Source organism: Roseisalinus antarcticus (genome assembly GCF_900172355.1).
Classification (GTDB): domain Bacteria; phylum Pseudomonadota; class Alphaproteobacteria; order Rhodobacterales; family Rhodobacteraceae; genus Oceanicola; species Oceanicola antarcticus_A.
In genome coordinates this window covers 1-43299 of record NZ_FWFZ01000028.1, presented here as the reverse complement: position 1 = coordinate 43299, position 43299 = coordinate 1, and the positions used below count along the sequence as shown (strand labels likewise).

Here is a 43299-nt window from a genome sequence, read left to right as displayed (position 1 = left end):
CAACGACAACCTGCGCGGCTGGACCGGCGGCGACATCCTGCGCGGCGGCGACGGGAATGACAGCCTGCGCGGCGAGGCCGGGCGCGATGTGCTGGACGGCGGGGCCGGGAACGACCGGATAAGCGGCATTGGAATTTGTCATTGCGGTTTGGAAATATCGGCCGGTCTGGGAGGGTGGCATGGGGCAATGCCCGCGCAAGCGCAGGTGGAACTGACCTTCGTCATCAGAGGCCGTTGCCGAGGGACGGCGGTTTCCATGACATTGAGCGCCGACGTCGGATCTTGGGCCTCCAGCTCTGACTTGCCAGCCCACGGGGTGGGTATTCCGCGACCGAAAAGTTCGCAACATTGTGCTCGTGTTTGGGGTTTTCTGACAGAACATTGATCCAAACGACTTGGCGTTCTCCCAGGCGGTGACCGGACGCCGTGCCCTCTGGTCCGCTCCGCCAAGCGCAGCGACAATTGTCGGGGGCTCTGGCAGAGTGACCGGGAAGGACCGTGCCGGTGGAGGGCAGCGTGCGCGAACCTCAACGGCCTTTGATACGGTATGGGCACCCCGGCGAGATGCCGTCCTTGGCGCTTGGTGGGGAATGATGACCACCAATTGTGACCGCGTTGCAAGGGCGCCGGCTATCCGGTTTCGCGTCGCCCATGCACATCAAGATCAGCACCTCCCCGCAAGGTTGATCGCCGCCCGGCAGGAACGACCTACGAACATGGGGCGGCGACCCGCGTGTCCGGTCCGGTCGAGACGATTGTCCGCCGGCAGGTCCGCTCACCGTCAGTGCGCCGCCGGGCTGGGCGCCGATCGCGTGAGACAGGTTCGCCGACAGCGAGATAGCCGATGCGCCACGCCGGAGGCGCCCACCGCATCCGGCGCCGCTCTGGCTAAAGCCGGACCGCACGCAGGCGCAGGGCGTTGCCGATGACGGAGACGGAGGACAGGCTCATCGCCGCCGCCGCGACGATCGGCGACAGGAGCAGGCCGAAGACGGGATAGAGGATGCCCGCGGCGACCGGGACGCCGGCGCTGTTGTAGACGAAGGCGAAGAACAGGTTCTGGCGGATGTTGCGCATGGTCGCCTCGGCCAATTTGCGGGCCCGGACGATGCCGCCCAGGTCGCCCTTGACCAGCGTAATCCCGGCGCTTTCGACCGCAACATCGGCTCCCGTGCCCATGGCGATGCCGACGTCGGCCTCGGCCAGCGCCGGGGCGTCGTTCACACCATCGCCCGCCATCGCGACCGAGAGGCCCTCTTGCCGCAGCTTGCGGACTAGGGCGCCCTTGTCCTCGGGGCTGACGCCGGCGTGGACCTCGTCGATCCCGAGCTCGCGGGCGACCGCCTGCGCCGTGGCCTCCGCGTCACCGGTGGCCATGACGATCCGCAGCCCGAGGTCGTGCAAGGCGCTGATCGCGTCCGGCGTTGTCTGCTTGATCCGGTCCGCCACCCCCAGAAGCCCCGCCGCGTGGCCATCAAGGGCGACGAACATCACCGTCTTGCCCTCGGATTGAAGCACCCGGGCGCGGTCGGACAGGTCCCCGGTCCCGACGCCGAGATCCGCCATCAGCGCGGCATTGCCGAGCGCCACCGCGCGGCCGTCCACGGTGCCGGTCACCCCCTTGCCGGTGATCGCCTCGAAGTCATGGGCCTCCTGACGCGCCGCGCCGCGCTCTTCTGCGCCTGCCAGGATGGCCTCGGCCAGCGGATGCTCCGATCCGCGCTCAAGTGCTGCGACGAGCGACAGGAACGCCGCTTCGCCGAGGCTCTCTGGTTCGACATCGGTCAGCGTCGGTTTGCCCTCGGTCAGGGTGCCCGTCTTGTCGACGATCAGCACGTCGACCTTGGCGAAGCGTTCCAGCGCCTCGGCGTCGCGGATCAGGACGCCGGCGTTCGCGCCGCGGCCGGTGGCGACCATGATCGACATCGGGGTGGCCAGGCCCAAGGCGCAGGGGCAGGCGATGATCAGCACCGAGACCGCGGCGACGAAGGCGTAGGACAGGGCCGGCGCCGGGCCGAAGAGCCACCAGACCACGAATGCGATCAGGGCAACCGACACCACAGCCGGCACGAAATACCCCGCAACCCGGTCGGCCATCGCCTGGATCGGTGCGCGCGACCGTTGGGCGCTGGCGACCATCTGGACGATCCGGCTGAGCGTGGTGTCGGCGCCGACGGACCGGGCCTCCATCAGGAAGCTGCCGGAGGCGTTCAACGTGCCGCCGGTGACGTCGTCGCCCGCCACTTTCTCGACCGGGACAGGCTCGCCGGTGATCATGCTTTCGTCCACCGAGGACCGGCCCTCGGTCAAGACGCCGTCGGTCGGAACGCTTTCGCCCGGCCGGACGCGCAGGATGTCGCCGGTCCGCAGCGCGTCCAGCGGCACGTCCTCTTCGCGGTCGCCGCTTGCCCGGCGGGCGGTCCGGGGGGCGAGGTCCATGAGCGAACGGATCGCGTCGCCAGTCCGTTCCCGGGCCGCGAGCTCCATGACCTGTCCGATCAGGACCAGCACGAGGATCACTGCCGTCGCCTCGAAATAGACCGGAACCATGCCGGTGTCGCCGCGCATCTGGGCCGGCAGCAGCCCCGGCGCGATCAGGGCGAATATCGAGAACAGGTAGGCCGCGCCGGTCCCGAGCGCGATCAGCGTCCACATGTTGGGCGAACGGTTCACCACGGACGCCCAGCCACGCTTGAAGAACGGCCGGCAGATCCAGACCACCGGCGTCGCGAGTGCGAATTGCAGCCAGCCGAAGGTCGTGTGGCCCAGCCAGGCCGTGAACGGAATGCCAACATGGCTCCCCATTTCCAACAGGAAGACGGCGAGGGCGAGGGGGCCGGTCAGCCAAAGCCGGCGCTTGAAATCAACGTATTCCGGGTTCGGCCCGCTGTCGGCCGAAGGGGTCATCGGCTCCAGCGCCATGCCGCATTTCGGGCAATCGCCGGGGTGATCCTGGACGATCTCTGGGTGCATCGGGCAGGTGTATTCGGTGCCCGCCGGCATCGGCTCGGGCGCGGGGCGCTCGCCGAGATAGGCGTCGGGGTCGGTCTCGAACTTCTCCTGGCAGCCGGCCGAACAGAAATAGACCCGCGTGCCGGCGTGTTTGGTCATGTGCGCGGCGGTTGCACGGTCCACGCTCATGCCGCAGACTGGATCCTCGGCCGTTCGATAGGCGTCGGGGTCGGCCACGAACTTGTCCCGACATCCGCTCGAGCAGAAATGATAGCGGTGGCCGTCGACCTCGGCCTCGGGCTTGTCCGCGGCGGGGTCGACCGTCATGCCGCAGACCGGGTCGCGGATGAGCGGCGTGCGCGTGGTTTCAGCGGTCGCGCGTGGCGGGGTCATGGCCTGTCCTTTCGAGGTCGGGCGGGAAGCGGTTCACCTCATGTAGTCCTTCCAGCCGCTGGAGGGTCAAGGGGTCCCTGCCGTGCGAAGATCGCAGATCGGGCACGACGCGGATGCGCCATTGCCTCCGCAGGGAATTTCGATACGATCCCCTCAGAACTGGTCGGGAGAGACGTCACAGGACGTCGCCGAAGGAGCAACCGCCCCGGAAACTCTCAGGCACCCGGACCGACCGGCCGAGGAACTCTGGAGAGAGGCGCTGACGCGCCCGCCGAAGGGATAGCGATCTCAGGCGAACGGACAGAGGGGGCGCCGAAGCTGGCCGAAGGGCCGCGCGACGGGGCGCCCGGATGACGCCTGGGGCTCCGTTCGGACAACGGAGGAGACGCGATGACAGGCGATGGGCTGAACCAGACACCGCTGAACGACCTGCACCGGGAGTTGGGGGCGCGGATGGTCGCCTTCGCCGGCTACGAGATGCCGCTGCAATATGCCGCCGGCGTGATGCAGGAGCATCTGCACACCCGGACGGCCGCAGGTCTCTTCGACGTGAGCCACATGGGCCAGATCATCCTGCGCGGAACGGATCCGGCCGCCACCGCGACCGCGCTCGAGGCGCTGATGCCGATGGACCTGGTGTCGCTGGCCGTGGGGCGCCAGCGCTATGGGTTCTTCACCAATGCGGCGGGCGGCATCGAGGACGACCTGATGGTGGCCAACCGGGGCGATCACCTGTTCCTGGTCGTGAACGCCGCCCGCAAGGCCGAGGATGTCGCGCGGCTGCGGTCGGGCCTGCCGGCGGGCGTCGCGGTCGAGGTGCTGGAGGATCGCGCCTTGCTCGCCCTGCAGGGGCCGTCCGCCGAAGCCGTGCTCGCCGCGCTCGCGCCGGAGGTGGCGCGGATGCTGTTCATGGATGTCACCACGGTGACGCTCGCGGGGGTGGAATGCTGGGTGTCGCGCTCGGGCTATACCGGCGAGGACGGGTTCGAGATTTCGGTGCCCGGGGCCGCCGCCGAGGCGCTGGCGCGGGCCCTGCTGACTGACGACGCCGTCGCGCCGATCGGCCTTGGCGCCCGCGACAGCCTGCGGCTGGAGGCGGGCCTGTGCCTTTACGGTCAGGACATCGACGCCGGGACCAGCCCGGTCGAGGCCGGGCTCACCTGGGCGATCCAGAGGGCCCGCCGCGCCGGCGGGGCGCGGGCCGGCGGCTTTCCCGGCGCGGACCGGATCCTGCGAGAGCTTGCGGACGGCGCGGACCGGCGGCGCGTGGGCCTCGCCCCCGAGGGCCGCGCCCCGATGCGCGCCGGCGTGGACCTTTTTGAGGGCGCGGAGGGCGGCGACGCGATCGGCAGCGTCACCTCTGGCGGCTTCGGTCCCAGCCTGGGGGCGCCTGTTGCCATGGGCTATGTCCCGGCCGGCATGGCCCGGACCGGCACCACATTGATGGGAGAGCTGCGCGGCACCCGGCGGCCGGTCCAGGTCGCCGCCCTGCCGTTCATCCCAGCCAATTTCAAACGCTAGACACAGGAGGACAGGATGAAATTCACCGAAGAGCACGAATGGCTCCGCCCGGATGACGATTTGATCGTGGTCGGGATCACCGAACATGCGACGACACAGCTGGGCGACATCGTCTTTGTCGAGCTTCCGACCGTGGGCTCGACCGTGGCCAAGGACGACGAGGTCGTGGTGATCGAAAGCGTCAAGGCCGCGTCCGATATCCTCGCCCCGATCGACGGCGAGATCGTCGAGGTCAACGACGTGGTCGCGGACGACCCCGAGTTGGTGAACCGCGACCCGCTGGGCGAGGGCTGGTTCTTCAAGATCCGCGCAAGCGATCCGTCCCAGATCGACGATTACATGGACGAGGCCGCATACAAGGCCCTCGTCGACTGACCCCGGCCCGCGCCTCAACGACAGAGCTTCAGGAGACCGAATTGGCCTTCCAACCCACCGAATACCTGCCCTACGATTTCGCCAACCGCCGCCACATCGGCCCCTCTCCGGCCGAGATGGACCGGATGCTGGCGCTTCTTGGGGCCGAGAGCCTGGAGGCGCTGATCGACGATGTCGTGCCGCGCAGCATCCGCCAGGACGCGCCGCTCGACTGGGGCAAGCCTCTGTCGGAACGCGAGCTTCTGCGCCGGATGCGCGAGACCGCCGACCGCAACCAGGTGCTGACCTCGCTGATCGGCCAGGGCTATCACGGCACCGTCACGCCGCCGGCGATCCAGCGCAACATCTTCGAGAACCCGGCCTGGTACACCGCCTATACCCCCTACCAGCCCGAGATCAGCCAGGGCCGCCTCGAGGCGCTGTTGAACTACCAGACGATGATCTCCGACCTGACCGGGCTCGAGATTGCGAACGCCTCGCTGCTGGACGAGGCCACCGCCTGTGCCGAGGCGATGACGATGGCCAAGCGGGTCGCGAAGTCGAAGGCGCAGGCGTTCTTCGTCGACGAGAATTGCCATCCGCAGAACATCGCGGTGATCCGGACCCGCGCGGCACCGCTCGACATCGAGGTGATCGTCGGCCCGCCCGCGGCGCTGGAGCCCGTGCGCGTCTTTGGCGCGTTGTTCCAGTATCCGGGCACCCATGGCGAGATCCGCGATGTCACCCCCGAGATCGCGGCCCTGCATGAGGTCGGCGCCATCGCCGCGGTCTCGGCGGATCCGCTGGCGCTGACGCTGCTGAAGGAACCGGGCGCGATGGGGGCCGATATTGCCGTCGGCTCCACCCAGCGCTTTGGCGTGCCGATGGGCTATGGCGGGCCGCACGCAGCCTATATGGCGACCCGGGAGAGCTACAAGCGGGCGCTGCCCGGGCGTCTGGTCGGCGTGTCGGTCGACAGCCACGGCAACCGGGCCTACCGGCTGTCGCTGCAAACCCGCGAGCAGCATATCCGGCGCGAGAAGGCGACCTCGAACATCTGCACTGCGCAGGCGCTGCTGGCGGTGATGGCCTCGTTCTACGCGGTGTTTCACGGCCCCGAAGGGCTCAAGGCCATCGCCCAGCGCATCCACCGCAAGACCGTGCGGCTTGCCCGCAAGCTGGAGCAGGCGGGGTTCGAGGTTCAGCCCCGGCAGTTCTTCGACACGATCACCGTCGAGGTCGGGCTGATGCAGCGCAGCCTGCTGCAGGCGGCCGTGCGCGAGGGCGTGAACCTGCGCCGGATCGGCACGACGCGGGTGGGCATCACCCTGGACGAGCTCAGCCGCCCCGACACGCTGGAGGCGGTCTGGGCCGCCTTCGGCCTTGACGCCGCGGACGACGACATGACGCCCGAATACCGCCTGCCAGAGGGGTCGCTGCGCGAGACGTCGTATCTTGACCACGAGGTCTTTCACATGAACCGCGCCGAGCAGGAGATGACGCGCTACATGCGCCGGCTTGCCGACCGCGACCTGGCGCTCGACCGGGCGATGATCCCGCTGGGCTCCTGCACCATGAAGCTGAACGCGGCGGCGGAGATGATGCCGGTCAGTTGGGCGGAGTTCTCGCAGATGCACCCGTTCGTGCCTGCCGACCAGGCGCAGGGCTATGCCGAGGTGATCGCGGATCTTTCGGACAAGCTTTGTGACGTGACCGGCTACGACGCGATCTCGATGCAGCCCAATTCCGGCGCCCAGGGCGAATACGCGGGGCTGCTGACCATCGCCGCCTGGCACCGGTCCCGCGGGGATGACGACCGCAGGATCTGCCTGATCCCGGTGTCGGCCCACGGCACCAACCCCGCCTCGGCGCATATGGTGGGCTGGGACGTGGTCGCGGTGCGGTCGGCTGCCAACGGCGACATCGACCTCGACGATTTCCGCGCTCGGGCCGAGGCGGCGGGCGACCGGCTGGCGGGGTGCATGATCACCTATCCCTCGACCCACGGCGTCTTCGAGGAGACCGTGCGCGAGATCTGCGAGATCACGCACCGCCACGGCGGGCAGGTCTATATCGACGGGGCGAACATGAATGCGATGGTCGGGCTCAGCCGGCCGGGGGATCTTGGTGGCGACGTCAGCCACCTGAACCTGCACAAGACCTTCTGCATCCCCCATGGCGGCGGCGGCCCGGGCATGGGGCCGATCGGCGTCAAGGCGCATCTTGCGCCGTTCCTGCCCGGCCACCCGCAGACCGGCGGGGCCGAGGGGCCGGTGTCCGCCGCGCCGTTCGGCTCGCCCTCGCTGCTGCCGATCTCCTGGGCCTATTGCCTGATGATGGGCGGCGAGGGGATGACCCAGGCCACCCGGGTCGCGATCCTGAACGCCAATTACATCGCGCGGCGCCTCAACGGGGCATTCGACGTGCTTTATACCGGGCCGACCGGGCGGATCGCGCATGAATGCATCCTCGACACGCGGCCCTTCGAGAAAAGCGCGGGGATCACCGTCGAGGACATCGCCAAGCGGTTGATGGATTGCGGCTTTCACGCCCCGACGATGAGCTGGCCGGTTGCCGGAACGCTGATGGTCGAGCCGACAGAGAGCGAGACCAAGGCCGAGCTCGACCGGTTCTGCGACGCCATGCTGGCGATCCGCGCCGAGATCGCCGACATCGAGGAGGGGCGCATCGACCGGCAGAACAACCCGCTGAAGAACGCGCCGCACACCATGGAGGACCTCGTGCGCGACTGGGATCGCCCCTACAGCCGAGAACAGGCGTGCTTTCCGCCCGGCGCGTTCCGGGTGGACAAGTATTGGCCGCCGGTGAACCGGGTCGACAATGTGCACGGCGACCGCCACCTGATCTGCACCTGCCCGCCGATGGAGACGCTGGTTGACGCCGCCGAGTGACGCGCCCCGGCCCGGCGGCCCCGCGCGGCCGGGCGTCCCGAGGCCCCTTCGGCCAGCCCCGGCCATCGGACCCCGGCCGTGAGGCGGCCCGCAGCGTGGGCCTCCGCGTGACCTTTCTGTCGTCCACCCTGTCGGGGCTGCGCCAGATCCCGACCGGGATCTGGGCGCTGGGCTGCGTGTCGCTGCTCATGGATGTGTCTTCGGAACTGATCCACGCCCTGCTGCCGGTCTATCTCGTCTCGGTGCTGGGGGTGTCGATGGTGACCGTCGGCATCATCGAGGGGGTCGCGGAAGCCACGGCGTCGATCGTCAAGATCTTCTCGGGGGCGCTGTCGGACTGGCTGGGCAGGCGCAAGCTGCTGGCCGTGATCGGATATGGGCTCGCCGCCGTCACCAAGCCGGTGTTCCCGCTTGCCGCCACCGTTGGCTGGCTGACGGCGGCGCGGTTCGTCGACCGGATCGGCAAGGGCATCCGGGGGGCGCCGCGGGACGCGCTGGTGGCCGACATCGCGCCCGCCCACCTGCGCGGCGCGAGCTTCGGCCTGCGCCAATCCCTCGATACGGTGGGCGCGTTCCTCGGCCCGTTCCTGGCCATCGCGCTGATGTGGCTGACGGCCAACAACTTTCAGGCGGTGTTCTGGGTCGCCGTGCTGCCGGCCTTCCTCGCGCTGGGGCTGCTGGTGTTTGCCGTCCACGAACCGCCCCCAGCATCGGACCGGCCGAAAAGACGCCTGCCGTTCAGCAAGGCTGAGCTGAAGCGCCTCGGCGCGCCTTTCTGGCTGGTGGTGGCCGTCGCGACGGTGTTCTCGCTTGCGCGGTTCAGCGAGGCCTTCCTGATCCTGCGGGCGCAAGGCACCGGCCTGCCAGTGGTGCTGATCCCAATGGTGCTGATGCTGATGAATCTGGTCTACGCGCTCTCGGCCTATCCGGCAGGGGTGCTGTCGGACCGCTATGACCGGGTGACGCTGCTGCTGATCGGCTTCGGCCTGCTGATCGCCGCCGACCTGGTCTTGGGCCTTGCCGATGGCCTGACCGGCGTTGCCTTCGGCGTGGCGCTTTGGGGGCTGCACCTGGGGTTGACCCAGGGCTTGCTGGCCACGCTGATCGCGGACAGCGCCCCGCCGGACCTGCGCGGAACGGCCTTCGGGATATTCCATTTCGCCGGCGGGCTGGCCGTGCTGACGGCCAGTGTCCTGGCCGGTGCGCTCTGGGATGTCTCCGGGCCGCGGGCGACCTTTCTGGCCGGGGCCGGCCTTACGGCGGCGGCCCTGGTCGGGCTGGGCTATGTCGGCTGGCGCATCCCGGGGTTGGGGACCTCCCCCAAGGGCTAGCCGGCGGCGCCTCGACGGCCCGTTGTGTGCGCCCGGCCAACCCGCAAGCGCTGCTCAGTCGTTCATCGCCGCGTCGATTGCCAGCAGGAGTTCGTGGCGGGGGACGGGTTTCGTCAGCACCGTGTGCCGCGTCGCGACGCCATTGCCCTCGATCGCCGCTTCCTGGGGATAGATAGCCCGAGACGAGCAGCAGCTTCATCGACGGCAGCAAGCCCTCGACCCGGCGGGCAAGTTCCGCGCCCTGGATCTCGCCGGGCATGACGAGATCGGTGATCAGCGGGTCGAAATTCTGGCGACCCTGAAGCAGCTCCCACGCCGCGTCGCCGGTCGAAACGCGCTGCACGGCGTATCCGAAGCTCTCGAGCTGCTTCTGCATGATCCGCGCCACGCTGTCCTCGTCCTCGGCCAGTAGGATGCGCCCGCCGGCATTCGCCGGGGGGTCCGGTGGCTCCATCGCCGTCGCCCTGTTCGCGGCCTCCCCGCTGACGGGCAGGAACATGCGCACGGTCGTGCCGACGCCTGGCTCGCTGTAGATGCGGCAGGTGCCGCCCGATTGCCGGCAGAAGCCGAGGACCGAGGGCAGCCCAAGGCCGGAGCCATCGGTGGCATGCTTGGTGGTGAAGAACGGATCGAAAGCGCGTTCGGCGGTCGCCGCCGTCATGCCGCCGCCGGTGTCGGTGACAGAGATGATGACGTAGCGCCCCGGGGCGAGCTCCTCCTCCGGCCGGTCCTTGATGTAGTCGGGCGTGGCGTGGCTGTTCGCGGCCTCGATGATGAGCTTGCCCCGGCCTTCCATCGCGTCGCGGGAATTGATGGCGAGGTTGAGGAGCGCGTTGTTCAGACCGTCGAGATCGGCCCGGATACGCCAGAGCCCGGCGGCCGGGGCGGCCGTCAGCTCTATCGACTCCGGAAGGACGCGCCTGAGCATGGAGGTGCTGTCCAGCAGCACCCGCGCCACATCCAGGGTTCGCGGTTGCAGATGCGATTTCCGGCCCACCAGCAACAGTTGCCGCGTCAGATGTGCGCCGCGCTGGGTCGCGCCGATGGCCTCCTCGATCAGCGGCTCATCGGTCCGCACGATCTTTTCCTCCTTCATCAACTCCAGATTGCCGAGGATCACGCTCAGGATGTTGTTGAAATCATGGGCGACACCGCCCACGAGCCGGCCGAGGGCCTCGACCCGCTGGGACCGTGCCTGGATCCGGTAGGCCTCGCGCAGCTCGACCTCCTTGCTGCGCAGCGCGGCCTCGAGCTCGCGCTTGGAGGCCGTCCGGGTGGTCGCGAGGTTCATCAGCAGGTAGCCGATCAGGAAGGTGACAGAGGCGGCGATCAGGGGCGGGGCCGCGTCCAGCAGCTGCGGCAGGTAGACGACGCTGGCCTGCACCGGGACCTCGAACCCCCTGGTCCGGATCGGAGGCAGGGTCACGTCCCGCTCTATGGAGATGTTCAGCAGGGGCTCGTCGGTGCCCGCCGACAGCGTCACCGGCAGGAGCGCGCCGCCGATCCCGATCTCCAGCCGCACGATGTTCCGATCCGACAGGGCGACTCGGTCCGAGAAGAGCGCGACCGGCGTCATCCCGGCCGCCAGGATCGCCTGGTCGTAGCCGACCCCGGGGTGCGAGGCGGCCAGCCGGACGGGATAGAGCAGCAGAAAGCCCGTGGCAGGCGCACCTTCCTCCCGTGACAGCGCGACCGGTGCGCTGCTGGTCATCGCGCCGTGCTCCAGCGCGTCGTAGGCCGCGGTCAGGCGCTCGGGGCTCGCCCCCACGTTGAACCCGAACAGGTCGGCCCGGCGCGCCGCGGGTTCGACCATGATCGCCGGGAATATCGCGTCCGCGGTCATCTCTGGGAAAAGGGCGAATTCGGGATAGCCGGTGGCCTCGTATTCCGCCCGGAATCGATCGAGGAGCCGGTCCAGGTCCCCGGCGCTCCGCACCTCGGGAATGAAGGCAATCGCGCGTTCATGTGTCCGCGTCGATGAGTGGAGCAGATCGGCATAGAGGTCCGAGAAGTGCAGCGGTGTCAGATCAGGGGTCTGCTCCACCGCCTCTGCCATGGTCGCCATGCGCACGGACAGGGTGGCGAGCGCCAGTTCCAGCTCGCCGTAGGCCGCCTCCACCTCGCTTTTTGCCAGGCTGCGCTTTTGCTGGAAACCCACCAGCGCCACGAGAACGGCGACCGCGACGCTGGACAACAACACAAAGGCCCATTGACCAGTCTTCGACCGCATTGTGCCTCCAATCAGGGCCCGTCCGACGACTGGCCTCCCTGCGAAGGGCGGAACGGGAGTTGAAACACTTCAAGGTTGCATAGGGCCTGTCGGTTCCGCAACATCGAATTGGCGACACACGCAAGCTGAAATCCGGGGCGGGACGGGGCTTCGTCGCGCTTTGCAAAGGGGCCGGTTTCTGCGGACGCCTGTAGTCCGCGCGGCGGGAGTGGAGGTCCCTGTTGCCGGGGCGGGCATGACGCACCGGCGTTGCCATACTGCATACAGCTTTGGTTTTCTTGTTGGCATAGGTGAAGGCATTCTTCCCGGTATCACCTCATTTTTGGCTCCGAAGACGGAGAGACGGGCCGCGGGGGCGGCGCAATCAGTATGCAGATTATTGACTGCGGCCTACGTCAGATATACAGAAAATAGGCATTGGACAGCTTGTGAGGCTGAAGCGCAGTGGTTTCGAACGACGAACAGGCCGGTGAGGCGATTGGGGCCGACATCAGCGGCAGCCGGATGCTCGACGCATATGACCGCATCAAGCTCGCGATCCTGCGGGGGGCCTTCGCGCCGGGCGCCCGGCTGTCCCAGGTCAAGATCGCCGAAAGCCTCGGGCTGAGCCGGACCCCGGTCCGCGAAGCCCTCCGCCTGATCGAGAAAGAGGGGCTGGTAAGCTCCCGCCGGGGGCGGCAGGTGGTGATCTCGACCACCTCCATGGCCGATCTTGACGAGCTTTATGCGCTGCGGATCAAGCTTGACACCTCGACCGTGCGGACCTCGGTTGCGGATCTGGACGGCGCGGACATGGACGAGATGCGCGACTGTCTCGCGCGGATGGAGCAATTCGCCTCGCCCGAGAATTTCGCCGAATTCGACGCTGCGCACCGGACTTTCCACATGATTGCGATCCGGGGGGCCGGTCCACGGCATGTGGAGTATTCGGCGAAGCTCAACGAGCATGCAGAGCGGTATCGCCGGATCTATCTGGGGCAATCCAATTCCTATGAACAATCCTCTGCCGAGCATCGCGCGATCCTGGCGGCCTGCGATGCGCGGGACGGCGGGCTCGTGTCCTACCTTCTGGCAGAGCATTACGCCCGCATCGCCCTGACGATCATCGCCCAGATCGAGCCGCAGTTCGAGCCGCGGCTCGTCCGGGCCGCCGCGCGGGTTGCTCTCGATGGCAAGGAGGGCCCGACGCGGAAATCCGAGACCGAGAAGATGGCCGCCCGGTCGGGAGAAGGGTTCTGAACACGCAACCCGGTTGGACCGGCAGCCGCAGCGACAGGGCAAGGAAGAGGACGAGGCTATGAGAGCGGAAGGCGCGGGAATTCGTCCGGCCGGAACGGGCCGATACCCGGGGCGTCGGGACGTGATGCGATCACTTTCAAGGCGCACGGGCGCCGGCGTCCGCGCCGCGCATCCGACCCGCCGTGCGGGGGCGCGCACGTGACGGCGGTTCTGCTGATAACCGGCGGGTCGCGGGGCATCGGCGCCGCGACGGCGCGTCTGGCCGCGCGGGAGGGCTGGGACGTCCTGCTGACGTTCAATTCGGACGCGGAGGCGGCCGGGAGGGTCGTGGGCGAGATCCGCGACGCGGGAGGCCGGGCGGAGGCGCTGCAGGTCGACGTCTCGGACGAGGCGCAGGTCCGCCACCTCTTCGCCACCTGCGCGGAGCGCCATGGCCACCTGCGCGGGCTGGTCAACAACGCGGGCATGCTCCCCCCCTCGGGCCGGTTCGAGGGCATCTCGCTGGAACGTTGGACCCGCACCTTCATGATCAACACCGCCGGCACCTTCCTGTGCTGTCGCGAGGCCTTGCGCCTGATGGCCACGGGAAACGGCGGGCAGGGGGGCAGCATCGTCAACCTGTCGTCCATGTCGGCGGTTCTTGGCGCCCCGAACGAGTTCATCGACTATGGCGCCTCGAAGGGCGCGATCGAGTCCATGACCATCGGCTTGTCGAAGGAGCTGGGCCCCGAAGGCATCCGGGTCAACGCCGTGCGCCCCGGCCTGATCGACACCGAGATCCACAAATCCGCCGGCGATGCCGGCCGTGTCGAGCGGCTGGGCCAGACCGTGCCCCTGGGCCGGGCGGGATCGGCCGAGGAGACCGCGGCCGCCATCGTCTGGCTGCTGTCGGAGGCCGCGAGCTACGTGACCGGCGCGATACTGCCCGTAAGCGGGGGCCGGTAGGGGCCGCCGGCGGAGAAACCCAAGACCAACGAGGAACGAAAGATGAATGTCACGTTCAATCACACCGGGATCACGGTGAAGGATCTCGACCGCAGCGAGGCGATGTTTCGCGATCTCTTCGGGTTCGAGACCTTTTCACGCGCGCCGCGCGACCCTGCCATCATCTCTGCCGTGACGGGTGTTCGGGGGGCCGAGGTCGAGGTCATCTACATGCGCAACGGCCCCGCGAGGCTGGAGCTTCTGTGCTATTCCGCCCCGGGTGACGTCGCCCGCTACGTGCCGCGCCCCTGCGACCTGGGCTCGCTTCACGTGGCGATGAACGTCGATGACATGGACACGGCACTGGAGCGGGCGCTGGCCTGGCCGCTGGAGATCGTGGGCACCGAGGTCCAGATCGACGACGGGCCGAACAAGGGCGGCCGGATCATCTACATGCGCAGCCCCGAAGAGGGGCTGATCATCGAGATGATCCAGCTGCCCGAGAGCTGAGACGGCCAGAATGCTGTCAGGTGTCGCCTTTGACCAGCTTGGGCGTGTCGGGCTGCTGGCCCCATTCGTGCCAGGACCCGTCGTAGAGCGTCCAGTCGGCGTGCCCGACCTGTTCGAGCATGAAGCCCAGGATCGACGCCGTCACGCCCGATCCGCAGGTGGTGATGACCGGGCCCGACATGTCGACGCCGCGGTCCTCGAAGATCCGCCGCGCCTCGTCGGCGGAGACAAAGCGATGATCCGGGGCGGGTCGGAAGAACAGCTGCCAGGGCGTGTTGATGGCGCCGGGCATGTAGCCCGAGGCGACGCCGGGATAGCCCGATCCTTCAAGGCCGTCGAACTTGGCGGCGGTCCGCGCGTCGATGATCGCGGCGCCGCCGTTCGCCGTCACGTCGCGCAGGGTCTCGATGGAGGCGACCCGCCCCTCGACGGGCCCGGCCACGAAGTCCTGCCGCGGCACGTCTCGGGCGGGACCATCCTCCAGCGGGCGGCCCTCGGCGACCCACTTGCGGTAGCCGCCGTTGAGGATACGCACCCGGTTGTGGCCGAAGGTGCGGAACATCCACCACAGCCGCGCCGAGACATAGCCCGCGTCGTAGACGATCACCTCGGTCCCGTTGCCGATGCCCGCCGCGCCCACGGCGTCGGCGAACCGTTCGGGCGAGGGCATCATGTTCACGTAGTCGGACTCCGGGTCGGAGATGTCCGCGAGGTCGATGAACCGGGCGCCGGGAATGTGCCCGGCCCGGAAGTCCTCGATGGCGTGCTTGCCGGTCTCGGGCAGATACCAGGAGCAGTCCAGCACGACGCGGTCCGCGTCGGGCTCGGTCTCCAGCAGGGTGGCGAGGTCGTCCGTCTCGATGAGCCAATCGGTCATTGCGGGGTCCTTTCAGCGCTCGATGGCGGCGCGGCGCGGGGTCTCGACCCAGCTTGCGCCGGTCATGACGCCGCCGTCCGGCGTGATGTTCTGCCCGGTGAGATAGCGGGTCGCTGGCGCGGCGAGATAGAGCACCGTGGTCACCAGGTCCTCGGGCCGGGCCAGGCGCCCCTGGGGGATGAAGTTCGCGAACCACTCGGCGCGGTAATCGTCGTCCCAGAGCGGGCGCGTGAACTCGGTCTGGACGAAGCCCGGCTCGATCGAATTCACCAGGATGTTGTCGTCGGCCCATTCGTGGGCCTGGCTGCGGGTGAGCGACGTGACGGCGGCCTTGGTGGCCGCGTAGACCGAGATCGTGTCGAAGGACACGTTCGCCGAGAGAGAGCTGAAGTGGACGATCCGCCCGCCGCCCTGGCGCTTCATGATCGGCTGGACCGCCTGCGAGAGGAAATAGACCGACCGCAGGTTGACCGAGGTGATGAGGTCGAAATCCTCGGCGGTGACATCTGCGATCGGCTTGCGGCGGTTGGCGCCCTGAAGGTTCACGAGGATGTCGATGCGGCCCGTGACCTCGCCGGCTTTTGCCGCAAGCTCGGCACAGGCGGCGGCCGTGCCCAGATCCGCCTCGATCCCGGTAAACTCGAGCCCTTCCGCGTCGAACATGGCCTTGACGTCGTCAAGCCGGTCGGGCGAGAGGTCGTGGACGATCACGCGGGCGCCGGCCTTGGCGAGCGCCATCGAAATGTCGCGGCCGATGGCGCCGGCACCGCCGGCGACCAGCGCGGTCTGCCCCTGGAGCGAGAACAGGCGGGCAAGGTAGTCAGACATCGGAGTCCCTTTCGATACATCATGCATTGCGCAAAAGCGGGGCGGCTACCCTGCTGGCCAAAAACTGCGTACAGATTAGATGCTGATCCCGGACAAGAAAAGACATTCCTGACCCTGGATCATGACGAAGATTGCAGAAAGCCGTTGATTATTTGTCAGGATAACGTGACACTCTACGCGCTGGGTCGGCGTAAATGTATGCAGAATGGCCCATCTGAAATCTGGGAGGATACAGAAACATGTTGAAGCGCTCGTTCATGCTCGCGGCATCCGCAGCGATCGCCGGGCTGGTCGCCGCGCCGGCCGCCATTGCGCAATCGGAGCAGGAGGAGGTCACGATTCTCGTGTCGCCTCTGACATTCGCCTTTCCTCACTTCGTCTTCATGGTTGAGCAGATGCAGGACGAGGCCGAGCAGATCGGCGGCGTCGAGATCGTCGTCGCGGACGGTCAGCTGTCCTCGCCCAAACAGGTCTCGGACCTTGAGGCGGCAGTTGTGCAGGGTGTCGACGGCATCATCGTGGCACCGGTGGACGCCAGCGGCCTGGCCGAAACCGTGCGCATGGCGATTCAGAACGGCATTCCCGTCGTGACGGTCGACCGTCCCGTCAACGGCGTGCCCGAGGTTCTGGCCAATGTCGCCGCCGACAACTACTCCGGCGCCGAGGCGCAGGGCGAAGCGGTGGTCGCGGCGTTTCCCGACGGGGCCACGATCGTGAACCTGCAGGGCATCCCCGGCGACAAGACCGCCAACGACCGCAATGACGGCGCCCACGCGGTGCTCGATGCGGCCGGCGACAGCTATCAGTTCGTGTCCGAGCAGCCGGCGAATTTCTCGCGCGACGAAGGTCTGTCGGTGACCGAGAATATCCTGACCGGCCTGGAAGAGACGCCGCAGGTCATCATCGCCGCCAACGACGACATGGCGCTGGGTGCGGCACAGGCGGTCGAGGCGCGTGGCCTTGCCGGCGAGATCGCGATCTACGGCTATGACGGATCGGTCGGTGCCTTGCGCGCCGTGCGCGACGGAAGCCTGGCCGCGACGGTCGACCAGTTCCCGGGCGAGCAGGGCCGGATCGCGGTCCGCACCCTCGTGGACTACATCCGCAACGGCATCGAGCCCGAGAGCGACAATATCCTTCTCGACCCGGTCGCGATCACCCAGGACAACCTCGACCAGGCCGAACGGGTGGGTTTGATCGACTGATGACGGTTCGGCTGGACGAAGTTCCGGCTCGGGCGGGGGGACCGGGGCGCACATCGCGCGCCGGTCCTCCCGTGCTCGAGGCCGCGGCCCTGACCAAGCGGTTCTTCGGCGTCACCGTCCTGAACGAGGTGTCGCTGTCGCTGGTGCCGGGAGAGGTGCGTGCGCTTCTGGGCGAGAACGGGGCCGGGAAGTCGACGATCATCAACCTGCTGTCGGGCGTTCATCAGCCCGATGGCGGACAGATCAGGATGCAGGGCGAGCCGGTCCAGTATCTGCGCCCGCTCGACGCCGATCACGCCGGCATCAGCGTGATCCGGCAGGAGCTGTCGCTGTTTCCCGATCTTTCCGTGGCCGAGGCGATTTTCGCCGGGCACCTGCCGTCGCGCCGGTTCGGCCTGATCGACTGGGCCCATGTCCGTCGCGAGACGCGGCGGGCGCTGGGCCGGCTCGGGCTCGATGTCGATCCGCGCCTGCCGGTCGCCAGCCTGTCCGTCGCCGAACAGCAGATGGTGGAGATCGCCCGGGCGCTGACCCGCGAGTCCAAGGTGGTGATCATGGACGAGCCGACGGCCTCGCTCTCGCCCAAGGAAGTCGAGAACCTGGGCGGGATCGTCGCCCAGCTTTCGGCCGAGGGGGTCGCCGTCCTCTATGTCAGTCACCGGCTCGACGAGGTGAAGGCCTTTTGCGAGACCTACACGGTGCTGCGCGACGGGCGGGTCATCTCGGACGGGCGCGCGGCCGAGACCGAAATCCCCGACCTCATCCGCGACATGGCTGGCCGCAGTGTCGAGATCGGCCGCGGCCGCGGTGGCGCGGCGCGAGAGCCCGGGCCGGTCGTGCTCGAGGTGCGCAACCTCGCCTCGCGCCGCCGTGGGCGTGGCGAGCAGATGGTCCGCGACGTGTCCTTCACCGTCCGGGCCGGAGAGATCCTGGGCCTTGCCGGGATCATCGGCGCCGGCCGCACAGAGACCGCGCGGATGATCTTCGGCCTCGATCCGGTGGGCGACGGGGAAATCCTGCTCGACGGCCAGCGGTTCACGCCGCGCGGGCCGGCCGGCGCGATGGAGGCCGGGCTTGGCTATGTCTCCGAAGACCGCAAGGACCTCTCGATCCTGCCGCACCGCTCGGTGCATGAGAATTTCACCGTCACCAGCCCCGTGGCCCCCGGCGCACTGGGGCGGATCAACCGCGGCGCAGAGACGCGGCTGCTGGCTTCCTATATCGAGCGCCTCGGCATTCGGGTGCAGAACACGCGGGCGCCGATCACCAATCTCTCGGGCGGCAACCAGCAGAAGGTCGTGCTTGCCCGCTGGATCGCGCGCCAGCCGCGGCTGCTGATCATCGACGAGCCGACCCGCGGCATCGACGTCGGCGCCAAGGAGGATGTGCACGACCTCGTTCGTCAGATCGCGGGGGAGGGCGTCGCGGTCCTGCTGATCTCGTCCGATCTGCCCGAGGTCATGGCGCTCGCGGACAGGGTGGTGACCCTGCGCGAGGGCGAAGTGACGGGCGACGGCCCGGCATCGCAGACAACACCGGAGGATCTGATGACACGGATGACGCGGCATGAGGGCCAGACCATGGCCGCAGAAAAGGGCTGATGACAGATGACCGCTGAAGAACATGCCGAAACCAGTGCGGCGCTTCGACGGGCGCGGCGGTTCGCCCTGCTGGGCAAGCTCGCGCCGCTGATCTTCCTGTTGGCGCTGGTGGTGATCTTCACCAGCCTGCAGCCCCGGTTCCTGTTGCCGATCAACATCTTCAACGTCCTGCGGCAGGTCTCGATCTTCGGGATCATCGCGGTGGGCATGACCTTCGTGATCCTGATCCGCGGGATCGACCTGTCGGTGGGCTCGCTGGTCGCGCTGACCGGGCTGTGCGCGGCCGTGGTCGCCAAGGGCGGCACGAGCGGCGGATTTTCCGATGCCGGCGACGGCTATCACTGGACCATCGCCGTCCTCGCGGCGCTGGCCGTGGGAACGCTCGCGGGGCTGTTTCAGGGGATGGTCGTCGCTTGGCTGGCGGTCCCCGCCTTCGTGGTGACGCTGGGGGGGCTCACGATCTTCCGGGGGCTCGCGCTGGCGATCGGCAACGGCGGTCCGGTCTCGGGCTTCTCGCCCGAATTCGGATGGTGGGGCCGGGGATTGATCGGACCGGTGCCGGTGCCGGTCATCATCTTCGCGCTCGTCGCCCTCATCGCCTACCTCGTACTGACGCAGACGCGGTTCGGCCGCTCCGTCTATGCGGTGGGCTCGAACCCCGAGGCGGCGCGCCTGTCCGGCATCAACGTCAACGGGATCACCATCACCTCCTTCGGGATCATCGGCTTCTGTTCCGGGCTCGCGGGGTTCGTTCTGGCCGCGCGGCTGAACTCGGCCGAGGCGGTCGCCGGGACCGGCTACGAGTTGACCGTGATCGCCGCCGTCGTGATCGGCGGCACCAGCCTTTACGGCGGGACGGGCGGCGTCGTGGGCACCGTGATCGGCGCGGTTCTGACCGGCGTCCTGATGAACGGGCTCGTGATCCTGAACGTCTCACCCTACACCCAGCAGGTCATGATCGGTCTGATCATCATCGCCGCCGTGGCCTTTGACGTCTTCATCAAGAGGCAAAGTCGATGACCCGAGACACGCTCCTTTTCGGAACCTCCAAGGCCGAGGCTGCCAAGCGCGTGCTGCGCGCCGGGCGGCTCGAGGCGACATGGGACGACGGTGCCCTGCGCTGGATCAGGTGGGACGGTGTGGAGATTATCCGCGGTATCCTGTTCCTGGTGCGGACGCCGGGCTGGGGCACCCCCGTCCCGACCCTGTCGGACGTGGAGATCACCGAGACCGCGGCCGGGTTTTCGGTGGCGGTCAACGCCCATTTCGGGACCCCGGGCGAGGGCGTGGCCGTCGCCCTGCGCTATGCGGGCGAGGCCGATGGCCATGTGGAGGCCAGGGCCACAATCCGTGCGGAGGTCCCGTTCGAGACCAACCGCGCGGGTCTGATCGTGCTGCACCCGCTCGACGGCGTCATTGCCCGCGAGGCCACGCTGGAGCATGCCGACGGCACCGTTCGGGATGTGACGATCCCCAAGCAATTGTCCCCCGGCCAGCCGGCCATGGACCTGCGCGCGATGACCCATCGTCCGGTCGAGGGTCTGAGTGTCTGCACCCGGTTCGAGGGCGATGTCTTCGAGATGGAGGATCACCGCAACTGGTCGGACGCCTCGCTCAAGACCTACAACCGCCCCATCGGCCTGCCGCATCCCTACCTGCTCTCGGTGGAGGAACCGGTTGTCCAGACCGTCACCATCACCATCGACAGCCCGGCGGAGCCCGTGGCACAGGTCGCGCCGGCCCTCGTGGAGCCGGAGGCCGACGGCCAGCCGCTTCCGGTCTATGCCCTGCCGCTCGACACCCCGGCGGGGGCAGCGGACGCATTGCGCCATGTGGAGGCGATGACGGCGCTGGCGCCGCAGCGCCTGCTTCTGCGATGGGATCCGTCGGTGGATGGCGGCACCGGCGACCTCGCGCCTCTGGCAAGGCTGATGGAGGTGACCGGCGCCGCGCTTGAGATCCAGACCATCGTCTCGGCTGAAGACGCGCGGGGCCTCGCGCAGGAAATCGACGACCTGGCACAGTCCCTGACGGCGGCGGGGATCGCCCCCGCGGCCGTGGCGGCGTTCCCCAAGATCGACGAGCAGAGCTTTCAGCCCGGCCAGGAGCGTCCACCGCATCCGTCGGACCCCGAGATCGCGAGCGCCCTCGGCCGTGCCTTCCCCGACGCCCGGCTGATCGGCGGCACGCCCGCGTTCTTCACCGAGTTCAACCGCAAGCGTCCCGACACCGCGCTCTGGTCAGGGCTGACATTCGGCACCTCGCCGGTCGTCCATGCGGCCGATGATTCCTCGGTCATGGAGACGTTGCAGGCGCTGCCGCATATTCTGACCACAGCGCGGGAGTTGGTGGGGGATCTGCCGGTCTCGGTCGGGCCGACCGGCATCGGGATGCGACTGAACCCCTATGGCGCGGCGCCGACCGTCAACGACCCCGACGACCGCGCCGGAATGGCGGGCCGGGACCCGCGGCAACGCGGGCTCTTCGCCGCGGCCTGGACGGTGGGCTACCTCGCCCGGATCGCGGCCTTCGCGCCGGAGCGGTTCGCCTTCGGCGCCCCGACGGGGCCCTTCGGCCTGCTGTCGACGGCCCAGGATCATGCCAGGGCGGTCTGGGACGACCTGCCCGATGGGGCCTGCTATCCGCTCTACCATGTCGCGCGGTGGATCGCGGGGGCAGGGGGCGGGCGGCTGCTCCGCGCCGAGATCACGGGCCCGCTGGCCATCGTCAGCTGGGACGCGTCGGGCGTTCGCAGCGCTCTTGTCGCCAACCTTTCATCCGAGCCCGCCGATCTGCCCGACATCGGGCTTCGCGCACCCAAGGGCGTCTGCCTTGACGAGACGACCGCGATCTCGCTCTCATCCGAGCCGGCGCCGGAGCCACGGCACCTCTCGCTGGACCGGATCGGCGCGTTCGGCGTGCTCTACCTGAAGGGGCCTGCGGCATGACCACCGAGATGAATGGCCTGCTGATCGGGTGCGGCTTTTTCTCGGGCAACCATCTGCACGGATGGGCCGATGTCGAGGGGGCGCGGATCGCCGCCGTCTGCGACCGCGACGCCGACCGGGCCCGCGGCGCGGCCGAGACCTTCGGCATCCCCGCCTGGCACCAGGACGCGGCCGTTCTGGGGTCCGGCGCGTTCGATTTCGTCGACATCTGCACCACCATGGACACCCACGAGGCGCTGATCGCGCAGGCCGTGGACGCGGGCGTTCCGGTCATCGTACAAAAGCCCTTCGCGCCGGACATAGAGACCTGCCTGCGGATCGAGGCGCATGCCCGCGCCGCCGGCGTGCCGGTGATGGTGCACGAGAATTTCCGGTTCCAGAAGATCTTTCGCCGGCTGAAAGAGATCCTCGACAGCGGAGAGATCGGCGAGACAACCTTTGCCCGCCTGTCCTGGCGCAACGATATCGACGTCTATTCCAACCAGCCCTACCTGCTGAAGACCGAGCGTTTCATGATCATGGACGTGGGTATTCACATGCTCGACCTGGCGCGGTTCCTGATGGGCGACGCGGCGGACGTGACCTGCCTCAACCAGTCCGTGCGGCCGGGCCTGGCCGGAGAGGACGCGGCCACCATCCTGCTGCGGCACGACAGCGCCGCCACCACCATCGTCGATGTCAGCTACGCCGCGCACCGACATCCCAACCCGTTTCCCCAGACCCTGGGCGAGATCGAGGGCCGCGACGGCACGGTGCAGATCCTCGAGGGCGAGATCCTGCGCATCCATTCCGGCGGGGCCACGCGGGACGAGGCCATTGCCGCCGACACGCGCGGCTGGACATCGGCCCCCTGGACGCAGATCCAGGATTCCGTGCCGCGCACGGAGCAGCATTTCGTCGATGCGCTGCGCTCGGGCGCCGAATTCGAGACCTCGGCCCAAAGCAGCCTGCAGACCTATGCCCTGGCCGAAGCCGCCTACCGCTCCGCCGCGTCCGGGCGGCTGATCCACATCGCAGATCTGATGAAGGAGGTCCGCCCATGACACTCGACCAGCGCAGAAGGATCGGTCAGACCGAGCTGGAGGTGCCGGTCCTGGGATTGGGCACCGCGCCGCTTGGCGGGATCTACGCAAAGATCGACGAGGCGGAGGCCCGCGCGACCTTCCAGGCCGCCTGGGACGGGGGCGTTCGTTTCTTCGACACCGCCCCCTGGTACGGGCTGGGCCAGGCCGAACATCGAACGGGCCGCGCACTCTTCGACCGGCCGCGGGACAGCTACGTGCTGACCACCAAGGTCGGGCGGCTGCTGCACCGGCCCCGGGATCGCGCGGCCTTCGCACCGCCCGCATGGGAGGCGCCCCTGCAATTCGAGGTGGAGCATGTCTTCACCTACGACGCGATCATGCGCAGCTACGAGGACAGCCTCCAGCGGCTGGGGATCAACAAGGTCGACATGCTCTATATCCACGACCTCGACCGGGGGTATTTCCCCGACGAGGCGGCGCTGACGGCGAAGTTTCGCGAGCTCGACAGCAGCGGATACCGTGCGCTGGAAGAGCTCCGGGCCGCGGGCGAGGTGGCGGCCATCGGCGCCGGCATCAACGAGCGCGGCATGATGACCCGTTTCCTCGAGGCGGCGCAGCTCGACGTTTTTTTCGTCGCGTCGCGGTTCACGTTGCTCGAACAGGCGATCTATTTCGAGGAGATCCTGCCGGCCGCCAAGACCGGCGCGTCGGTCGTCGTGGGGGGGGCCTTCAGCTCTGGCATCCTGGCCACGGGCGAGGCCGAGGGCGGCAAGTACGAATACGGCACCGCCCCGCAGGAGATCGTCGACAAGGTCGCCCGGCTGAACGCGATCACCCGCGATCACGGGGTCGATCTGCCGGCGGCGGCGCTGCAATTTCCTCTGATGGCGCCGGAAGTCTCCTCGGTCGTCTTCGGCGCGGTGACGCCGGAAGAGGTCCGGGCGAACATCGCCCATGCCGCCGCGCCGATCCCCGACGGACTGTGGTCCGACTTCGTCTCGGCCGGGCTGATCGCCGAAGGCGTGCCGGTCGGCCCGCCCGGCGCGGCCTGACCGCAAGGCCGGTCGCGCTTGCGCGGCGGCCCCGCGATGGTCCGGCCGGTCGCGCTTGCGCGGCGGCCCCGCGACGGTCCGGCCGGTCGCGCTTGCGCGGTGGCCCCGCGACGGTCCGGCGGTCTACCCGCCCGAGAGCGCAGCGCAGGATTCGCCCACCCGCAGGGTCGGGCGCACGCGCTGGATCTCGGGCGCACCCTGCCGCTCGGCGCGGATCCGCTCCAGCAACCGGCCCACGGCGAGGTCGCTGACCTGCCCGGTGCGCTGCACGAGCGCGGTGATCGTCGGATACCAGCCCTCGGCCGGATTGAAGCCGTCGAAGCTGATGACCGACACGTTTCCGGGCACCGAGACGCCCATGTTCTTGAGCCCCGCCATCACCCCCTGCACCTGGGTGTGCGAGATGCAGATGATCGCCGTCGGGCGCACCGGCTGCGACATCAGGTCCTGCGCGGCGGCATAGGCCTGCTCCACCGTGTGGACGCCGAAGGCCGTGAGGTTCTCGGCCAGCGGGGCGCCGCCTTCGGCCAGCGAGGTCGTGACCGCCTCGAACCGCTCGAAGGAGGCCGAGATCGTGGGCCGCCCGACGAGCATGCCGATCCGGCGATGGCCGCGCCGCAGCAGGTACTCCGCCACCAGCCGCCCGCCATGGACATTGTCGTCGGCGACGATGTCGAAACGGTCGGGCGCCACGACCCGGTCCACCAGCACCGCCGGGCAGGTGACCGCCTCGGCAAAGCGCACGTCATAGCCGGGGCCCAGGCTGGTCGGCCCGATCAGAAGCCCCGCGACCCGGTGGCTGATCATCAGGGCGATGTCGCGGAATTCCTGCTCCGGATCGTCGTCGTTGCTGGCCAGCAGCAGGTTGAAGCCGTTGTCCGCCAGCGACCTCTGCGCCGCCTTCGCCAGGTGCGAGGCCCAGGGCGTGGCGATGTCCGGCACGATCAGCCCGATGGTGGTCGAGACGCCGCGGCGCAGGGTCTGGGCGTTGCGGTCGGGCTGGTAATTCGCCCGCCGCACCGCATCCATGACCCGCGTCTTCAGCTCTTCGCTGACGGGGGCGGAGCCGTTCAGGGTGGCCGACACCGTCGTCGGCGATACCTTCGCCAGTCGCGCCACATCCCTTATCGTTGCCATGACCCGCTCGCCGCCCCTCGATACCGACACTTTGTCAACACTATTGCGCAACGATACGCACGCGGGCGCGTTTGGCAAGTTGCCTTGGCTGAAAGCCGCGCGGAAAAGCATAGGTCTTGCCCGAATCCCGAACCCGTGCAAACGTGCGTAACGGTTCGTGTGGATCCGGCGGGTCGCGGGACAGAGCTCTCCGACCGCCCGCGCCACGCAGGAGGACGGGCCGGCGGCGCGAAACGATGCGCCGATTGCCGAACTGGGAGGAAAGAACAATGCGACACCTGATACGACGCGTGGCCCTTGCGGCCGCACTGCTGGCGCCGGCGATGCCGGCCCTGGCGCAGGAGACCCTGCGCTTGCGGATGAACGGAGACGTCAACACGCTCGATCCGATCTCGACCACGAACTTCACCGTCCGTAACGCGGCCTACCTGATGTTCGACACGCTCTATGCGATGGACGAGACCTATCAGCCCCAGCCGCAGATGGCCGAGGGCACCGAGATCTCGGAGGACGGGCTGACCTACACGATCACCCTGCGCGACGGGCTGATGTTCCATGACGGAAGCCCGGTGACCGCGGCCGACGCCGTCGCCTCGCTGGAACGGTGGGGCAGCGTCGACGGCCTCGGCCAGACGCTGTTCTCGAAGATGGAGAGCATCGAGGCCACCGACGACAGGACGCTTGTGATCCAGTTGGCCGAGCCCTGGGGCCTGGTGCTGGACGCGCTTGGCAAGATCTCGTCGAATGTCCCGGTCATCATGCCCGCCGAACAGGCCGCGACGCCCGCGAGTGAGGCCGTGCAGGAGCCCATCGGTTCGGGCCCCTACCGCCTTGTGCCCGAGGAATGGGTGCCCGGCAGCGTGGTCGTGTTCGAAAAATTCGAGGATTACGTGCCCCGCGACGAGCCGCCCAGCATGGCCGCCGGCGGCAAGATCGCGCATTTCGACCGGGTGGAGGCGATCTACATCCCCGACACCGCCACCGCGATCAACGCGCTGATCGCCGGCGAGATCGACTGGATCGAAGAGGTCCCGGCCGACATGCTGCGCTATTTCGACGGCGTGGACACCGCCGAAGCCGTGGCCGCCCGGCAATCGGGCAATTCCATGCAGCTGGTGGTCAACCACCTCAACCCGCCATTCGACGACCCGCTGGTGCGCCAGGCGCTGCAACTGGCCGTGTCCCAGGACGATTTCCTGCTGGCGGCCTACGGCGACGGCGAGGATCGCTATCTGAAATGCGCCGCGGTGTTCTTCTGCAACGGGCCCTACGCCACGGACGTCAACACCGACCGCGTGCTGGAGCGCGATCCCGAAGCGGCCCAGGCGTTGCTGGACGAGGCCGGGTATGACGGCACGCCGGTCATGCTGATGCATGTCTCGGATATCCCGACCCATGACGCCTATTACGCGGTGCTGAAGCCGATGCTGGAAGAGGCCGGTTTCACGGTCGAGGTGCAGCCGTCGGACTGGGCCACCGTCGCCACCCGCCGCGCCAGCAAGGAGCCGGTCGCGGATGGCGGCTGGAACGTCTTCTTCACCGGCTGGGGCTTCGTCGACCAGTCCAACCCGATGACGAACGTCTACGTCTCGGGCGCCTGCGACGACGCCTGGTTCGGCTGGGCCTGCTCGGACGAGCTGCAGCAGCTGCGCGAGGACTTCGCCGTCGCGGAAACCGAGGAAGAGCGCATGGCGCTTGCCGAGGAGATGCAGCGCCTGACCCACGATCTGGTCAGCTATGTGCCGCTCGGCCAGGCGTTCCCGTCGGTGGGTATCGCCACCGACCTCGAGGGCTACATCGAAAGCCCGGTGCCGTTCTTCTGGAACCTGCAACGCGTCGAGTGATCCCGTCCGGGCCGCCGGCACCGCCCGGCGGCCCGGCCCCATGCGCTCTTGAATGTGCTCCTGAAAGGGCAGAGGCCGAATGCTCCGCTATGCCGCTCAGCGTATCCTTGCCGGGATCCCGATCCTGCTGCTGGTGTCGTTGTTCATCTTCTCGCTGGTCCACCTGACGCCCGGGGATCCGGCGCTGTTGCTGGCCGGGGACAACGCCTCGCCCGCGCAGGTCGACGAGATCCGCGCCCGGCTGAACCTGGACCAGCCGCTGTGGCGCCAGTTCGCGCTGTGGTTCGGGGATGCGATCCGGCTGGACCTTGGCAATTCGATCTATTCCGGCAAACCAGTGACCGAGCTGATCGGCCAGCGGGTGGAGCCGACGCTGGTGCTGAGCACCGTCACCCTGATCCTCACCGTGCTGATCGCCGTGCCCCTTGGCGCGGTGTCGGCCTGGCGGGCGAACACGATCGTGGACCGGCTGGCCATGGGCTTTGCGGTCATCGGCTTTTCGGTCCCGGTCTTCGCGATCGCCTATGTGCTGGTCTATCTGTTCGCCGTCCGCTGGGGCGTGTTCCCGGTGCAGGGCTACAAGCCGCTGGACGAGGGGATGCTCGCCACGCTGCACAGCGTCACGCTGCCGTCGGTGTCGCTGGCGCTGGTCTTCGCGGCGCTGATCGCCCGGGTGACGCGAGCCTCGGTGCTGGACGCGCTGAACGAGAATTACATCCGGACCGCCCATGCCAAGGGCCTGGGCGCCCCGCGCATCCTGTTCTGGCACGCCCTGAAATCCGTCGGCGTGCCGGTGGTCACGGTCATCGGCATCGGTTTCGCCACGCTGATCGGCGGGGTGGTGGTGACGGAATCGGTCTTCAACATCCCCGGCATCGGCCGGCTGACGGTGGATGCGATCACCCGGCGGGATTACCCGGTCATCCAGGGCTCGATCCTGTTCTTCTCGGCGATGCTGATCCTGATCAACCTGGTTGTCGACCTCAGCTATGCGGCGATCGACCCGCGGGTGAGGGGCTGAGATGGCCGCGCCGAACAGCCCCCCGCAGACCGTTGCGGCCGCGCGAACCCGCAGGCGGCCGTTCCTGGAATCCCTGGCCCACCTGCGCCGTGACCCGACAACGGTCGTGAGCGCGGCCATCCTGGTGCTGTTCATCCTGATCGCAATCTTCGCGCCGCTGATCGCGGGCGACCCCACCGCGCTCAACCCGATCCGCAGGCTCGGGCCCCCGGCGCCCGACGCCTGGCTCGGCACCGACCAGCTGGGGCGCGACGTCTATGCCCGGGCGGTCTATGGCACGCGGGTGTCGCTGATTGTGGGGGGCGCGGTGGCGGTGCTGGCGGCGATCCCCGGGGTGGCCATCGGCATCTATGCCTCGATGAACCGGGTGGGCGGGGCCATCGTCATGCGGCTGGTGGATGCGCTGATGGCGATCCCGGCGGTGCTGCTGGCCATCGCTTTGGCCGCCCTGCTGAAGCCGGGCCTGCCGACGCTGATCATCGCCATCTCGATCCCCGAGATCCCCCGCATGGTCCGGCTCGTGCGGTCCGTGGCGCTGTCGGTGACCGCGCAGCCCTACGTCACTGCGGCGATTGCCGCGGGCAGCTCGCGGTCCCGGCTGGTGTTCCGGCACATCCTGCCCAACACGCTGGCGCCGGTGATCGTCCAGGCGACCTATGCGGCGGCCTCGGCCATCATCGCCTCGGCCATCCTCAGCTTTCTCGGCGTCGGCACTTCGCCCGAAGTGCCGAGCTGGGGCGGCATGATGGCCGATGCGCGCGGCTTTTTCCGCTTCAACCCTGAATTGATGTTCTATCCCGGCCTGCTGCTGTCGGTGCTGTTGCTGGTCACCAACATCCTCGGCGACCGGCTGAGCGACGCGCTCGACCCCCGCAAGGTGACGCAGAAGATGCCATGACCAACGACAGCGATCCCATCCTAGACGTGGCCGGCCTCAGCGTGCGGTTCGGCGCCCGCACGGAGAGGGTGCAGGCGCTGGACGATGTCGACATCCAGGTTCGGCGGGGCGAGATCCTCGCCCTCGTCGGCGAATCCGGCTGCGGCAAGAGCGTCACCGCCATGGCGATCCTCGGCCTGCTGCCAAAGCGGACCGCGCGGATCGACGCCCGCCGGATCACCCTGGGCGGCACCGACCTTCATGGCGCCTCGGACCGTTCGTTGCGGCGCATCCGGGGTAACCGCATCGGCATGATCTTCCAGGATCCGATGACCTCGCTCAACCCGGTGCACACGGTTGGCGGCCAGATCGCCGAGATCGTGCGCCAGCACCGCGGCGTGGACCGCCGCACCGCCCGCAGCCGGGCGCTCGAGATGCTGGACCTGGTGCGGATCCCCGATGCCCGCGGCCGCCGCGACGCCTATCCGCACGAGCTGTCGGGCGGCATGCGCCAGCGGGTCATGATCGCCATGGCGCTGGCGTGCGACCCGGACTTGCTGATCGCGGACGAACCGACCACGGCGCTCGACGTGACGGTGCAGGCGCAGATCATGGCGCTGATCGCGGACCTGCGCCGGGATCTCGGCATGAGCGTTCTGCTCATCACCCATGACCTGGGCGTGGTGGCCGAGACCGCCGACCGGCTGTCGGTGATGTATGCCGGCCGCATCGTCGAGGAGGGGACGGTCGGCACCGTCTTCAGCCGCCCGTCCCATGGCTATACCGCCGGTCTGCTGGGCTCTCTGCCGGCCGAGGGCAAGCGCCGCCAAAGCCGCCTTGCCGAGATCCCCGGCGCCGTCCCGCGGCTGTCGGACCCTGCGCCGGCCTGCGCCTTTGCCGACCGCTGCGCCTATGTCACGGCGGATTGCCGCGCGGGCGTGCCCCCGGTGGTGCATCCGGGCCCGGGGCACCGGTGCCGCTGCATCCGACCGGACGCCGTTTACGCCGACCTCTCGCAATCGGACATCGTGAGGGCCTGGCAATGACCGAACCGCTGATCTCTGCCCTGGGCATCGACCAATCCTTCCCGGTGGGGGCGGGATTTCTGGGCGGGCCGCGCCGGCGGCTCCATGCGCTGCGGGGCGTCGACGTCACCGTCGCCCCCGGAGAGACGTTGGGCCTTGTGGGGGAATCCGGCTGCGGCAAGTCCACGCTCGCCCGGGTGTTGCTGGGGCTGGAGCCGCCAACCGCCGGATCGGTGATCTTCGACGGCACCGACCTTGCCCGGCTGCCCGCCGTGAGCTTGCGTCGGTTGCGGCGGCGGTTCCAGGTGGTGTTCCAGGATCCCGCCGCCTCGCTCAATCCGCGGATGACGGCGGCCGAGTGCATCGCGGAGCCGTTGATCAACCTCACGGACCTGTCCACGGCAGAGATCGACGCGCGGGTGCTGGCGCTTGCGGCCAGCGTCGGGCTCGGCAGCCATCTTCTGGATCGTTTCCCGCACGAGTTGTCGGGTGGGCAGTGTCAGCGGGTGGGTCTCGCCCGGGCCATCGCGCCAGAGCCGGACCTGATCGTGGCCGACGAGCCGGTGTCCGCGCTCGACGTGTCGATCCAGGCGCAGATCCTCAACCTGATGCTGGAGATCAAGGCGCGGATGGGGCTCGCCATGGTGTTCATCTCGCACGACCTCTCGGTCGTCGCCCATGTGGCCGACCGGGTCGCGGTGATGTACCTGGGCCGCATCGTGGAAAGCGGCCCGGCCGAGGAGGTCTTTGCCCGGCCCCGCCATCCCTACACCCGGATGCTGATCGGCTCCGTCCCCCATCCCCGGCCCCCGCCCGAGGGCGGCCGCCCCCTGCCCAAGGGCGAGTTGCCCAGCCCCCTGAACCCGCCGCCGGGATGCGCCTTTCACAGCCGCTGTCCGCTGGCCGACAACCGCTGCCTGCGCGAGGTGCCGCAGCTGTTGCCCGAGGTCGCCCGGCACCGCACCGCCTGCCACCGTGTCGCCGAAGACGCGACCGAAGGAGCCTGACCCATGCATCCCGTCCTTCTCGTTCCCGGCCTGCAGGCCGATGGCTCCGCCTGGGGTCCGCTGCATGCCCGCCTGGTCGGACATTGCCCCCTGACGATCCCGCAAGGGCACCAGTTCCTGCCCAGCATGGCGCAGATGGCGCAGTCGGTGCTGGACCAGGCGCCGCCGGTCTTTCACCTCGTGGGCTGGTCGATGGGCGGCTACATCGCCTTCGAGATCCTGCGCCGCGCACCCGAGCGGATCCTCGGCCTGACGCTGGTGTCGACCAGCGCCGCACCGGAATCCGAGGCGGCCCGGCAGCGCCGGAAAGAGAACCTGGCCGTGGCCCGGCGCGACGGGATGCGGCGCTACCAGGACGCCAACATGGAGATCTGCGTGTCCCGGCCCGACAGGCTCGACCCCTGCCAGCGCAACGCCATGGCGGCGGCGTCCGAGACCCTGGGCCTCGCCGCGTTCGAGACGCAGATCGCCGCGGTGATGGCGCGGCTGGACTCGCGGCCCGATCTCGCGCGATGCACCCACCCCGTTCTGATCGTCACCGGGGACGAGGACCGCGTCGTGCCGACCGGCGACAGCCACGAGATGCACGCGCTGCTGCCCGGCTCGCGGCTGGTGACGTTTCCCGACTGCGGCCATTGTCCACCGCTGGAACGGACGGAAGAAATGCGCGACTTGCTGATCGACTGGTTCGCATCGGTCGAATACGGAAAAGACCCGCAACCGGCCTGACTTCAGGGGCGGGCGGCGGAGCCGTTGCGATTGCGCAGCCGGACCGGGACGCTGAGCACAATGGCCGAGGCCGAAATCATGGTCATCACGGTGCCCGGCACGAAGGTCACGAAGCCCGGCAGGTCGAGGAACAGGAAATACCCCACATCCGCGAGCCCGCCGACCATGGCCGTCACCCAGATCGCGGTCATGTTGCCGCGCCAGATGAACAGGGCGCCGCCAAGGGTGGCGAGCCCGATCCACAGAAGGTTGAAGCCATGCTGGTTCAGCACCCCGGCGACGGCCGCGTGATACTCCGCGGCCAGCAAGGCGGGGTCCACCGCATCGGCGATGGCGGCGAAGCCCTGCGGGGCAGGCTGGGCGATGGTCATCACCCCGGCGAAAGCATGGACGAGGCCCCAGATCCCCCAGAGGATGGCGGCTGCCTTCAAGGCAATCATGCGTGTTCCGGTCATCTGGCTGTCCTGTCCGTCTGGAGGGGGGCTTGGCTTCCGGTCATGCCGGGAAGGTTTCGCGCGACGGCTGCACGAGACGGAAGAGCAGCGCATCGAGCGCCGCGCGATCCTCTGGCCGGGCAAGCGCCAGCGCCTCGGCGTCCCAGGCCTCGGCCCATTTGCCTATGCCCAGCGTGCCGCGGAGTTCGGCGCCGAAATGCGGGGCGAGCCTCGACTGGTCGGCCAGCACACCGGCGCCCGCGCGGGACCCGGGGCTCGCGGCCAGCATCACCAGCGGCTTGCCCTGCCAGAGCTTCATCTCGATCCGGCTCATCCAGTCGAAGAGGTTCTTCCAGGCCGCGGTGACGGAGCCGTTGTGCTCGGCGTAGGAGACGAGCACGGCGTCCGCCGCCCCGATCTGCCCGAAGAAATCCAGCGCCGGGGCGGGAATGCCCGCCTCCCGCTCGCGGTCGATGGAGTAGATCGGCATGTCGTAGTCGTTGAGGTCGAGCCTTTCGGTCTTCGCCTCCGGCGCGATGGTGTCGTGCAACCGGCTGACGGCATTCTCGACCAGAACGCGATTGATCGACCTGCGGCTGTTGCTGGCGGCGAAGGCGAGAATCCTCATGGTGTCTTTCCTTCGCCCGTCCCTGCGGTCTGCTTGCCGAACCACATCCGGCGCAGCAGGCCGTCCCGGAGGACGATGTGATGGTAGAGCGCCGCCGCGACATGCAGCGCGATTAGCGCCACCAATACCGTCGCGATGACACCGTGTGCGGCGCGTTGCGGCAGGTCCTGCAACTCCGGCGGCAGGATCGGGGCCGCACCACCGAAGACGATGGGGAAAAGCCCCGCGCCAAAGGCCATGGCCAGCCCGGACAGGACCATCGCCGCGATCAGCACGTAGAAGCCCAGGTGCGTCCAGCGCCCGATCCGGTCGAGCAGGTCGTTGCCGGTCCCTGCGTGCGGCGGATGCGTGCTGCGGATGCGGGTGACGAAGCGCAGGATCAAAAGCACGCCGATCGCCATGCCGAAGACCATGTGCCCGCCCAGGGCCGAGACCTTGTCCGGGCTGTCCGGCGGCATGTTGGCCAGCAACAATCCTCCGGCGGCGAGCGCAACGACGATCATCAGCGCCATCACCCAATGCAGGGCGACGAGAGCGGGGTGGTATCTTTGCATGGCCGGAACCCTGGTCCTGTTCGTTTTCACGGATCATCCTGCGGGCGCCAGAACCCGCGCACCAGTGATCCATATGCGCAATATATGCGCGTTCACTTGTCAACTCGTCTTAGCGGTATGGGGCTGGCCGCGTGGCGCTCCTAGATCCGGGTATGGTCGCCTGTGGCCGTTCGAGCAAAACACCGAATGGCCACAGGGCGCAGCTTTCACAGGCCGAGGCGCAGCGGCCCGCGTCTGTCTATTGGTGCGCATTTAGGGTCACGATCGGCCAAAACCGCGCGTTGATACGGCAGGTCCCGCGTGCTAGGCCAGCGCATGCAACACTGGATGGAACTCCGCACCGCGCTGATGGTCGCGCGCCTCGGAACGGTCAGCGCGGCGGCCGAGGCGCTCGGCGTTCACCGTGCAACGGTCAATCGCCACGTGGAAACGCTCGAGGGCACGTTCGGGGCGCCGCTTTTTCACCGACATGCGCGGGGCTATGCGCTGACCGACGCGGGCCGTGACATGCTCGAGGTCGCCGGCCGCGCGGACGAGATGTTCGCCGATCTGGAGGGCCGTAGCCGCGGCAAGGCCGGGCAGCTGTCAGGCTCGCTGATCGTGACCGCGCTGGCCGGTGTCGCGCCTATCCTCATGCCCGCGATCCGTGATTTTCAGCTTGCCCATCCACGGATCGCGATGGAGTTCGTCGCGGGCGCACAACTGGCACGGCTGGAGTACGGCGAGGCCCACGTTGCGTTTCGCGCCGGCAAGAAACCGGACGTGCCGGACTATGTCGTGACCCTGTTCCGAAGCGTGCGGTTCGGGCTCTATGCCAGTCTCGACTACATCGAACGGGCCGGCTTCCCCGAGCCGGACAAGCTCGACCGACACCGCTTTGTCGGCTCCGTGGGGGCAGCCCGGCCGCTGCCCTATTCCGACTGGATGACCGCCAATGTCCCGCCCGAGGCGTTGGCCCTGCAGACCACCGACCAGCAGGTCCAGCACAGCGCGGTCTGCGAGGGTCTGGGGCTCGGGTTTCTCCCCGAACACAACGCCCGCACCCGGCCCGACCTCGTTGAGGTGATTGCGCCGGGCGAGGCATGGTCCGTCGCCCTCTGGGTCGTGACCCATGTGGACCTGCACCGCACGACGAAGGTCCTTGCGTTCCTGGAGCATGTGCGGGCGCAAGGGACGGGCGGCTAGAGGCGCACTTGTCACCTGCAAGGAGCTGCGTCGATGCCGACAGGGTCTCGACCTGTGGCGTTGCCTCCGGCCTCGGAAATCCCGTGCCCGGAGAGCGCAGGTCATGGCCCCGGTTGCGGGTTGGGGTATGGGGCAGAACGCCAAGCATATGGAATAGAGACATAATAATGGGGGCGTCAGAGTTCGGTGTTGATTGCATTCCGACCGAAACGAAGATTGTGCAGCACCCAAGGATACCGCCGACTTCCACGGAAGTGAGCCCGCCCGCTCGAACTCGCCGCAATCTTGCCCGACTTGGCTGACGAGCGGGCCAAACGTAAACTGACGCCGATGGGCTACGTAACCTCCCCTTTTTCGCGGAAGATGGTCGCCGCTGCCATAGAAGGCGCCGAGGCGACCGGGCTGCTGGCAACGGTCGGGATTGAAGCGGACGCGCCCCGGGATTCAAAGGTCATGTTCCGGAGCGGGGCACACTACGCAATGCTGGAGCGGTTGGCCGGCGAAGTTGACGCAACCGACCTCCCGGTGCGTGTCGGTGCGTCGAAGCGCTGTGACGAATGGGGCGCGTTGGGCCCGGCCTTGAAGGCGGTGCCAGACTTGCGCGGATCGATGGCCCGGGCCGAACACCAGGCCCGGCTCTGGACCAGCGTCGTGCGCTACCAACTCCGGCCCGATCCGCGTGGCATGCTCAACGTCCTTCACAGGCCTGGCGAACGGCGCCTCGGCAGGCGGCTGCCGAACGAGACGACACTGGTCGCCACGGTCGCGTGCGCCCGGCAGGTCAATCCCGCGCCCGTGAGACCTCTGAACGCGAGGGTTCGGCAGGCCGCGCCGAACGCCTCCACATCGCATGAAGGCTGGTTCGGGTGTGCTGTCCGCCGGGGTGGCGGAGCTTGACGCGATCCTGTTCCATTGCGTGGTCCTGTCGCAGCCGAATATCCTCGTGGACGAGGGCATTTCCCGTCATCCGCTGTCGCAACTCGACGAAGAGCTTGGTGACTTCCGCGAGGGGGCCTCGCGGGTCGCGGCGGCCAGGGGCGCCATCGCGCAGACCCTCAGCAAGGGTGCGCCGAAGAAGGCGCATACCGCCGGGCAGCCGGGCCTCGGCGTCGGGTCGTTTCACCGCCGCCTTGCCGAACACGGCGTGTCCTTCCAAACCCTGACCGACGAGACCCGACGCAACCTGGCCGAGGGTCTGCTGCGTGACGACGCACAATTCTTGCCGAGATCGCCTTCCTGACAGGGTTTTCCGAGCAAAGTGCCTTCACCCGGGCATTCAAGCGGTGGATGGGCGTGACACCGGTGAGCTGCCGCAAGGAGCGGCCGCCCCGCTGAGGGGCTTTGGCCGCCACGGTCAAAGGACTGGCGGCGCCGATCAATATCGGACGCGGAGACTGCGCGTATTTCCTGGCCATCAACCCGAAGCACAGGAGAAACCCCATGTCCATCAGACCCATTCCGGCCACGGGCGGCACCAGCAAGACCGGCCGCCGCGTCGCCGCCCGGCCGGAGGCCAGCGGCGTTCCGGTCCGTCGCGGATCGCGCCATTCCACTGTCCCGTTCGACTGGGAAGCACCCCAGACCTGGGCGCCGGCCCTGTTTGGCGCACAAGCGGCCCATGTCACCTATTTCCCGGACCTCGCCTCCCCCGGGGCCGTCGACAAGCTCGAATCGCTCTGCGAGACGGCGAAGAACCTGGGGGTCGAACATCTTGTCCTGCTACCCGGCCGCGGGGAACATCACGCGCGGCTGGGCGAAGAGGTGGTGCGCAATGCGGGCGTCGATTTCACCATCGCGCGGGCCGCCTGGGTCGCGCAGGACGTCTCCGAAGGATAGCTGCGTGCCCCTGTGCCCACCGGGGTGCTACCCATGCCCGGCGGAGATACCCCCGAGCCGATCATCGACATCGACGACATCGCAGATGTGGCCGTCGCGGCGCTGCCGGACGTGCGGCACGTGGGACGGCTCTACGAGGTGACGGGCCCGAGGCTCATGACATTCGCCGAGATGGCGGTGGCGCCGAGCCAGGCCACCGGGCACGAGATCCGGCACATCCCGATCGGCTTTGAAGACTTCCAAGTCAACGCCGCGCAGGCGGGCGGGGCGTTCGTGGCCGACGTGTTCACCGCCATCGCGCACGCGACGCTCGACGGGCGCAATGCGCATCCTTCCGACGTCGTCCAGCGGGCGCTCGGTCTTCACGACGCTGTTTCTCGGCCTCGCCGCCGGTTTCCTGATCCCAAGGCGCCGCTGACCGGGAGACATCCGTGGCGTCCTCGCACCCGACCCCTGCACATGCTATGCGGACGGATCCACTCATGCCTTGCACGTGCTCGACGTTGCTGAGGCAGAGTGCCCCGCGCGGTTTCAGGCCCGCAAAGCGCGTGGAGATCATCGGTTTGCGGTGACCGAGGCGCGGTTCCGGCAGATCCCGGCCACCTCGGAAGACGGCTTCGCGACCCGGCGGCACGGGTCGCCGGACCGATGGACCTCAGCCACCGAAGCCCTCGACCAGGGCGTCGAACACGACCCGCATGCGTCTCGAGCGGGCGATGTCGCGGTGGGCGACGATCCAGACCGGAAACGCGATGGGATCAAAATCCGGCACCGCCCGTTCGACGCACGGGTCCGCGTCACCGATGCGGTCGTCGAGGATGCCGATGCCCAGTCCAGTGCGCACCATCTCCCACATCACGGTGAAGCTCCGGCAGCGGTAGGGGAAGTTGTCCTCCCCGAGGTCGAAGCCCTGACCGTTCAGAAGGCCCATGAGGCTGCCGGTGGCGTCGATCTCGATGAACTCCGCCGCGCCGAAATCTGCCGCCGTCCGGGGCCGGCCGAGCCGGTCGAGATAATCCGGCGCCGCGTAGAGCCGCGCCTGCGCATCCCGCATCCGGCGGCCGATCAGGTCGGCCTCCGAGGGCCGCACGTTGCGCAGCGCGATGTCGGCCTCGCGGCGCGACAGGTCGGACAGGTCATTGGCCACGACAACCTCGATACGGATGCGCGGCTCGGCCCGGTGCAGCCGGCCGAGGATCGGTGGCAGAAGGTAGCTCGCGTAGGCGTCCGAGGCCGAGATCGCCACCTCGCCCTCCAGCGCCTCGGTCTGGCCCCAGGCGGCCAGCGAAAGGGCGCGGGCGCCCTCACCCATGATCCGGGCATGTTCGAGCAGGTCATGGCCCGCGGGCGTCAGGCGGAGGCCCCGGCCGGACCGTTCGAAAAGGGCCACGCCCAGTTCGGTTTCCAGCGCCTCGACCTGTCGGCCGAGCGTCGGCTGCGCGAGTTTCAGCGCACGCGCGGCAGCCGACAGCGAGCCCTCCTCGGCAGTCACGAGGAAAGCCCGGGCCCGGTTCCAGTCGAAGGTGACGCTGCGCCAATCCATACGCATTTGCATATCAGTTACGCAAAGTCGGTCAATTCCCTGCGCTCACGCAGAGGGCTATTGAAAGCCGACACGCAACCTCACCCCGAAAGGAGGCCCCCATGCACGCTTTCCAGGACCCGACCAGCCGCGCCTATGCCCGAATGACCGGTGCGCTTTACCTCGTCATCGCTTTCGCAGGCGGTTTCGCGATCCTCTACGTCCCGGGCCTTCTCGACGTTCCGGGCGACCCCGCCGCGACCTTCGCCAACATCGCCGGGCGGCGGGGGCTGTTCCATGCCGGGATCATCGGCGACGTCGCGATGATGACCGCCGAAGTGCTCGTCTCGGTCATGCTCTACTTCATGTTCCGCCCGGTGAACGCGACGCTGTCGCTGGCAGCCTCCTATGCCCGTCTGATGATGGTCGCGGTCATGGCGGCGATGCTGTTCTTCCACGCCGCGTCGATGGCGCTGGCGGATGGCACGGTGCCGCTGGACAGCTTCAGCGCCGCGCAACGGATCGAGCTTGCGGGCCTGATGCGGCACGTCCACGACGCGGGCGTGTGGATCTGGCAGGTCTTCTTCTGCCTTCACCTCGTCCTCTTGGGCACGCTCGTGCTGCGCTCGGACCTTTATCCACGGCTGCTGGGCCTCGGGCTGATCGTCGGCGGCGCCGGCTACATGGTGGACAGCGTACAGATGTTCGCCCTGCCCGATGTCGCGTTGCTGGAAGCGGTGAAGATCGCGCTGCTGCTGGTCGTCACGGCCTCCGAAGTCGGCTTTGCCCTCTGGCTCCTGCTCCGCGGACCGCGCGAGACCTCGCCCCGTGCCGTCGCCGCCTGACCTTTCGATCAAGGAGACCCATCATGAAACCTATCTGCATCGTCGGCATCTCGGGCAAGCTCGGACAACACATGACCGAACACGCCCTCGCCCGAGGCTACGAGGTCACCGGCGTCTGCCGCCCCGAAAGTGTCCGCAAACTGGAGCGGTTCGGTGACCGGATCGCCGTTTTCCCCGGTCGCACCGACGACCGCGCGGTGGTCGAGAAGGCCATGCGGGGCTGCGACGGCGTGCTGGTGGTATTGGCGCCTTGGGGCGTCCATGACTATGCCTCGGGCACCGCGCGTGCGGCGCTCGACCTCGCGCCACCGAAAGCCCGTCTCGTCTTCTCCTGCGGCTGGCATGTCAGCCGCGATGGCAAGGACCGCTTTGGCTGGAAAATCCGCGCAATCGTCCGCCTCGGCTCCCCGATCCTGAGGGCGCTGCGGTTGGTCGATCTGGATGATCAGGTGCGCGCGGGGGACCTGATCTTCGCCTCCGGGCGGGACTGGACCCTGGTGCGCGGCTCGGACCTCGAGGAAGGCCCGAGCGAGGGCCTGCCGGTCCGCGCCCGCCATGCCCACGACCCGGTGCTGGTGCGCAACCTTATGCGGCGCACGGACGCGCTGTTCATGGTTGCGGCGCTGATCGACCCGACGCTGATCCGGGAGGCCCCGGCCATCACCGGCCCTGGCTGACCACCTGACCTGCCAGGGAATTGTTCCGGCCACGAAAGGCATCCGTAGACCAGGTTGGCGCAGCAAAGCCGAGCAGAGCTGACAGGTATGTCTGTTTGTGACGCCCATCACCCTAGGATGGAGGGTCATATTGCATCTCGATCCACATACATCACCGGCACGAACCGGTCGGGCCCGCGGTTCTTCGGGCTCATCGACGGGGCAGGGGGGGAGAACCAGGACCGGCTGTGCACTCTACCCCGGGCAAGAGCTTCGGGGACGGACTCGAGCAGGCGGACAATTCACTCGGCGACCAGCGGGAGGCTTACGCCGCCTTCCCGAAGCACGAAGGCTGGGTGATGCTGCCGGACCGGCAGGTCGATCGCGGGCCGTCCGCCAGCTCGTGGACAATGCCAGGGGCGGCCGGATCGTGGCCTGCAGGATCGACCGTCTGACACGGTCGCGGTCGCACTTCGAGGAGATCGTCGTGGTGCTGGATGCGGCCGGGGCGTCGTTCGTGTGCGCTACGGGGTCTTTCAATACTGCGACCAAGTTGGGGCAACCGGCGCCGATCATGCGCCGCCCACTGGCACAATTCGAATGTGAAGCGACGGCGGAGCGGATCCGGCACAAGATCGTTGCCTTCAGCCGTGAGGGGCTTTGGTTTGCACGGCAGGTGCCGCTCGGCGAGGCCCGCCAGCAGATCCGCGCCTGGCAGCACAACTACAATCACCACCGCCCCCACGCCGGCCTCGGGAACATCCCGCCGGTTGAGTTCATGGCACAGAAGCGGCTGGAAATGCCTGCGGCGTAGCCCCGGATATCGACCCGCGTTTTCTCCGAATGGCCGGAGGAGAGCAGGGGCTCAGGTCGCCACCTCGAGTATGGCTGATGAACAGTTGAACTGCATCTTGATGTGCCGACTTCCCCCCCGCTGTCGTTTAGCCCCGATAACGAAACTCGCGTCCGGCGTCCGGCGTCCGGCGTCCGATGAACCGTCGCACCCGGGGCGTAGGTGCGGTGCCCATCTATCCGGGCGAGAACCGCGCCAAGACTGGCCACGTCTACGAGCAGGATCGTGTCCGCGCCAAGCCGTTCGACGTGACGCACGATGCCGTCCCGGGTGCCGCTATCGTCGGAGACATTCAGATGCTCTGGCCGAATGCCATAAACCTCGCGGCCCACCGTTCGCACCACCTCGCCTTCAAAGAGGTTCATCTTGGGCGAGCCAATGAAGTCTGCCACGAAGGGGGTCGCCGGACGCTCATAGACCTCCATAGGCGTGCCAACCTGTTCGATCCGGCCGGCGTTCAGCACGACGATCTTGTCGGCCATGGTCATCGCCTCGACCTGGTCGTGGGTCGCGTAAATCACATTGGCCCCCAGCCGCGCGTGCAGGTCCGTGATCTGCAGCCGCATCTGGCTGCGCAAAGCGGCGTCGAGGTTTGACAATGGTTCATCGAAGAGGAACACGCCCGGATCGCGCTCGATGGCCCGCCCGATGGCAACGCGCAGGCGTTGCCCGCCCGAGAGCGCCTTGGGTCTACGATCCAGGAGCGGTTCGAGTTGCAGAACCGCCGCTACCTTGTCGACCTCGGCCGCGATCTGAGCCTTGGGCATTCGGGCGAGGCTGAGCCCGAAGCCCATGTTTTTGCGCACCGTCAGGTGGGGATAGAGCGCGAAGCTTTGGAACACCATCGCGATGCCCCGCTTGGAGGGGTCGGCGTGGGTGACGTCGGCACCGCCGATCTCGACCGTACCCGGAAGTGACCTCCTCCGGCCCCGAGATCATGCGCAGCAGCGTGGACTTCCCGCAGCCAGAGGGCCCGACGAAGACGCAGAATTCGCCGTTCGCGATGTTCAGATCGACGCCCTTGATGACTTCGATCGCGCCGAAGCTCTTGCGCAGCGCGTTCAATGCCACGTGTGCCACGGATTATCCTTTCACGGCGCCGGAGGTCATGCCCGCGACGATCTGACGATCGAAGACGACGAACACCAGCAAGGGCGGAATCGTGATGAGCAGGATGTTCATGAAGAGCAAGTTCAGCTGAGAGGTGAACTGGCTCTGGAAGGTGTGCAGCGTCAGCTGGACGGTGATGTTGTCGGGCCCCGGCAGGTAGTGGAGCGGGTGCGTGCAGTCGTTGAAGATGGTGATCGACTGCACGACGATCACTGTCAGCGACAACGGCGTGAGCAGCGGCAGGATCACCCGGAAAAAGGCCTGCACAGGCGTTGCGCCGTCGACGATGGCCGCCTCGTCCAGGTCGCGCGGGATCAACGAGATGAAGGCGCGGAACAACAGGATGCGGAATGATAGACCGTAGGCCACCTGGATCAGAATCATGCCGTGGATCGTCTTGAACAGGTTCACTTGCTGCAGAACCCAGATCGTCGGCACCACCGCGGGCAGGATCATCAAGCCTGCCAACGCAACGAACTCCACGAACTTGCTGAAGGGCGTGGGCCTGCGCTGCAGCACGTAACCCACCATCGCCGCAAGGATCACCAGAAGCGTCATGGCCCCCGCGGTGATGACGATGGAATTGAAGTAAGCCAGCAGCAGCGCGTCGTCGCGGACCTGCACCACGTCGACGAGGTTCTGCCGAAGTTGCCATTCATTGGGCATGGCACAGCTGGGCTGGCTCGCCTCTGCGGGCGTCTTGGCGGCGTTGATGAAAATGAAGAGGAACGGCAGGATGAAGACCACCGACGCGACGGCGAGCGACACGATCCCGGTGACACGCTGGCGGCGGGTCATACGTCAAGCGCCTTGCGGTCAAACCACAGCGCCAAGGGTGCGATGATAAGCGCGACCGGCAAGAACAGGATACCGACGCCGATTGTGGACACCAGCACCGGGAAGAAGACGACCGGGCGCAGGAAGCCTTGGGCGACCCCACTTCGACGGTCAGCTGTTCCAATGCCGGACCTTTGATCGGCGAGAGGAACTCCACCGCAGGCGCTGTGCGGCCTGCTTCTTCGAAATAGGGCAACATGTCGGCGACCATGTCCGGCACGACGTCGGGCAAGTCGCAGCCTTCGACAAGATAGGGGCCCATGACACCCAGCGTCTCGGTCATGATCTCGCACGCCGCCGGCGATGCCACGAAGTTCAGAAAATCGCGCACGATCTCGGGGTATTCGGTGTCCGCTGACACATAGAACGCCCCCGGCACCCAGACGGTCAGACCGTTCGCATCCGGGTCATCACCGGGCTGATCGAAGACGCCGACATCTTCCATCTGGTCAGGGTGGTTTGGCTTGAAAGAGCCCACCGCGAAAGTCAGCATCGGACAATGTGCGACATCGCCATTCGCGACCATCGCAAGACCTTCTGCGTAATCCGCCGCTGCGAAGTCTTCGCTAGAGTGCCCCGTCTCATAGGCTTCCTGCAGGCGTTCGCCCCCCTCCCTGAGAGCGGCCGGGGTAGAGGCATATTTTGCCTCGTTGGCGGTGTGCGCGTCGGGGAAATGAGGCTCTTCATGAAGCAGGTTGTAGAAGTCCGCGAGCACGAAAAGCCGGCTCGTCCAAGGCTCGGCCTAGGTCTGCCCAATCGGCGCGACATCCGTTTCCGCGGCGATGTGCGCGTTGTTGGCCATGAAGTCATCCCACGTAAGCGGAATTTCCAGCCCCAGCGCCTCGTACGTGGGTTTGTGGCAATAGATGCCGCCCCCCTGTGCGGTCTCAATCGGAACGCCGTAGATCTCAACGTTCCGGCCGGTGACGGTGGAAAGATACGCCTCGTTCAAAAGGTCGATGTTCTCGATGTCGGTGATCGGCAGCATCGTGCGGTCGGGCCGTTGGTCATGCATCACATCTCGCAGGTACTGCGCAAAGACGTTTCGCTGTCGGCCAGCCAGCATGCGGTGCCGGCGAAGACCTGCGCATCGCCGGTCCAGCCAAGACGCTCGGCGCGCTGCGGACAATCGGTCGGAACCTCGATGAAATTGCCGCGCCGCGACCAGATGTGTCTGACGTCAGCACCTGTGGGACAGATTTGAGGTTTTCGTAACGGAGGATTTCTGGATCATCGCAGCCATCAAGGAGCGAAGATGAACCAGAAATCCGGAACATCGAAGGACGCGGCCGACAAG

41 protein-coding genes, 2 pseudogenes and 2 riboswitches are annotated in these 43299 nt (G+C 67.8%); of the genes and pseudogenes, 29 read left to right on the top strand and 14 right to left on the bottom strand.

Features of this window, described 5'->3' with window-relative positions:
* Positions 1–385 (top strand): annotated as a pseudogene (locus ROA7023_RS18370) (hypothetical protein); the annotation flags it as partial.
* Positions 386–888: 503 nt separating this feature from the next.
* Here ROA7023_RS18370 and ROA7023_RS18365 read toward each other — a convergent pair.
* Positions 889–3345 carry a heavy metal translocating P-type ATPase gene (locus ROA7023_RS18365; RefSeq protein WP_085880488.1) on the bottom strand — a complete coding sequence of 819 codons (2457 nt, stop codon included), beginning with the start codon at positions 3343–3345 and terminating at the stop codon, positions 889–891.
* 154 nt (positions 3346–3499) lie between these two features.
* A riboswitch (glycine riboswitch) is annotated at positions 3500–3586 on the top strand.
* A 3-nt stretch (positions 3587–3589) separates the two neighbouring features.
* Positions 3590–3651: riboswitch (glycine riboswitch) on the top strand.
* A gap of 84 nt (positions 3652–3735) precedes the next feature.
* On the opposite strand from ROA7023_RS18365, the gene gcvT reads away from it, so the two are divergent.
* The 4 genes from gcvT (at position 3736) to ROA7023_RS18345 (ending at position 9463) form a co-directional block, all read left to right on the top strand.
* Positions 3736–4866: a glycine cleavage system aminomethyltransferase GcvT gene (gcvT, locus tag ROA7023_RS18360; protein WP_085880487.1), complete on the top strand. Its 1131-nt coding sequence runs from the start codon at positions 3736–3738 to the stop codon at positions 4864–4866.
* 15 nt (positions 4867–4881) lie between these two features.
* Complete coding sequence (gene gcvH, locus ROA7023_RS18355) at positions 4882–5241, top strand: glycine cleavage system protein GcvH (protein ID WP_085880486.1); 360 nt, start codon at positions 4882–4884, stop codon at positions 5239–5241.
* 41 nt (positions 5242–5282) lie between these two features.
* Positions 5283–8132 (top strand): aminomethyl-transferring glycine dehydrogenase, encoded by a 2850-nt coding sequence (gcvP, locus tag ROA7023_RS18350; protein WP_085880485.1) that lies wholly within the window; start codon positions 5283–5285, stop codon positions 8130–8132.
* Positions 8133–8239: 107 nt separating this feature from the next.
* A complete protein-coding gene (locus tag ROA7023_RS18345) occupies positions 8240–9463 on the top strand; it encodes an MFS transporter (RefSeq protein ID WP_234992315.1) in 1224 nt (407 codons plus the stop codon).
* On the opposite strand, the gene ROA7023_RS18340 is transcribed toward ROA7023_RS18345, so the two are convergent.
* On the bottom strand, positions 9387–11693 hold the full coding sequence (locus ROA7023_RS18340) for a CHASE domain-containing protein (RefSeq protein WP_085880484.1): 2307 nt from the start codon (positions 11691–11693) through the stop codon (positions 9387–9389). The genes ROA7023_RS18345 and ROA7023_RS18340 overlap by 77 nt on opposite strands.
* A 444-nt stretch (positions 11694–12137) precedes the next feature.
* Here ROA7023_RS18340 and ROA7023_RS18335 point away from each other — a divergent pair, with 444 nt between their 5' ends.
* From ROA7023_RS18335 to ROA7023_RS18325, 3 genes are all read left to right on the top strand, one after another.
* Complete coding sequence (locus ROA7023_RS18335; protein ID WP_085880483.1) at positions 12138–12932, top strand: GntR family transcriptional regulator; 795 nt, start codon at positions 12138–12140, stop codon at positions 12930–12932.
* Positions 12933–13130: 198 nt separating this feature from the next.
* Positions 13131–13877 carry an SDR family oxidoreductase gene (locus ROA7023_RS18330; RefSeq protein ID WP_085880482.1) on the top strand — a complete coding sequence of 249 codons (747 nt, stop codon included), beginning with the start codon at positions 13131–13133 and terminating at the stop codon, positions 13875–13877.
* Positions 13878–13919: 42 nt separating this feature from the next.
* Positions 13920–14366, top strand: coding sequence for a VOC family protein (locus ROA7023_RS18325; protein WP_085880481.1), 447 nt, complete (start codon positions 13920–13922; stop codon positions 14364–14366).
* A 16-nt stretch (positions 14367–14382) separates the two neighbouring features.
* Here ROA7023_RS18325 and ROA7023_RS18320 read toward each other — a convergent pair whose 3' ends face one another.
* The gene (locus ROA7023_RS18320; RefSeq protein WP_085880480.1) at positions 14383–15243 is read right to left on the bottom strand and encodes a sulfurtransferase; all 861 of its coding nucleotides are present in this window, start codon (positions 15241–15243) and stop codon (positions 14383–14385) included.
* Between the two features lie 12 nt (positions 15244–15255).
* Positions 15256–16071 (bottom strand): SDR family NAD(P)-dependent oxidoreductase, encoded by an 816-nt coding sequence (locus ROA7023_RS18315; RefSeq protein WP_085880479.1) that lies wholly within the window; start codon positions 16069–16071, stop codon positions 15256–15258.
* Between the two features lie 239 nt (positions 16072–16310).
* On the opposite strand from ROA7023_RS18315, the gene ROA7023_RS18310 reads away from it, so the two are divergent.
* The 6 genes from ROA7023_RS18310 (at position 16311) to ROA7023_RS18285 (ending at position 23902) form a co-directional block, all read left to right on the top strand.
* Complete coding sequence (locus tag ROA7023_RS18310) at positions 16311–17276, top strand: substrate-binding domain-containing protein (protein ID WP_085880478.1); 966 nt, start codon at positions 16311–16313, stop codon at positions 17274–17276.
* 71 nt (positions 17277–17347) lie between these two features.
* Entirely contained in the window at positions 17348–18877 is a 1530-nt protein-coding gene (locus ROA7023_RS18305; protein ID WP_234992313.1) for a sugar ABC transporter ATP-binding protein, read from the top strand.
* A 6-nt stretch (positions 18878–18883) separates the two neighbouring features.
* Entirely contained in the window at positions 18884–19897 is a 1014-nt protein-coding gene (locus ROA7023_RS18300; RefSeq protein WP_085880476.1) for an ABC transporter permease, read from the top strand.
* Positions 19894–21825 carry a D-apionate lactonase family protein gene (locus tag ROA7023_RS18295; RefSeq protein ID WP_085880475.1) on the top strand — a complete coding sequence of 644 codons (1932 nt, stop codon included), beginning with the start codon at positions 19894–19896 and terminating at the stop codon, positions 21823–21825. The genes ROA7023_RS18300 and ROA7023_RS18295 overlap by 4 nt, the downstream gene beginning before the upstream one ends.
* Complete coding sequence (locus tag ROA7023_RS18290; RefSeq protein ID WP_085880474.1) at positions 21822–22868, top strand: Gfo/Idh/MocA family protein; 1047 nt, start codon at positions 21822–21824, stop codon at positions 22866–22868. The genes ROA7023_RS18295 and ROA7023_RS18290 overlap by 4 nt, the downstream gene beginning before the upstream one ends.
* Positions 22865–23902 carry an aldo/keto reductase gene (locus ROA7023_RS18285; protein ID WP_085880473.1) on the top strand — a complete coding sequence of 346 codons (1038 nt, stop codon included), beginning with the start codon at positions 22865–22867 and terminating at the stop codon, positions 23900–23902. Before ROA7023_RS18290 ends, ROA7023_RS18285 begins: the two co-directional genes overlap by 4 nt.
* Before the next feature lie 123 nt (positions 23903–24025).
* On the opposite strand, the gene ROA7023_RS18280 is transcribed toward ROA7023_RS18285, so the two are convergent.
* Positions 24026–25039, bottom strand: coding sequence for a LacI family DNA-binding transcriptional regulator (locus ROA7023_RS18280; RefSeq protein ID WP_159458581.1), 1014 nt, complete (start codon positions 25037–25039; stop codon positions 24026–24028).
* Between the two features lie 269 nt (positions 25040–25308).
* Here ROA7023_RS18280 and ROA7023_RS18275 point away from each other — a divergent pair, with 269 nt between their 5' ends.
* The 6 genes from ROA7023_RS18275 to ROA7023_RS18250 all read left to right on the top strand — a co-directional run bounded on the left by ROA7023_RS18275 (position 25309) and on the right by ROA7023_RS18250 (position 31542).
* Entirely contained in the window at positions 25309–26883 is a 1575-nt protein-coding gene (locus tag ROA7023_RS18275; RefSeq protein ID WP_159458580.1) for an ABC transporter substrate-binding protein, read from the top strand.
* Between the two features lie 79 nt (positions 26884–26962).
* Positions 26963–27904, top strand: coding sequence for an ABC transporter permease (locus ROA7023_RS18270; protein WP_085880470.1), 942 nt, complete (start codon positions 26963–26965; stop codon positions 27902–27904).
* Position 27905: 1 nt separating this feature from the next.
* Positions 27906–28802 (top strand): ABC transporter permease, encoded by an 897-nt coding sequence (locus tag ROA7023_RS18265; RefSeq protein WP_085880469.1) that lies wholly within the window; start codon positions 27906–27908, stop codon positions 28800–28802.
* Positions 28799–29827 carry an ABC transporter ATP-binding protein gene (locus tag ROA7023_RS18260; RefSeq protein WP_085880468.1) on the top strand — a complete coding sequence of 343 codons (1029 nt, stop codon included), beginning with the start codon at positions 28799–28801 and terminating at the stop codon, positions 29825–29827. Before ROA7023_RS18265 ends, ROA7023_RS18260 begins: the two co-directional genes overlap by 4 nt.
* Positions 29824–30813 carry an ABC transporter ATP-binding protein gene (locus tag ROA7023_RS18255; RefSeq protein ID WP_085880467.1) on the top strand — a complete coding sequence of 330 codons (990 nt, stop codon included), beginning with the start codon at positions 29824–29826 and terminating at the stop codon, positions 30811–30813. The genes ROA7023_RS18260 and ROA7023_RS18255 overlap by 4 nt, the downstream gene beginning before the upstream one ends.
* A gap of 3 nt (positions 30814–30816) precedes the next feature.
* A complete protein-coding gene (locus ROA7023_RS18250) occupies positions 30817–31542 on the top strand; it encodes an alpha/beta fold hydrolase (protein WP_085880466.1) in 726 nt (241 codons plus the stop codon).
* 2 nt (positions 31543–31544) lie between these two features.
* On the opposite strand, the gene ROA7023_RS18245 is transcribed toward ROA7023_RS18250, so the two are convergent.
* Genes ROA7023_RS18245 through ROA7023_RS18235 form a run of 3 tightly spaced genes read right to left on the bottom strand, consistent with a single transcriptional unit; the run spans position 31545 to position 33158 of the window.
* On the bottom strand, positions 31545–31997 hold the full coding sequence (locus tag ROA7023_RS18245; RefSeq protein ID WP_085880465.1) for a hypothetical protein: 453 nt from the start codon (positions 31995–31997) through the stop codon (positions 31545–31547).
* Between the two features lie 40 nt (positions 31998–32037).
* Positions 32038–32604 carry an NADPH-dependent FMN reductase gene (locus ROA7023_RS18240; RefSeq protein ID WP_085880464.1) on the bottom strand — a complete coding sequence of 189 codons (567 nt, stop codon included), beginning with the start codon at positions 32602–32604 and terminating at the stop codon, positions 32038–32040.
* Positions 32601–33158 carry a cytochrome b gene (locus ROA7023_RS18235; RefSeq protein ID WP_085880463.1) on the bottom strand — a complete coding sequence of 186 codons (558 nt, stop codon included), beginning with the start codon at positions 33156–33158 and terminating at the stop codon, positions 32601–32603. Before ROA7023_RS18235 ends, ROA7023_RS18240 begins: the two co-directional genes overlap by 4 nt.
* Before the next feature lie 315 nt (positions 33159–33473).
* On the opposite strand from ROA7023_RS18235, the gene ROA7023_RS18230 reads away from it, so the two are divergent.
* The 6 genes from ROA7023_RS18230 to ROA7023_RS25235 all read left to right on the top strand — a co-directional run bounded on the left by ROA7023_RS18230 (position 33474) and on the right by ROA7023_RS25235 (position 36689).
* The gene (locus ROA7023_RS18230; protein ID WP_085880462.1) at positions 33474–34343 is read left to right on the top strand and encodes a LysR family transcriptional regulator; all 870 of its coding nucleotides are present in this window, start codon (positions 33474–33476) and stop codon (positions 34341–34343) included.
* A 330-nt stretch (positions 34344–34673) separates the two neighbouring features.
* Positions 34674–35240 carry an AraC family transcriptional regulator ligand-binding domain-containing protein gene (locus ROA7023_RS25255; RefSeq protein ID WP_306372502.1) on the top strand — a complete coding sequence of 189 codons (567 nt, stop codon included), beginning with the start codon at positions 34674–34676 and terminating at the stop codon, positions 35238–35240.
* Positions 35194–35583 carry a hypothetical protein gene (locus tag ROA7023_RS25250; RefSeq protein ID WP_234992312.1) on the top strand — a complete coding sequence of 130 codons (390 nt, stop codon included), beginning with the start codon at positions 35194–35196 and terminating at the stop codon, positions 35581–35583. The genes ROA7023_RS25255 and ROA7023_RS25250 overlap by 47 nt, the downstream gene beginning before the upstream one ends.
* Positions 35559–35678 carry a helix-turn-helix domain-containing protein gene (locus ROA7023_RS25245; protein ID WP_306372503.1) on the top strand — a complete coding sequence of 40 codons (120 nt, stop codon included), beginning with the start codon at positions 35559–35561 and terminating at the stop codon, positions 35676–35678. Before ROA7023_RS25250 ends, ROA7023_RS25245 begins: the two co-directional genes overlap by 25 nt.
* Before the next feature lie 105 nt (positions 35679–35783).
* Entirely contained in the window at positions 35784–36179 is a 396-nt protein-coding gene (locus tag ROA7023_RS25240) for an SDR family oxidoreductase (RefSeq protein ID WP_234992310.1), read from the top strand.
* Positions 36180–36212: 33 nt separating this feature from the next.
* Positions 36213–36689, top strand: coding sequence for a Rossmann-fold NAD(P)-binding domain-containing protein (locus ROA7023_RS25235; RefSeq protein ID WP_234992308.1), 477 nt, complete (start codon positions 36213–36215; stop codon positions 36687–36689).
* A gap of 145 nt (positions 36690–36834) precedes the next feature.
* Here the strand turns inward: ROA7023_RS25235 and ROA7023_RS18215 are convergent, their stop codons facing one another.
* Complete coding sequence (locus ROA7023_RS18215) at positions 36835–37722, bottom strand: LysR family transcriptional regulator (RefSeq protein ID WP_234992307.1); 888 nt, start codon at positions 37720–37722, stop codon at positions 36835–36837.
* Positions 37723–37823: 101 nt separating this feature from the next.
* Between ROA7023_RS18215 and ROA7023_RS18210 the strand changes: the two genes are divergently transcribed.
* The 3 genes from ROA7023_RS18210 to ROA7023_RS25700 all read left to right on the top strand — a co-directional run bounded on the left by ROA7023_RS18210 (position 37824) and on the right by ROA7023_RS25700 (position 40016).
* Complete coding sequence (locus ROA7023_RS18210; RefSeq protein ID WP_085880460.1) at positions 37824–38546, top strand: DUF4386 domain-containing protein; 723 nt, start codon at positions 37824–37826, stop codon at positions 38544–38546.
* Between the two features lie 23 nt (positions 38547–38569).
* Positions 38570–39223 (top strand): NAD(P)-dependent oxidoreductase, encoded by a 654-nt coding sequence (locus tag ROA7023_RS18205; protein ID WP_085880459.1) that lies wholly within the window; start codon positions 38570–38572, stop codon positions 39221–39223.
* A 97-nt stretch (positions 39224–39320) separates the two neighbouring features.
* Positions 39321–40016, top strand: coding sequence for a recombinase family protein (locus ROA7023_RS25700; RefSeq protein WP_085880458.1), 696 nt, complete (start codon positions 39321–39323; stop codon positions 40014–40016).
* Positions 40017–40147: 131 nt separating this feature from the next.
* Here ROA7023_RS25700 and ROA7023_RS18195 read toward each other — a convergent pair.
* The 5 genes and pseudogenes from ROA7023_RS18195 to ROA7023_RS25220 form a co-directional block, all read right to left on the bottom strand.
* Positions 40148–41135: pseudogene (locus ROA7023_RS18195) on the bottom strand (ABC transporter ATP-binding protein); the annotation flags it as partial.
* Positions 41136–41138: 3 nt separating this feature from the next.
* Complete coding sequence (locus ROA7023_RS18190) at positions 41139–41933, bottom strand: carbohydrate ABC transporter permease (RefSeq protein WP_234992305.1); 795 nt, start codon at positions 41931–41933, stop codon at positions 41139–41141.
* The gene (locus tag ROA7023_RS25230) at positions 41821–42717 is read right to left on the bottom strand and encodes an extracellular solute-binding protein (protein WP_143535629.1); all 897 of its coding nucleotides are present in this window, start codon (positions 42715–42717) and stop codon (positions 41821–41823) included. Before ROA7023_RS25230 ends, ROA7023_RS18190 begins: the two co-directional genes overlap by 113 nt.
* A gap of 27 nt (positions 42718–42744) precedes the next feature.
* Positions 42745–42990 carry a type 2 periplasmic-binding domain-containing protein gene (locus tag ROA7023_RS25225; RefSeq protein ID WP_159458578.1) on the bottom strand — a complete coding sequence of 82 codons (246 nt, stop codon included), beginning with the start codon at positions 42988–42990 and terminating at the stop codon, positions 42745–42747.
* Positions 42991–43016: 26 nt separating this feature from the next.
* A complete protein-coding gene (locus ROA7023_RS25220; protein WP_234992316.1) occupies positions 43017–43148 on the bottom strand; it encodes an alpha-L-rhamnosidase-related protein in 132 nt (43 codons plus the stop codon).
* Between the last annotated feature and the right edge of the window lie 151 nt (positions 43149–43299).

What these genes read in the sequence shown, in the direction of transcription:
- ROA7023_RS18365 (WP_085880488.1), bottom strand. Translation starts at nt 3,345, where the DNA reads ATGACCCCGCCACGCGCGACCGCTGAAACCACGCGCACGCCGCTCATC.
- gcvT (WP_085880487.1), top strand. Translation starts at nt 3,736, where the DNA reads ATGACAGGCGATGGGCTGAACCAGACACCGCTGAACGACCTGCACCGG.
- gcvH (WP_085880486.1), top strand. Translation starts at nt 4,882, where the DNA reads ATGAAATTCACCGAAGAGCACGAATGGCTCCGCCCGGATGACGATTTG.
- ROA7023_RS18340 (WP_085880484.1), bottom strand. Translation starts at nt 11,693, where the DNA reads ATGCGGTCGAAGACTGGTCAATGGGCCTTTGTGTTGTTGTCCAGCGTC.
- ROA7023_RS18325 (WP_085880481.1), top strand. Translation starts at nt 13,920, where the DNA reads ATGAATGTCACGTTCAATCACACCGGGATCACGGTGAAGGATCTCGAC.
- ROA7023_RS18320 (WP_085880480.1), bottom strand. Translation starts at nt 15,243, where the DNA reads ATGACCGATTGGCTCATCGAGACGGACGACCTCGCCACCCTGCTGGAG.
- ROA7023_RS18315 (WP_085880479.1), bottom strand. Translation starts at nt 16,071, where the DNA reads ATGTCTGACTACCTTGCCCGCCTGTTCTCGCTCCAGGGGCAGACCGCG.
- ROA7023_RS18310 (WP_085880478.1), top strand. Translation starts at nt 16,311, where the DNA reads ATGTTGAAGCGCTCGTTCATGCTCGCGGCATCCGCAGCGATCGCCGGG.
- ROA7023_RS18300 (WP_085880476.1), top strand. Translation starts at nt 18,884, where the DNA reads ATGACCGCTGAAGAACATGCCGAAACCAGTGCGGCGCTTCGACGGGCG.
- ROA7023_RS18295 (WP_085880475.1), top strand. Translation starts at nt 19,894, where the DNA reads ATGACCCGAGACACGCTCCTTTTCGGAACCTCCAAGGCCGAGGCTGCC.
- ROA7023_RS18290 (WP_085880474.1), top strand. Translation starts at nt 21,822, where the DNA reads ATGACCACCGAGATGAATGGCCTGCTGATCGGGTGCGGCTTTTTCTCG.
- ROA7023_RS18285 (WP_085880473.1), top strand. Translation starts at nt 22,865, where the DNA reads ATGACACTCGACCAGCGCAGAAGGATCGGTCAGACCGAGCTGGAGGTG.
- ROA7023_RS18280 (WP_159458581.1), bottom strand. Translation starts at nt 25,039, where the DNA reads ATGGCAACGATAAGGGATGTGGCGCGACTGGCGAAGGTATCGCCGACG.
- ROA7023_RS18275 (WP_159458580.1), top strand. Translation starts at nt 25,309, where the DNA reads ATGCGACACCTGATACGACGCGTGGCCCTTGCGGCCGCACTGCTGGCG.
- ROA7023_RS18270 (WP_085880470.1), top strand. Translation starts at nt 26,963, where the DNA reads ATGCTCCGCTATGCCGCTCAGCGTATCCTTGCCGGGATCCCGATCCTG.
- ROA7023_RS18265 (WP_085880469.1), top strand. Translation starts at nt 27,906, where the DNA reads ATGGCCGCGCCGAACAGCCCCCCGCAGACCGTTGCGGCCGCGCGAACC.
- ROA7023_RS18260 (WP_085880468.1), top strand. Translation starts at nt 28,799, where the DNA reads ATGACCAACGACAGCGATCCCATCCTAGACGTGGCCGGCCTCAGCGTG.
- ROA7023_RS18255 (WP_085880467.1), top strand. Translation starts at nt 29,824, where the DNA reads ATGACCGAACCGCTGATCTCTGCCCTGGGCATCGACCAATCCTTCCCG.
- ROA7023_RS18250 (WP_085880466.1), top strand. Translation starts at nt 30,817, where the DNA reads ATGCATCCCGTCCTTCTCGTTCCCGGCCTGCAGGCCGATGGCTCCGCC.
- ROA7023_RS18245 (WP_085880465.1), bottom strand. Translation starts at nt 31,997, where the DNA reads ATGACCGGAACACGCATGATTGCCTTGAAGGCAGCCGCCATCCTCTGG.
- ROA7023_RS18240 (WP_085880464.1), bottom strand. Translation starts at nt 32,604, where the DNA reads ATGAGGATTCTCGCCTTCGCCGCCAGCAACAGCCGCAGGTCGATCAAT.
- ROA7023_RS18235 (WP_085880463.1), bottom strand. Translation starts at nt 33,158, where the DNA reads ATGCAAAGATACCACCCCGCTCTCGTCGCCCTGCATTGGGTGATGGCG.
- ROA7023_RS18230 (WP_085880462.1), top strand. Translation starts at nt 33,474, where the DNA reads ATGCAACACTGGATGGAACTCCGCACCGCGCTGATGGTCGCGCGCCTC.
- ROA7023_RS25255 (WP_306372502.1), top strand. Translation starts at nt 34,674, where the DNA reads ATGGGCTACGTAACCTCCCCTTTTTCGCGGAAGATGGTCGCCGCTGCC.
- ROA7023_RS25250 (WP_234992312.1), top strand. Translation starts at nt 35,194, where the DNA reads ATGAAGGCTGGTTCGGGTGTGCTGTCCGCCGGGGTGGCGGAGCTTGAC.
- ROA7023_RS25240 (WP_234992310.1), top strand. Translation starts at nt 35,784, where the DNA reads ATGTCCATCAGACCCATTCCGGCCACGGGCGGCACCAGCAAGACCGGC.
- ROA7023_RS25235 (WP_234992308.1), top strand. Translation starts at nt 36,213, where the DNA reads ATGCCCGGCGGAGATACCCCCGAGCCGATCATCGACATCGACGACATC.
- ROA7023_RS18215 (WP_234992307.1), bottom strand. Translation starts at nt 37,722, where the DNA reads ATGGATTGGCGCAGCGTCACCTTCGACTGGAACCGGGCCCGGGCTTTC.
- ROA7023_RS18210 (WP_085880460.1), top strand. Translation starts at nt 37,824, where the DNA reads ATGCACGCTTTCCAGGACCCGACCAGCCGCGCCTATGCCCGAATGACC.
- ROA7023_RS18205 (WP_085880459.1), top strand. Translation starts at nt 38,570, where the DNA reads ATGAAACCTATCTGCATCGTCGGCATCTCGGGCAAGCTCGGACAACAC.
- ROA7023_RS25225 (WP_159458578.1), bottom strand. Translation starts at nt 42,990, where the DNA reads ATGCTGCCGATCACCGACATCGAGAACATCGACCTTTTGAACGAGGCG.